The organism is Arthrobacter wenxiniae (assembly GCF_013376105.1).
GTDB lineage: Bacteria > Actinomycetota > Actinomycetes > Actinomycetales > Micrococcaceae > Specibacter > Specibacter wenxiniae.
Map to the genome: position 1 here is coordinate 1 of NZ_JAAMFM010000019.1, position 56,347 is coordinate 56,347.

Genomic DNA, 56,347 nt, shown 5'->3' on the forward strand with positions numbered 1-56,347 from the left:
CCCTATGCCGTGGCCGCCCGGTCGTATTCGGCCCGCCCCGCGGCGTCCAATTCGCCAAACGTTTCCTCATCAAGGCGCAGCGCCGCGGCGCCAAGGTTTTCTTCCAGGTGTTTGACCGAGGACGTTCCCGGAATGGGGAGCATCGCAGGGGAACGCCGGAGGAGCCAGGCGAGGGCCACCTGGGAGGGTGTGGCACCCAGCCGCCGGGCCGCCTCGTCCACCGGGCCGCCGGGCTCGGCCAGCCTGCCCGCGGAGATCGGTGCCCACGGGATGAAGGCAATGCCGTGCTGCTCCGCGTAGTCCAACACGTCCTCGGAGGAGCGGTCGGTGAGGTTGTACCGGTTTTGCACGCTCGCTACGGTGAAGTACCCGGCGGCGGTTTCCAGTTCCGCCACCGTTACCTGGGAGAGGCCAAGGGCCCTGACCTTGCCTTCGTCCTGAAGTTGGCGCATGGTCCCGAACTGCTCCTCAGCCGGCACCTTCGGGTCGATGCGGTGCAGCTGGAACAGGTCCAGGGCGTCAACCTTGAGCTTGCGCAGGCTCAGCTCAACCTGTTGGCGCAGGTATTCGGCCCGGCCCAGGGGTACCCATTTGTGGGGTGCCGGGCGCGCCTGGCCGGCCTTTGTGGCAATGCGCAGCCCGGCGGGATAGGGATGCAGCGCCTCGGCGATGATCCGCTCGGACACGTCGGGCCCGTAGGAGTCCGCCGTGTCGATGAAGTCGACGCCCAGTTCCACGGCGCGGCGGACCGTGGCCAGGGCGGCCGCATGGTCGGCGGGTTCGCCCCAAACGCCTTCCCCGGTAATCCGCATGGCGCCGTACCCCAGCCGCTGGACGGTCCCGAGATCCTTGATGTCGATGGTGGCCGCTAAGGCCGATTCTGTGTTTTGGGCCATGTTCGGGCCAACCAGTGCCGCGCCGGCAATATTCCGGGACGTGCCTTGAACTTGCGCACCGTTGGCAGTGGGCCGTGCGCCACTTTAGAAGTGGCGCACGGTTGGCAGTTACCGGTGCGCAGGTTCAAGGTTCATGCCGGCCTCAGCCCAGGTCGACGACGTCGAACTCGAGCAGGTCCATGCCGCTGGCCACCGGCGCCTGGGCGGCGTGGTCGTGGCCGGCCCGCTGGGCACGCCAGTTCTCGAAATCCTCCCGGGTGGCCCACTGCGTGTAGACGAAGTAGCGTTCCTCCCCGGCGACGGGGCGCAGCAGCTGGAAGCCCTCGAATCCGGGGGAACCGTCCACAGAATGCTTGCGGGCCGCGAAGCGCGCCTCCAGTTCGGAACCGGCCTCGACGGGGACCTTGAGGGCGTTAATGACAACGATGGACATGGGTGCTCCTTCCGGGCCCGGAACGGCCGGGCCGCATACTCCTCCACGCTAGCGCAATGCACGCCATGATGCCGCCGGCAGCCCCACTGCGCGGTCAATGGCGGTAGCCACGGAAGTGCCCCTTGGGACGGGCGGGTCAGTAGCTGGCAGGGGTTTGGACAGGCTCCCCCAGCGGCGGCAGATAGCGGGCAGCGAGGGCCTCGCTGCCGCGGGCCAGCATCGCCACGTCCGCACCAACGAGAATGAAGTCCACGCCGGCCGCCAGGTAGCGGCGCGCCGTGGCCTCGGCGAAGGCGTTCACGCCCACCGGCTTGCCGGCCGCCTTGGCGGCCTTGATGCAATGCTCGACGGCGGCCGTGACGTCCGGGTGTTCCTGCTGTCCCAGCACGCCCATGGAGGCGGCGAGGTCGGAGGGTCCGATGAAGACGGCGTCGACCCCGTCCACGGCGAGAATCTCCGCCACGTTGTCCACGGCCTGGGCCGACTCGATCTGGACGATCACCGTGATGGTTTCCGAGGCGCGGGCCAGGTAGTCCGGGATGCGGTTCCACCGCGCGGAGCGGGCCAGGGCCGAGCCCACGCCCCTGACACCGAGCGGCGGGTACCGGGCGGCGGAGACCGCGGCAGCGGCGTCGTCGGCCGTGTGGACCATGGGGATCAGCAGCGACTGCACACCAAGGTCAAGGTACTGCTTGATGACCACGGTCTCGTTGACGGGCGGGCGGACCACGGCCTTCACCGGGTAGCCGTGCACGGCCTGGAGCTGGGCCAGCACGGACTCGAGCCCGTTGGGGCTGTGCTCGGCGTCGATGAGCAGCCAGTCCAGGCCGGCGCCCGCGCAGATTTCGGCCACCAGGGGGCTGCCGGAGCACACCCACATGCCGGCCAGCGGGCGGTCCGAGGCGGCGAGGGCGTCCTTGAACGACGGGTCGGGGTTCAGCTGAACTGGCATGTGATGGTCCCCAGCTTCCCGTAGTCGGCAAAGACGGTGTCCCCTTCATTGACCCACAGGGGCCGCGTGAAGGAGCCGGCGAGGATGAGCTCGCCGGCCTTGAGCGAGTCGCCGTGCGGGGCGATCTTGTTCGCCAGCCAGGACACGCCCTGCGCCGGGTGGTTGAGCACGCCGGCGGCCACCCCGGTCTCCTCGACGGTCTGGTTCTTGAACAGGATGGCCGCCACCCAGCGCAGGTCCAGGGCGTCCGGCTTGACCGGGGTGCCGCCCACCACCATGGCGCCCATGGCCGCGTTGTCGGAGATGGTGTCCACTATGGTGCGGCCCTCCATCTCAATCCGGGAGTCGAGGATTTCCAACGCCGGAGTGACGTACTCGGTGGCGCGCAGCACGTCGAAGAGGGTGGCGTCCGGGCCGCTGATGTCCTCCTTGAGCAGGAACGCCAGCTCCACCTCAACGCGCGGGTGTGAATACTGCTTCCACTCCACCGTGGCGCCGTTTTCCAGGATCATGTCCTTGAAGATGATCCCGTAGTCCGGCTCCGTGATGCCGGTGGCGTACTGCATTGCCTTGGACGTCAGGCCGATCTTGTGCCCGCCCAGCACCCGCCCGGCAGCCTCGCCGCGCCGCCGCCAAAGGTTCTGGACCCGGTAGGAGTCCTCGACCGTCATCTCCGGGTACCGTGCCGTCAGCCGCGGCACCGGCACCCGGCTCTTTCCGGCGTCGACCAGTTCATCGGCGATGCGCGCGATGGTTTCATCATCAAGCATGGTGTCTCCTCTATCGCTGGTCCCCAATGGCGGATGTTAGAGCTGTGAGCCCATCTTGAAGCCGATCTCCTCGGCCGGCTCGCCGTTGATCGCGTCGCCGGGGGCACGGGTGTAGGAGAAGCCGTCGGCGCCGACGGTGACGGCCATTTCGGACGATTCGGTCCGCTTGATGACCGGCTGCGGCTTGCCGTCCAGGTCCAGGACCAGGGAGGCCTCGGTGTACCAGGAGGGGACCACGGGGTTGCCCCACCAGTCGCGGCGCTGGTTGTCGTGGACGTCCCAGGTCACCGTGGGGTTGTCCGGGTCGCCCGTGTAGTAGTCCTGCGTGTAGATCTCCACCCGGTGGTCGTCCGGGTCCAGGATGTACAGGTAGAAGGCGTTGGAGACGCCGTGCCGGCCGGGGCCGCGCTCGATCCGGTCGGAGATGCGCAGGGCACCCATCTTGTCGCAGATCTGGATGATGTTGTGCTTCTCGTGCGTGGCGAACGCGAGGTGGTGCATGCGCGGGCCGTCGCCGCCGGTCAGGGCAGTGTCATGGACGGTCTGCTTGCGGTGCATCCAGGCCGCGTAGGTGACGCCGTCGGAGTCCTTGATGTCCTCGGAGACGCGGAAGCCCAGGTCCTCAAGGTACTTCCGGCCCTTCGGCACGTCCGGGGTGACCTGGTTGAAGTGGTCCAGGCGGACAAGCTCGCCGGCCGTGTAGAGGTCGTAGCGCTGGGTCAGGCGCTCCACGTGCGTGGTCTCGTAGAAGAATTCGTAGGGGAAGCCCAGCGGGTCCTCGACGCGGACGGCGTCGCCGATGCCCTTGACGAAGCCGTCCTTGCGGCGTTCGGTGCGGCAGCCCAGTTCCTTGTAGTAGGCCTCGGCGGCGTCCACCTCTTCGGGGGACTTCACGCGGAAGGCTGCGGCGGCGATGGCGGCCACGGGGCCCTGGCGGAGCACCAGGTTGTGGTGGATGAACTCCTCCAGGGAGCGCAGGTAGATGGTGTTCCCGTCTTCCTCGGTGACGTGCAGGCCCAGCACGTCCACGTAGAACTCGCGGGACCTGGCCAGGTCGGTGACGACCATTTCCATGTAGGCGCAGCGGACGATGTCCGGTGCGGGGACGGAGGGTGTGGGGATGAAGTCGGTCATTTCAGTACTCCTCAGTGAGCAGGGGGTGGTCAGTTGACGGCGGAAGCGCCGAATTTGGGGGTGTGGACGGTGCCGAGGGTGATGTGCACGGCCTGCTGGTCGGTGTAGAAGTCGATGGAGCGGAAGCCGCCCTCGTGGCCCAGGCCGGAGGCCTTGACGCCGCCGAAGGGGGTGCGCAGGTCGCGGACGTTGTGGCTGTTCAGCCACACCATGCCGGCCTCCACGTTTTGGGCAAAGTTGTGGGCGCGGGTGAGGTTCTGCGTCCAGATGTAGGCGGCCAGCCCGTACTTGACGCCGTTCGCCAGGGCGAGCGCCTCGTCGTCGTTCTCAAAGGGCGTGATGGCGACGACGGGGCCGAAGATCTCCTCCTGGAAGATCCGCGCGTCGGGCTTCACGTCGGCGAAGACGGTGGGGGCGACGTAGTTGCCGGTGTCCAGGCCCTCGGGGCGGCCGCCGCCGGCGAGCAGGCGGCCCTCGGACTTGCCGATCTCCACATAGCTCATGACCTTGTTGTAGTGTTCCGGGTGCACCAGGGCGCCCACCTCGGTCTTGGGGTCGTGGGGGTCGCCCACCACGATGTTCCTGGCCCGGGCCGCGTACTTTTCGCAGAATTCATCGTAGACGGATCGCTCCACCAGGATGCGGGAGCCGGCCGTGCAGCGCTCGCCGTTGAGGGAGAAGACGCCGAACAGGGCGGAGTCGATCGCGGCGTCGAGGTCGGCGTCGGCGAAGACCACGCAGGGGCTCTTGCCGCCGAGTTCCATGGACAGGCCCTTGAGGGACGTGGCGGCGTTGCGGAAGATGGTCTGCCCCGTGGTGGTCTCGCCGGTGAAGGAGATCAGCGGCACGTCCGGGTGCTTGACCAGGGCGTCGCCGGCAGCCTCGCCGAGGCCGTTGACCAAGTTGAACACGCCGTGCGGCAGGCCGGCATCCTCAAAGATGGTGGCCCACAGCGACGCGGACAGGGGGGTGAACTCGGCCGGCTTGAGCACCACGGTGCAGCCGGAGGCCAGCGCGGGGGCCAGCTTCCAGGACTCGAGCATGAACGGCGTGTTCCAGGGGGTGATGAGGCCTGCGACGCCGATCGGCTTGCGGTTGACGTAGTTGATCTGGGCGCCGGGAACCTTCATGGCGTCGTCGAACTGCGCCACGATCAAGTCCGCGAAGAAACGGAAGTTTTCGGCGGCGCGCAGCGCCTGGCCGCGGGCCTGGGTGATGGGCAGGCCCGAATCAAACGTTTCCAGCTCGGCCAGCCGGCCCTCCTGGGCCTCGACGGCGTCGGCGATCCTGTTCAGGACGCGGGCGCGTTCGCGCGGCTTCATGCGCGGCCACGGGCCGTCGGTGAATGCCTTGGTGGCGGCGGCGACGGCGAGGTCGATGTCCGCCTTCTGGCCGGCTGCGGCCGTCGCGTAGTTGCCGTTGGAGACCGGGTCCAGGACGTCGAAGGTCTCGCCACCGACGGAGTCGACGAACTTGCCGTCGATGTAGTGCTGGATGTGGGTGGGCAGGTTCTCCGGAAGGTAGTGCTCAGCCATGGGGAAACGTCCTTTTTTCTGCGGTGTTCGGGTGGGGGTCTGTCAGTACGTGGGCGTCAGCGGGGTGTGCGCCCGCTGGTCGGGGGTGCTGCGGGCCAGATAGGCATGCAGGGTCGCCGCGCGGTGGGCGCGCGCCGCGCGTTCCACGGTTTCGGCGTCCGCCCCGGCTTCGAGCAGGTTCAGCAACGCCTCGTGCTCGGCCACGGATTCGCGGGCGCGGCCCGGCACATAGCTGAAGGTGGAGGAGCGCAGGGCCTGCAGCCGGTTCCAGCCGCGGTGGACCAGGTCCAGGATGTGCGGGTTGGGACAGTTTTCAAACAGGACGCTGTGGAAGTCCAGGTTCAGCGCAGTGAACCGGACCGGGTCAAAATGCTCCAGGCACTCGCGCATGGCCGCGTTGACGGCCCTTGCCCGGGCGATGTCCTCCGGCGTGATCAGGGGGGCGGAGAGGGCGGTGGCCGCCCCCTCCACAATGCTGAGCGTCTGCATCGTGTACAGGTACTCGGTGGGGTCGATTCCCGCGACCGTGGCGCCGACGTTGCGTTCGAAGGTGACGAAGCTTTCGGCCTCCAGGCGGCGGATGGCCTCGCGAACGGGCACCACGCTGAAGCCGAGGTCCTCGGCCAGCTTGGCCAGCACCAGCCGGTAGCCGGGGGTGTATTCGCCGCCGAGGATTTTCTCCTTGATGGCGGCGTAGGCACGCTCCGACTTGCTGCCGGCTTCCTGGGTGGTCACGGTTGCGCCGCCGGGTTCGGATGCGTGGCAGCCCACTCGGCGAACTTGGCCTTCCAGGCTGCGTTCATCGGGTACAGGCCCTCCACGCTGTTGCCTTCGCCGACCTTCTCGGCAATGAAGGTTTCCTCGTGCTCCTGGGCGATGGCGCCGTCGGCCACTTCCTCCGCCAACGACGGCGGGATCACCAGCAGTCCGTCCGAGTCGCCAACGATGATGTCGCCGGGCTGGACGGTGGCACCGCCGCAGGAGATGGTCAGGTCGGTGTCCCAGGGGATGTGCTTGCGGCCCAGGACCGCCGGGTGTGCGCCGGTGAAGAAGGTGGGCATGTCCAGCGCCGCCACGGCGGCCACGTCACGCACGCCGCCGTCGGTCACGATCGCCGCGGCGCCCCTGACCTGGGCGCGCAGGGCCAGAATGTCCCCGACCGTGCCGGTGCCGGGCTCGCCGCGGGCCTCCATGACCAGCACGTCGCCGTCGTTCAGGTCGTTGATGATGCGCTTCTGGGCGTTGAAGCCCCCGCCGTGGGTCTTGAACAGGTCCTCGCGGTTGGGCACGTAGCGCAGGGTCCGGGCCGTGCCGGCGATCCGCAGCTCCGGGCGGGTGGACTTGAGCCCGTCGATGCTGACGTTGTTCAGGCCGAGCTTGCGCAGCTGGGCGCTGAGGGTTGCGGTGCCGACGCTCGTGAGCTTGCGCTTGAGCTCGGCGCTGAGGCCCTGCGGGGCGAGGCCCGCCGCCTCGGCGGAGCCCCAGGCGTCCTCGCGGTCGGCATCGGTGGCCTTCGGCCCGTTGCCAAAGTCCGCCAGTTCCGCGCTGCCTTGGACGACGGCGGTGCGCAGCCGGCCCGTGGACAGGCCGGCGCCCGGGGCGTCGACCTCGACCTCAATGAGATCCCCGGGGACGGCAACGGAGGAGCCGGCCGGCGTGCCGGTGAGGATGATGTCGCCCGGTTCCAGCGTCATCAGCTGGGACAGGTCCGCCACGATCTGGCTGAACGGGAAGATCAGCCCGGCCGTCGTGTCCTCCTGCACGAGCCGGCCATTGACCCAGGTGCGCACGCGCAGGGCGGCGGGGTCGACGTCGGCCGCTGGGATCAGGCCCGGGCCGAACGGGGTGAAGCCGTCGCCGGACTTGGAGCGGACGTTGGAGCCTTTGTCCGCGTACTTGAGGTCGTACACGCCGAGGTCGTTGCTGGCGGTGACGTGGCCGACGTGCTGCCATGCATTTTCAAGGCTGACGCGGCGGGCGGCCTTGCCGATGACCAGGGCAATCTCGCCCTCGTAGGCCAGCAGTTCGCAGCCGGCGGGGCGTTCGATCGCGGAGCCGCTCAGGCTCAGCGAGGAGGACGCCTTGAGGAAGTAGGACGGCTTGGCCGGGGTGCGCCCGCGCTGCTCGGCCCGCGACTGGTACGCAAGGTGGACGGCGATGACCTTGCCGGCCTGCTTGAGCGTGGCTGCAGTGACTTGTTCCACGGAACACTCCTGGGATCGGTTGGCGTGCGGGCCCTTCATATGGTCCCGACATCAAGTACGAAATCGTATACGATTACCTTAGCGTGGTGGCCTTGGTCACGTCAAGCCCCCGGGACGGTCGTTTTCGGCGCCGCCGCTGGAGCACGTCGGCCGTTGCGGCGATTGAAAATGCAGCTGATGCGGGTTGGTGATCAGCTTGACCGCATCTGCTGTCATTTCGATTCGGGCCCGGGCCGGGCGTCAGTTGCCCGGGACTACTGCAACTGTGCCTCAATGGTGCGGGCGCTGGCGGCGAGCCGCGCGCCGATGGCGGCCGGATCCGCACTGGGCCCGAGCGACACCACGCAGATGGCCGCCGGCATGCCGCCCGGGATGTGGATGGGTGCGGCGATGGCGGAGACGCCGGGGAGGACCTCGTCGTGGCTGGTGGCGTACCCCGCGGCCCGGGCGGCGCGCGCTTCGGGGCGGTAGGGCAGGCCCGGAGCGAGCCGCGCCCAGGTCTCCTCGCTGATGGCGGACTGGATGGCGATGCCGGGCGCCCCGGAGCTGAAGGAGTGGCGCGTGCCCGGGCGTTGGGCCAGGGTGGCGCCGGAATGCCGCGGCTCCACGGTCAGGAGGGTGACGGAATCCCGGTGGTCCCACACGGCGATAAACGCCGTCATGGCCAGCTCGTTGGCCAGTTCGGTGAGTTCCGGGAGCGAGGCCGTCTGCAGGTCGCGGTTGACGCCCCGCGCGAGCGCCGCCAGCCCGGGACCTGCCTGGACACGGCCGGCGTCGTCCCTCATCAGGAGGGAGTGGTCCTCGAGCGTGCGCAGGATCCGGTAGGCGATGGAGCGGTGCACGCCCAGCGCCTCGGACAGCTCGGCGATGGTCAGGGGGGACTGGGCCTCGGCCAGGATTTCCAGTGCACGGATGCCGCGCGAAAGGGTTTGCGAGTGTGCCGGGACCTTCGCCGCGGCGTCGTTGGTTGAAGCAGTGCCCACGTCATCATCCTTGTCAGGGACCGGCCGGCAGGCGGCGGCGCCTGCGGTTCCCAGCAGCCATTGTTCCGTATTTGGAAAGCCGGTTCAACTACTGAACTCCAGGCGGCCCAGCAGCTGCCGGGCGGCCCGACACCTGCCGGGCCGCCCGGGCCGCCCGGGATGGCGGCGACTGCGTTGCGGCAAGCCTCACTCGGATGCGTCCGGCGCCCCGCCGAAGCCGATGCCCGCGTACACGTCAGGGCGGGTGTTCTTCAGCCGAAGGCCCCACAGCAGGCCCGCGATGCCCGGGACAACCACGATCGCCGGCAGGATGACCGAAAGCGGGGAGAAGCCCGTTGAACCGATCAGCAGGTTGAAATTGAGCACAATCAGCACGAACACGATACCCAGCGTGATGGCCGAAAGTGCCGGGGCGATCAGCCGGGTCCAGGCCGAATATTCGCCCGTGTGCTTGCGGAAGTAGCCGATCACCGCCACCGAGATCATCACGAGCAGCAGCACCAGGCCGAACGCGCCGGTGTTCGTCAGCCACGTAAAGAACGTCAGCACCGGGTACAGCGTCCCGAGATTGGATCCGGTGCCGGCGATCGCGAAAATAACCAGCATGGCAAGGGCCACCCCGGACTGGACGAGGGATCCGGCCACCGGGGCATGGCGCCGGTTGACGCGGGCCAGGGACCGGGGAAGGACGCCCTCGCGGCCGAGTGAGAACGCATAACGGGCCACGGCGTTGTGGAAGGCAATGAGTGCGGCCAGCAGGCTGGTCACGAACAGCACCTGGGCGATGTCCGAGACAACGGTGGCACCGTGGGCCGTGAGGAAGTTGAAGAGCAGGTCCGGGCCCTGCTTCTGGGACTCGGCGATGATTTTGTCCGGTCCTGTGCCGATCATCATGGCCCATGAGGAGACAGCGTAGAACACCGAGATGATCCCGACGGCGATGAAGGTGGCCCGTGCGATGGAGCGCTTCGGGTCCTTCGCCTCCTCGCTATAGATCGCGGCGGACTCGAAGCCCATGAAGGCAGCCATGCTGAATGACAATGCGGCGCCCACGCTGGCCGTGAAAAGGTCCGACGGCGCGAGGCCGGCGCCGCTGACACCCTCCGGATGGACGGCGAAGGAGATGACGTCGTAAACGATGACCGCCAGGAACTCGCCGACCACGAGCACGCCGATCACCTTGGCTGAGAGGTCGACCTTGTTCACGCCAAGCCACCCGACAACCACAAAGCCAACGAGCGCCGCGGCCCACCATGGGATGTTGGTGCCGAGCTTGCCGTTGATGAATGACGCCAGTGCGAACCCGAACAGACCGTAGATGCCCACCTGCATGGCGTTGTAGGAAATCAACGCCACCCAGGCCGCCCCGACGCCCGCCGCCCGCCCGATGCCCTGGGCGATGTAGGCGTAGAACGCCCCCGCGTTGCGGATGTGCGAACTCATGGCCGCATAGCCGACGGCGAACAGGGCCAGGCACACCCCCAGCACGACGAAGGAAAGCGGGACACCCATATTGGCGCTGACCGCGAAGTTGCTCGGCACGCCGCCACCGACCACCGTCAGGGGGGCGGAGGCGGCGATGATCATGAAGACGAGCGCGGGCACACCGAGCGTCCGCTTGCTCAATCCTTTGCTGGGCCCGGTGCCGGCGACGCTGTGGCCGACGGGAAGGGTTTGTTCGTGTGACATTAAAACCTCCATTGGGAGAATAAAGATACCTCTAGCGTGTCAGGGATCACAGCCGTCGGTTTGTTGCTGACGGCACCGGCGTTGTCTACCCGTGCAGATATTTCTCCCGCCCCGCGGTTCCGGGAATGACGCAGGAGGCTGCCGGGCCGCCGCCGCGCATGCGGCAGCGGCCCGGCAGCCTCCCTGACCGGCGATCAGCCGTTGATGACCTGCGGCACGCCGAGGGCCTTGAGCCCTTCGACGCCGAACTCAAGTCCGTAGCCGGACTGCTTGGCGCCGCCGAAGGGGACGCGGGGGTCCACGGCGCCGTGCTTGTTGATCCACACGGTCCCGGCCTCGATGCGCGCCGCCACGGCGCGGGCCCGGGCGGGGTCGGAGGACCAGACGGAGGCGCCGAGGCCGACGTCGAGCGCGTTGGCCATGGCCACCGCCTCGTCGACGGAGCTGTAGCGGATGATCGGCAGGGCCGGGCCGAACTGTTCCTGCGCGACGAGCGGGTTGCTGTTGTCAATGTCCGCAATGAGGGTGGTGGGGTAGAAGTAGCCGGGCTGCCCCGCCTCCGGGTTTCCACCCAGGAGCACCCGCGCGCCGGAGTCCTTGGCTGCCTGCACCAGGCGGGAGACGATCTCGAACTGTGCCTTGTTTTGCAGCGGGCCGAGCACGTTGTTCTCGTCCAGGCCCACGCCCATGGGCATGGCGGCGGCGACTTTCGTGAGGGCCTCGCAGACCGCGTCGTAAATGTCGTCGTGGACGTAGAGGCGCTTGAGGGCGGCGCAGGTCTGGCCGGTGTTGATGAACGCGCCCCAGAACAGGTCCTCCGCGATGGCCGCCGGATCGGCGTCCGGGAGCACGATCCCGGCGTCGTTGCCGCCCAGTTCCAGGGTGAGCCGCTTCACGGTGTCCGCGGACGATCGGATGATGGCCTTGCCCGTGGCGGTCGAGCCCGTGAACATGACCTTGCCGATTGCGGGGTGTTCGGCCAGGCGGGCGCCGACCTCCCGGCCGCCGCAGATGACGGAGAGGATGCCCTCGGGCAGTTCCTGGTTGATGACGTTGACCAGGGCCAGGACGCTCAGGGGGGTGTATTCGGAGGGCTTGATGACCACGGCGTTGCCCATGCGCAGGGCCGGGGCGAGCTGCCAGACCGAGATCATCATGGGCCAGTTCCACGGGCCGATCGCGCCGACGACGCCGATGGGGCGGTAGTGGAGTTCGGCGTGCGTTTCGCCGTCGTCCACCACAGTCTCCGTGGACAGTTCGGTCGCTGCTGCGGCGCGCAGCCACGCGGCGCAGGCGCCCACCTCGAACCGGGCGTTGGGGCCGTTGAGCGGCTTGCCCTGCTCGCGGGAAAGCAGCACGGCCAGTGCCTCGGAGGAACGTTCGACGGCGTCTGCCGCCCGCAGGAGGGCGGCGCTGCGGGCCTCGTGGCCCAGGGCCGCCCAGGCGGGCTGGGCGGCGGCGGCGGCGGCGATGGCGCGTTCCAGGTCCTCGACGGTGTGCACGGGGGCTTCCCCGACGGGCTCGCCCGTGGCGGGATCCAGCAGCGTCCGGGTTGTGCCGGAAGCCGGTGATGTGGCGGTGAGGATGCTGGCGTACGTTTCCATGAAAACTCCGCTTCGAGTCGGTGGGTGAAATGCGTTCGGCTGTTGCCGTGGGTGTGTCCAGTCTCTCCGGCCGCCGTCCGCCTGTCTTGTCATTCCGCGAATGCCAGTTGGCCGCGGGCGAACGGGGCCGCCGTGGAGGGGGTGGGTGTCACATATTGCCTCTGAAAGGACGTTACGGGCCAAGGGAAAAAGCGGCGGTTGGGGGCGCGGCGCTCATGACGCCGACTGCGTTCGCGGTGCCGGCCGGCGGTAGCTGCTGGGCGGCTCGCCAAAGGCGGCCCGGAAAATGCGGCTGAAGTGGGCGGCGTCGACAAAGCCCCAGCGGGCGGCAATGGCGCTGACCGCGCGATGCGCCTGGAGCGGATCGCGCAGTTCACGCCGGCAATTCTCCAGCCGCCGCGTGCGGATCCACTGCGCCACCGTGGTGCCCGCCTCCTGGAAGACGTTGTGCAGGTGGCGGGTGGAAATGAAGTGCGCGGCCGCAACACTGGCGGGGGAAAGGGCGGGATCGGCCAGGTTGGCCTCAATGAAGCGGCGGATCCGGCCTAACAGTTCAGCGTGAGGGTGTTCCGTGTTGTCCGGGCGCCGGTCAAGCTCGGAGGCAAACATGGTGCTGAGCAGGTCCACCGTGTTGTGCGCCAGCCGGTGCCCGCTGGGCCCGGAGAGGACCTCGAGATTTTCGGCCAGTTGGGTCATGAAGGGGCTGATCATCCGGCCCAGGCCCTGGTCGGCGGCCATGCGCGTCGCGGTAAGTGCGCCCACGGAGCCGGCCGGCAGGTCCAGGGCGTCGTGCGGGAACATGAGCACCAGGGTGCGGAAATCGGACTCGAAGGCCAGCGTGTAGGGGCGGTGCGTGTCATACACGGCCAGGTCCCCGGGGCGCAGGACGGCCTCGCGGTTGTCCTGGACCAGGATCGCGGTGCCGGCCAGCTGCAGGTTGAGCTTGAAGTACAGCCTGTCGGAGCGTGCGATCAGCGACGGGGTCCGGTGCACGCTGTGCCCCGTGGCCGTGACCTCCACGATGGACAACTCGTCCAGAAGCCGGGAACGGAGCCTGCCGTGGAAGTTGGAGGGGTCGCTGGAGCGGACATGGAGCGGGACGAACGATTCCGAAATGAGGTCGTGCCAGTCGGCGAAGGAATGGGCCACGGCCGTCTGGACGGCGTCCGCCGTGCCGGCGTCGGCCGGGATGGCGGGGGCGGCCGGGATGGCGGGGGCGGCCGCCGTGGGGAATCTGGTGGCGGGGAAGGCGGTCATGGGCAAAAATCCCTGGGGGTGCGAGTGCCTGTGAGGCGGGAGGTTGCCGGCCGCCGTGGGCCGCGCGGGGACGCTGACGGCACCCGGGCGAAACTGTGGCGGACAACACTTTTTCATCACTTTAGCGGCTGGTGCGACCCCTGTCACTTATTTTCGACAATTGGCGAATAACCCGCCCACTGTTGTTGGAGATGACCACCTCCTTTGAGCGTTTTCAGGCGTCGTTTTCTCCAACCTCACCGCGGGCGGGGACGGGGCGGAGGAGGGTGAGGTAGGCGTCCAGGGCGGCGTCCAGCTGGGCTGGCAGGTGTTCCCCGGGGGACATGGCCGCGACGATTTGGGCCCCAAGCAGCATGCTCATCAATTGGTTCACAATGTCTTCTTCGCCGACGGCGGCGGTGACTTCCCCGCGGTCCCGGGCCTCGCGGAGGTGTCCCTGCAGCGCGGCGCGCCACTGGTTCATGGAGGTTTCGTGCAGCTCGGCCTTGGCGGGGTCGGTCAGGGCCTTCTGCCAAAAGGGGATGACGATCCTGGCCTCGTTGATGCGGTCCTCGTCCAGCGGCAGCACCTCCTGGCAGAAGGCGCGCAGCGCCTCCAGCCCCGCCTTGCCGGCGGACCTGCCGGCAATGCGCTGGTTGGTCCGGTTGAAGACGTGGCCAAAGGCAAAGGTGATCAGATCATCCTTCGTGGGGAAGTAGGGCTTCAGCGCGCCGTTGGCGAAGCCGGCCTCGAGGGCGATTTCGCGCATCGTGGCACCCTCGATCCCGTGCCGGGCAATGATCCGCCAGGTGGCGTCCACCAGTTCAATCCGACGCTGGTCGTGGTCGACAATCTTGGGCACTGAAGTTCTCCTGGTGGGCCGTGTCGGCAAACAAATGGGGACGGACCCCTTGTGATGCATCTTACGTGTGGGTATTCTCTACATTCATAGAATAAAAAAATGTGGGCTGGCGCACGCCGGCCATCCCACTTCGGAAAGCCACTGGAAAGAGAAGCCATGACAGCCGCCACCGTCACCGACGTTGCCCCCCACTCACTGGCCAGCGCCGCGGAAATCACCGCAGTGCGCGACATCCTGCACAGGGAAGGGCTGCTGGGGGAGTCGGCGCGCATCGCCTACCTCGGCCTGCTCGACCCGCCCCGCGGACAGCAGGAGGACGCGCCGGTGAACCGCCGTTTCCGGGTGTTCCTGCACGACGTCGCCGGCGCCGCCCCCAGGGACGCGGTGGTCTCCGTGACCCGCGGAACCGTGGAATCCACCGTCGAGCTTGACACCGCGGTCACGGGCGAGCTTCCCGTGCTGGCGGAGGAGTTCGAGGTTGTGGAGGAAATCCTGGCCAGCCATCCCGACTGGCTCAGGGCACTGGAGGCCCGCAACCTCGACGTCGCCAACGTCCGCGTGGCCCCGCTCTCCGCCGGCGTCTTCGAGTACCAGGAGGAAAAGGGCCGCCGCATCCTGCGCGGGCTGGCCTTCGTCCAGGACTTCCCCGAGGACAGCCCGTGGGCGCACCCGGTGGACGGCCTCGTGGCGTACGTGGACGTGACCGGCAAAACGGTCGACTCCGTGCTGGACTACGGCGTGGTCCCCGTCCCCGCCGAGCACGGCAACTACACCGACCCGGAGCTGACCGGGCCGATGCGGGAAACGCAAAAGCCCATCAGCATCACCCAGCCCGAGGGGCCCAGCTTCACCGTCACCGGCGGCAACCACGTTGAGTGGGAGAAGTGGAGCCTGGACGTGGGCTTCGACGCGCGCGAAGGCGTGATCCTGCACAACCTGGCGTTCGACGACGGCGGGCGCCGGCGCTCCATCATCAAGCGCGCCTCGATCGCCGAGATGGTGGTGCCCTACGGCGACCCCTCCCCGGTGCGGTCCTGGCAGAACTACTTTGACACGGGCGAATACCTGGTGGGCCAGTACGCCAACTCGCTGGAACTGGGCTGCGACTGCCTCGGCGAGATCACCTACCTGAGCCCGGTCATCGGCGACGCCTTCGGCAACCCGCGCGAGATCCGCAACGGCATCTGCATGCACGAGGAGGACTGGTCCATCCTCTCCAAGCACTCCGACCTGTGGACCGGGATCGACTACACGCGCCGCAACCGGCGCCTGGTGGTCTCCTTCTTCACCACCATCGGCAACTACGACTACGGCTTCTACTGGTACCTCTACCTGGACGGCACCATCGAGTTCGAGGCCAAGGCCACCGGCGTGGTCTTCACCAGCGCCTACCCCGGCAAGGGCTACCCCTACGCCTCGGAACTGGCCCCGGGCCTGGGCGCGCCGTACCACCAGCACCTGTTCGGGGCGCGCCTGGACATGGCCCTGGACGGCTTCGCCAACCGTGTCGAGGAGGAGGAAGTGGTGCGCGTCCCCATGGGCGAGGGCAATGAGCGCGGCAACGCGTTCACCCGCAAGCGGACCGTCCTGGCCAGGGAGTCCGACGCCGTTCGCGAGGCGGACATGCGCGCCGGGAGGACCTGGGTGGTCACCAACCCGGCGTCCCTGAACCGGCTCGGCGAGCCCGTGGGCTACAAGCTGCACCCCCAGGGCCAGCCCATGCTGCTGGCCGATCCGGCCTCCTCCGTGGCCCGGCGCGCGGCCTTTGCGACGAAGGACCTCTGGGTCACCCGCTTCGCGGACGACGAGCGCTACCCGACCGGGGACTTCGTCAACCAGCATGGTGGCGGGGCCGGCCTGCCGGCGTACATCGAGGCGGACCGTGACCTGGACGGCCAGGACATCGTCCTTTGGCACACGTTCGGGCTGACGCACTTCCCGCGCGTGGAGGACTGGCCAATCATGCCCGTCGACTCCGTGGGGTTCAAGCTGCGCCCCGAGGGCTTCTTTGACCGCAGCCCCGTGCTTGATGTGCCGGCCAGCCGCAAGGGCGGGCACGGGGCCGCGGGCCAGGCGGATCATCACGCCGGCGACCAGGGCGGGGCCGACGGTGGCGATCACTGCCACTGCTGACACGCGGAAGCGCGTCAGTCCCGTGCGGCGGGCGGGGTTCCCGGCCCGCCTGTGCGCCGCCGTCGCCCTGGGCTCCGTCGGCGTACACGCCTGGATGGCGTGGGAGCACCGCGCCATGCCGTGGGAGGGCGCGCTCATGCTCCTGATGGCCGCTGCCTGCCTGCCGTGCGCCGTTTTCGTGTGGCGCCGCGGCCACGAGCGGTCCGTTCAGCTGCTCTTCGTGATGGCCTTGGCCATGGTGGCCGTGCACGCCGTCCTGCTCCTGGCGCCGGGCTCCACGGCCGGGCGCGGCCACGGAGGAATGGACCCCATGGGCGCCATGGGAACCATGGGCGGGAGCATGGCCGGCGTCGTGATGCAGCCGGCCCCGATGCTGGGCGTCATCGCCCTGGAGCTGGCCGTGGCGATGCTTGCGGCATGGGCCATGCGGCGCTCGCGGGCCTGCGGGGGGCAGCCCGCCTGAGCTGTTCTGCGTCCCGCCCGGCGCGGGCAGTGCGCAGGACACTGTCATGCGCACGGCTGGGGGCGCCCGTCGCGCAATACAGGATGCCCCGGGCGGCTCACACCAGCGGCCACGGGTAGCGCATGCCGGTGGCGTCTTCCGGCAGCACGCCCTCGCGGAGCAGGCGCCGGGCCCTTCGCTCCAGGGCGGCGAGCTCGCCGCCGTCGAGCAGTCCGGCGAGCTCCGGCGGCGCCCCCTCGGCAAGCGGCGCAATGTCCGCCAGCAGGTCCGCCGGGATTGGCTCGCCCGCGAAGTCCCAGATCACGGTCCGCAATTTATTGCTGGCGGCAAAGCACAGGCCGTTGTCAATGCCCCAGATGTGCCCGCCGGGGCCGCGCAGCACGTGCCCGCTCTTCCGGTCGGTGTTGTTGGCCAGGGCGTCGAACAAGGCGATCCGTGCCAGCTCCGGATGGGTCTGCGGCGCATCCGCGTACAAAGTGAAGTAGTGCACGCCCGGGTCGGCTTCGATGAACCACTGGAGGGAACCGGACCCCAGCGGCGGGTCTTCCCGGATCACCGTTGGCGGCACGATGCCCCAGCGCAGCGCCTCGCTGAGCAGGTAGGCCGCGCGCTCCCGCCGGTAAAGCCCCGGTTCAAAATCAGCCAAGGGCCGCTCCCCGGCCTCCGGCTTGTAGATCGCGTAGGCGCAGTCGCCCTCGGCGGACAGCCGGGCCAGGAAGGTCGCGTTGCTGCTGTTGGCAATGCGGCCCACCAGTTCCACCGCGCCCTCTTCCAGCAGCCTCAGCTCCCGCGCGGACACGCCGACTCCCGGTTCATGCCTGCCGCAGCCCGCCCAGGGGCTCCAGCGTCGAGTTGACCATGAGCACGGCCGGTGCCCGGCCCTCCGCCAGCGAGACGGCCGAAACCGAGCCGGGGCTGATGGTGATCCGCTGGAAGAGGTCCAGCGGCGTCGCCAGGTAGTGGGCCACTGCCGCCTTGATGGGGTCGGCATGCGAGACGCAGACGACGGCGCCACCCGGGTGGGAGCGGCACAGCCGTTCCAGCGTGCCCACCATCCGTGCCTGCATCTCGGCAAAGCCCTCCCCGCCCGGGAAGCGGAAGGCGGACGGCGTGTGCTGGACCGCGTGCCACTCGGGCAGCCGGGCCAGGTCCGACAGCGCGGCGCCGGTCCAGGCGCCGAAGTCGCATTCGGTCAGGCCGACGTCCTCCAGCACCTCGAGCCCCCAGCGGGCGGCCGTGGGCGCCGCCGTTTCCCGGGCGCGCTCCAGGGGGGAGGAGTGGACGGCGTCGAGGGTCAGGCCCCCCAGGCGGTCCGCCAGCCGTTCCGCCTGGACGTGCCCCAGGCCGGACAGGTGCAGCCCCGGCGCGCGGCCGGGCAGCACTGTGCCCGTGGTCGGGGTCTGGCCGTGGCGCACCAGCAGGAGCAGGGTGCGCGCCGGCTCGGGGGCTGGCGTTGCGCTCATTGGAACCAAGCGTAGCGGCAGGGGTCCCCGCCCGAGCTTGCGAGGGGTGGGGGAGTCGCGTAGCCAGGATGCCGGTTTGGATATATGAGGTCGATATATCAGCCTCAAATATCTGAATCGGCATCCCTGCCGGATAGGGTCCTTCGCCAGGGTCTCGATTCCGGGCACCGTGGGGGACTACCGTGGAGGTGTGAGTGACCATCCAGACATCTCCACCGTTGGTGAACTGCGGGCCGCCGGGCACGTGCACAAGGACCTGCGCCAGGAACTCCGCGACAACCTGCTCGCCGCGCTCGCGGCCGGGCGCGACCCGTGGCCGGGCATCCACGGCCTGGATGAGACCGTCCTGCCCCAGCTGGAACGCGCCCTCCTCGCGGGCCACGACGTGGTGCTGCTCGGCGAACGCGGGCAAGGCAAGACGCGCCTGTTGCGCACCCTGGCCGGGCTGCTGGACGAGTGGTCGCCCGTGATCGAGGGCTCCGAATTGAACGAGCACCCCTTTGAGCCGGTCACGGGGCGGTCCTGGGCCCGTGTCCGCGAGGAAGGCGATGCGCTGCCGGTGGCGTGGCGGCACCGCAGCGAGCGCTACGTCGAGAAGCTGGCCACCCCGGACACCTCCGTTGCCGACCTCATTGGGGACGTGGACCCCATGCGGGTGGCCGAGGGGCGGCGGCTGGGCGATCCGGAAACCATCCACTACGGCCTGGTCCCGCGCGCCAACCGCGGCATCGTCGCCATCAACGAACTGCCCGACCTCGCCGAGCGGATCCAGGTTTCGCTGCTCAACGTGATGGAGGAACGCGACATCCAAATCCGCGGCTATGTGCTGCGGCTGCCCCTGGACGTGCTGGTGGTGGCCTCCGCCAACCCGGAGGACTACACCAACCGCGGCCGGATCATCACGCCCCTGAAGGACCGTTTCGGAGCCGAAATCCGCACCCACTACCCGCTGGAGCTCGACGACGAGGTCGCCGTCATCCGGCAGGAGGGGAAGCTGGTGGCCGACGTCCCGCCCGTCATCCTGGAAATCCTGGCCCGCTACACCCGTGCGCTGCGGCAGTCGCCGGCCATCAACCAGAGCTCCGGCGTCTCGGCCCGGTTCGGCATCGCGGGCGCGGAGACCGTTGCCGCGGCCGCGCTGCGCCGGGCCGCCGTCCGGGGAGAGGCCACGGCCGTGGCGAGGATCGTGGACCTCGAGAGCGCCGTGGACGTGCTCTCCGGCAAGCTGGAATTTGAATCCGGCGAGGAGGGGCGGGAGCAGGAGATCCTCAACCACCTGCTGCGCACGGCCACGGCGGAGGCCGTGCGGGAGCACTACCGGGGCCTCGACTTCAGCCCGCTGGTGGCCGCGTTCGACGGCCGGACCACCGTGACCACGGGCGACGCCGTCACGGCGGCGGAGTTCCTGGAGAACCTCCCCGCCCTGGACGGCTCCGGCCTCTACGACGCGATCGGCAGCCACCTGAAAGCGGGCAACGACGGGCAGCGCGCCGCCGCCATTGAGCTGGCTTTGGAAGGGCTCTTCCTGGCCCGGCGGATCTCCAAGGAGTCCGGCGGCGGGGAGACGGTTTACGGATAAGGAAGCATCATGGGCGCCCACGAACACATGTCCCGGTACGGCCGGTACGCCGGAGGCCCCGATCCGCTGGCGCCGCCGGTGGACCTTGCCGAGGCCCTCGACGCCGTCGCGGAGGACGTCATGGCCGGCTATTCCCCCCGCCGCGCGCTACGGGAGTACCTGCGGCGCGGCGGGCCGCGCCGGCCGGGCCTGGACGAGCTCGCCGGCCGCGTCCAGCAGCGCCGCCACGACCTCCTGAACCGGCACCGGCTTGACGGCACCCTCGAGGAGGTCCGCAAGCTGCTCGAGGACGCCGTGCTCGCTGAACGCAAACAGCTGGCACGCGACGCCGCCATGGACGACACCGACCGCGCCTTCCGGGAGCTGCAGCTGGAGAACCTGCCCCAGTCCACCGCGGCCGCGGTCAACGAGCTCGACTCCTACGACTGGCAGTCCGGCGACGCGAGGGAGGCGTACGAACGCATAAAGGACCTGCTGGGCCGGGAGCTGCTGGACCAGCGCTTCGCCGGGATGAAGCAGGCCCTGGAAGGGGCCACGGCGGAGGACCGCGAGGCTGTCGAGGCCATGCTGCGCGACCTCAACGAACTGCTGGACAAGCACCGCCGCGGGGAGGACACCGAGGAGGACTTCCGCGGGTTCATGGCCCGCCACGGCGGATTCTTCCCGGAAAACCCGCAGTCCGTCGACGAGCTGGTGGACGCCCTGGCCCGGCGCGCGGCGGCGGCCCAGCGGCTCATGCAATCCATGTCGCCGGAGCAGCGCGAGGAACTCATGCGGCTCTCGGCGCAGGCGTTCGGCTCGCCGGGGCTCATGTCCCAGCTTGATGCGCTGGACTCCAACCTCCAGGCCCTGCGCCCGGGCGAGGACTGGTCCGGGTCCGAACGCTTCCAGGGCCGGGAGGGCCTGGGGCTCGGCGACGGCACGGGCGTGCTCCAGGACCTCGCCGAACTCGACGGGCTGGCCGAACAGCTGTCCCAGTCCTACGCCGGCTCCAGCCTTGACGACCTCGACCTGGACGCCCTGGCCCGCCAGCTCGGCGCGGACGCCGCCGTCTCGGCCCGCACGCTCGCGGAGATTGAGCGTGCCATGCAGGACAGCGGCTACCTGCGGCGGGGTGCGGACGGGGACCTGCGGCTCTCGCCCCAGGCCATGCGGCGCCTGGGGAAGTCGCTGCTGCGGGACGCCGCCCGACAGCTGTCCGGGCGGACGGGGTTCCGGGACACGCGGTCGTCCGGTGCCGCTGGCGAGCCCGCAGGGTCCAGCCGCGAGTGGCAGTTTGGCGACGCCGAACCGTGGGACGTCACCCGCACCATCACCAACGCCATCACCCGCACCGCGGCCGACGGCGGCAACCCGGCGTCCGGCCTGCGGCTCGAGGTGGGCGACATCGAGGTCGCGGAGACCGAGGCACGCACCCGGGCCGCCGTCGTCCTGCTGGCCGACATCTCCTTCTCCATGGCCGCCGAGGGCCGGTGGGTGCCCATGAAGCGCACGGCCCTCGCCCTGCACCACCTGGTCTCCACCCGCTTCCGCGGCGACCGCCTCGAGCTGGTCACCTTCGGCCTCCGCGCCCAGTCGATGGACATCGAGGGGCTCACGGCCCTGCCCGCCGACAGGGAACAGGGAACCAACCTGCACCACGGGCTGCTGCTGGCCGGCCGCTTCTTCCGCCAGCACCGCGCCCTCCAGCCCGTCCTGCTAGTGGTGACCGACGGCGAACCCACCGCCCACCTGCTGCCGGACGGGGAGCCGTGGTTCTCCTGGCCGCCGGATACGGAGACCGTCGCCGCCACCGTCGCCGAGCTCGACCGCCTGGGGCGCGCCGGAACGCAGGTGACGTTCTTCCGCCTGGGCGACGACCCCGGCCTGGAGCGGTTCGTGGCGGCCATGGCCCGCCGGACCGGCGGCCGCGTGGTGGCGCCCGACGCCGGCGAGCTCGGTGCCGCCGTCGTCGGCGAGTACCTGCGTGCCCATTTCCACGGTCCCGCGGACGACGCCGGCTGGGTGCCTTAGGCGGCCGTCTCACCTTGTGGACGCGTGTGACCTCTCCCACACCTCGTGATAGGCTGTCCAAAATTCATTACCGTCCGAACGGTCGGTAACTTCCGGCTTCCAAGCAACCGCGTCCGCGCGCTGAACAATGGAGTTCGCATGTCCCTCGCCCCACAAACAGCACCAGGAACCCGCTCCGAGGCCCGACGCGTCCTTGCCGGCACCCTGGTCGGAACCACCATCGAGTGGTACGACTTCTTCATCTTTGCCCAGCTCACGGCAACCCTGCTGACCCCGCTCTTCCTCAAGCCGCTGAGCGAGAACAATCCGGGCCTGGGGCAGATCCTGGCCTTCGCCATGATCGGCATCTCCTTCCTCTTCCGGCCGCTGGGCGCAATCGTCGCCGGGCACCTGGGCGACAAGTTCGGCCGCAAGCGGATCCTGGTGCTCACGCTCATCCTCATGGGCGCCGCCACGGCCCTGATCGGGCTGCTGCCCACCTACGGGCAGATCGGGCTGTGGGCTCCGCTGCTGCTGGTGCTGCTGCGCGTCGTCCAGGGCTTCTCCGCCGGCGGCGAATGGGGCGGCGCCGCCCTGATGGCCGTGGAGCACGCGCCCGCCGGCAGGCGGGGCTACTTCGGCGCCTACCCGCAGATCGGCGTGCCCCTCGGCATGATTCTGGCCACCGGCTTGCTCTACATTCTGCGCACGGCCACCACGTCCGAGCAGTTCACCGCCTGGGGCTGGCGCATCCCGTTCCTGCTCTCCGTGGTCCTGGTCGTTGTGGGCTACCTGATCCGGCGTGCCGTGGAGGAGTCGCCGGTGTTCAAGCGGCTGGCCCTGCGCAAGGCCTCCGAGCACACCCCGCTCAAGCAGCTGTTCCAGACCAACACCAAGCAGGTCATCCAGGCCGCCCTGATCTTTGTCTCCAACAACGCCGCGGGCTACCTCGTCATCGCGTTCTTGATCGCCTACACCACCAAGGTCCTGCACATGCCCGTGGCGCCCGTGCTGCTGGCCACCACCGTGGGCTCCTTCGGCTGGCTGATCTTCACGTTGGTGGGCGGTTGGCTCTCGGACAGGATCGGGCGCCGGGCGACGTTCCTGGCCGGCTATGCCCTGGTCTTCGTCTGGATGATCCCCATGTTCCGGCTCATCGACTCCGGCAACGTGGTGGTTTACGGCTTCGCGGTGTTTGTGCTGACAATCGGCCTGGGCCTGTCCTACGGCCCGCAGTCGGCCATGTACGCGGAGATGTTCCCGGCGCACATCCGCTACTCGGGCATCTCCATCGGCTATGCGATCGGGGCCATCCTGGGCGGGGCGTTTGCTGCCACCGTGGCGGAGGTGCTCCTGCAGAAGACCGGCTGGTCCGGTTCGATCGCGCTGTACATCATGGCGCTGACCGTGGTGTCGGTCGCCGCCGTGCTGTGGGTGGGGGAGACGCGCGGGAACAACCTGCACGTGGAGGACCTCGACGACGAACTGGTGCGCCTGGCCGCCAACGTGGCGCCCGAAGGAAAATAGCGCCGCCTCAAGCCGGTGCCCGGCTCCCGGGCCGCGCACCGGCTGGCGCGCCGCTCACAGTTCAAGCCATGCCTTCAACCGGCCCAATCCCTCCCGGATGTCATCGACGGGCAGGCCGGAATAGGCAAAGCGGGCGTAGGAGCGGTCCTCTCCCGGCTGGGGCCGGCCAAAATGGAGGCGCGTGCAAAATGAGACGCCCGTCGCGTGCAGCGCCTCGGTGGCGAAGTCCGGCAGCTCCGTGATGCCCTTCGACGCCATGGCCCCGGTGACATCGGGGAACAGGTAAAACGTGGCGTTTGGCTTGGCAACGCTGACTCCCGGCATGGAGTTGAGCAGTTCGGCGGTGGCGTCGCGGCGGGCCTGCAGCTCGGCGAGGATGGCACGGGGTCCGGACTGGTCGCCGCGGATGGCCTCCACGCCGGCGCGCTGGACAAAGTGGGTGGTGCAGGACTCGTCGTTGGTGTTGAGCTTGGCGAATGCCTCGGAGACTTTCCGCGGGGCAACGGCGCACCCGAGCCGCCAGCCGGTCATCGCGAACTTCTTGCTGAAAGTGTAGAGGATGACGGTTCGCTCCGCCATGCCGGGCAGCGCCGCAATCGAGTGTGAGGAACCAGAATAGCGCATCTCAAAGTAGGCCTCGTCGGAAAGCACCCACAGGTTGTGCCGCCGGGCCAGGTCGGCAACTGCACGGCGCTCGGCCTCGGTGGATTCGGCCCCGATGGGGTTTTGCAGGTCGTTGTAGATGATGGCCTTGGTCGCCGGGCCCACCATCGACTTGAGCTGCTCCAAGTCGATCGCGAAGCCGGCGTCCGTGGGGAGGTAGCGGTACGGGCGGGCGGTGCCGCCGTAGTATTCGATCTGGCTCTCATAGATGGGGTAGCCCGGATTCGGGTAGAGGACCTCGTCCCCCGGATCCATGAGCGTCTGGATGAACCGGCCGATCACCGGCTTGCCCCCCGGATGCACCGTCACCTGTTCCGGGCCCACTGCCATTCCGCGCTTGGCGCCAATGTCTTCGGCGAGTGCTTCACGCAACAGCGGTATCCCGGCCGCCGGGCAGTACCCCGTCAAGCCGTCGGCAATGGCCTTGTCCAGGGCCTCGACAATGTTCGGCGGTGTTGGCAGGTCAATGTCACCGAGGTGGAAAGGATAAACCCGGTTTCCCTGTGCCGCCCAGTCGGCTGCGGCCTGGGAGACCGAAAATGCGGTCTCGGTGCCGAGCCGGTCCAATCGTTGCGCAAGCTCCACGTGGCGCCTCTTTCTGTTCGCTGGGCCCACGCGTCAGCGGGGCCCGGCTGAGAAACGAAGCCCGGGAGGGCGTGGGGACTAGTCCTGATCGTACGACCGCCCTGCGCTATCCTCAAGGGATGGGTGAAGATCACGTACTTGTCAGTGTTCCCGATGCGGCCCTGCGCGAAGCGTTCGGAGCCGCGCCCGAGGGCGTGGAGATTGTCGAATGGGACATGGCCGGGCCCCCGCCCGCTGCCGTGATCGACATCGTGGTGCCGCCTTACATGGGCGGAACGGGGTTGCTGGCGGCCCTGGAGGGCGTCACCGCCAGGCTCGTGCAGAGCCAGTCCATTGGGTTCGACGGCGTTGCGGCCGCGCTTCCGCCGGGAAATGTGTTCGCCAATGCTGTCTCCGTGCACGAGACCTCGACGGCGGAGCTGGCTGTGGCGCTCATCCTGGCGTCCCAGCGCGGCCTGCCGGAATTTGTCAGGGCCGCCGGACGCGGCACCTGGACCCCGCTGCGACGCCCGTCCCTCGCCGACCGCACCGTGCTGCTTGTCGGCTACGGCGGCGTTGGCAAGGCCATTGAGGACCGGCTGCGCGGGTTCGAGACCACCGTGGTGCGCGTTGCCACACGCGCCCGCGAGGAACCCGCCGGGCACGTGCACGGGATCGACGAGCTCCCGTCCCTGCTGCCGCAGGCTGACATCGTCGTGGTCGGGGTTCCGTTGAGCGACGCCACCACGCACCTGATCAACGACGGCTTCCTCTCACTGCTGCGCGACGACGCATTGGTGGTGAACATCTCCCGTGGCGCCGTCGCTGACACCCCGGCCCTCCTTGACCATGCCCGCCGTGGCAGGCTCCGGCTGGCCCTGGACGTGACGGATCCCGAGCCGCTTCCCGACGGGCATCCCTTGTTTGATTTGCCCAACGTGCTGATCACCCCGCATGTTGGCGGCGCCTCAAGCGCCATGATGCCCAGGATGGCGCGCCTGCTGCGCCGCCAGGCCGAGCGCATGCTCCGCGGCGAGGAGCCGCTGAACGTCGTTGTGCGGACCTGACCGCCGCAGCCCGCCCGCCGCGCAGTTGACGGTGTTACGCTCCAAACAGCATTTTGGTTGGGAGGCGTCATGCCCGTGCTGAAGTTCACGGACTGGTGGGACAGGTTCTTCGCGGTCGGCATCATCTTCAAGGGGCTCGACGGCGTCCTGGAGCTGGTGGGCGGCGCGCTCCTGCTCTTTGTGGCCCCGGCCCAAATCAACCACCTGGCCATCCTGATCACCCAGCCGGAGCTGACGGACGACCCCAACGACTTCATCGCCAACCACATCCTGCAGGGCGTGTCCGGGCTGACCACTCACGTGGTGCTCTTCACCGCCGCCTACCTGCTGGCGCACGGCATCGTCAAGGTGGTCCTGGTGACGGCGCTGCTGATGGACAAGCTGTGGGCCTACCCGTGGATGATCGGCGTCCTGGTGATCTTCATTCTCTACCAGCTGTTCCAGCTCACCACCACCCCGTCGATCGGGCTGGCGGTCCTGACCGTGTTCGATATCCTGATCGTGTTGCTGACGTGGCACGAATTCCTCAGGCACCGCAAGCGCGGAAAAGAGTTGGCATGAAGTTCCTTGTGGTTGGGGCCGGCGCCACGGGCGGCTACTTTGGCGGGCGCCTCGCACAGGCCGGGCGCGACGTGACCTTCCTGGTCCGAGAGGGACGGGCAGCGGTCCTGCGGGCCCATGGCCTGCGGATTTCGGGACTGGGCCAGGACGTCCGCCTTGAGCCGCGACTCCTCACGGCAGGGCAGCTGGGCGGGCCGTTCGACGTCGTCGTGGTCACCGTCAAGGCGTCCGGGCTGGCCGGCGCCATCGCCGACGCCGCGCCCGCGGTGGGCCCGGACACCGTCATCATCCCGTTCCTCAACGGCATGGCGCACCTCGACCGGCTCGCCGCGGCCTTCGGGGAGGAGAGGCTGTTGGGCAGCGTGGTCAAGGTGGTGACCACCCTGGACGACGGCGGCGGCATCCTCCAGCTGGGCCCGCTCGCCCAGTGGGACCTGGGGGAGCTGCGGGGCGGTCCGGGCGAGCGTGTCCGCCGGATCCTCGCCGAGATCGACGTCCCCGGCTACTCCGCCCGCGCGGTGCCTGACGCCCTGGCCGCCATGTGGCACAAGTGGGTGTTCATCGCCACCGCGGGCGTGGTGACGTGCCTGATGCGCGGTCCCGTCGGCGCCATAGTGTCCGTCCCGGGCGGGCTGGAATTCACCTACGCGGCGCTGGCGGAGGCCGTTGCCGTCTCGACGGAGGCCGGCTTCCCCGTCCCGGACCCGGTCATTGCGGAGGCGCTGGCGTTCCTGACCCAGCCGGGCTCCACCTTTACCTCGTCGCTGTACCGGGACGTCACGGCCGGGCTGCCCAACGAGACCGAGCACATCCTGGGTGACTTTGCCCGCCGTGCCCGGGACATGGGGCTGGAAATCCCCCTCATCGACCTGGCCTTGATGCAGCTGCGCGTGCACGAGGCCGGCCGCCTTCAGGCCGGGTAGGTCGCCCGCGCCGCTTCCCCGTCTCGTCTGAGCTGGACCATGAAAAGCGCGTGGGCCGGCGGAATGGTCCGCATTTGGTGAGTCAACTTCAGCAGGATCGTCTTTCCGTAGTTGGCCCAAAACTGCGAATCCCGGTGCAATGGCCGGCGAGTCCGTTTGGTCCGTGTCCAGGGCGGCGGGTGTCCCGCAGGGGGAACGCTGAGCGGGAAACACTGACCGAGCCAGTGTAAACTTGTCTTATGAAGCTGTACAGGAAACTGGCACGATGACCATCTCAATTCGACTCACACCCGATGAAGAGGCCCGCCTTGATGTTCTCGCGCAGCGCACTGGCCGGTCTAAGAGCTTCTACGTCAGGACCGCTCTCCATGAGTACCTGGCGGATCTCGAAGACGCATTCGCAGCAGGTTCCGCCATCGAGGTTTTCGAAGCCGAAGGCCGGCGCAGCAGGCCGTTGGCCGAGTTGAAGGCTGAGACGGAACGGTGACGTCGCCGTGTCACGTTGAAACCACCGCAGAGTTCGATCGCGAGTATAAGAAGCTTGACCGGGCGGTCCAGAAACGCGTGATGGCGTACCTCGAGGAAAGTGAAACACTTGACGATCCGCGTCAGCGCGGCAAAGGGCTTGCCGCCAACCACTCCGGCGTGCGGCGCTACCGCGTTGGCGATTACCGCATCCTCGCCCAGATTACCGACAGCACCTTCACCGTACTGGCCATTCGAGTAGGCCACCGTCGCGACATTTATTGATCCCTCAGGCCGAGCAGAGCATCCAGCGCCACTCGCTTTCGATGCACTCGGCAGCTCGAGTTGTTCCGCAAGGGGAACCTCCTGCGGGACATCCGCGACTCGCTGACGACGGAATCAGGATCGTTTCCGAGCCTCAGTTACTTTGAGAGCATGCCCTCATATTTCATCACCCATCCTGAGGTCGACGTAGATCCTTGCACTCCGATTGAAGAGTGGAAGTTGTCCGAGGTCGGCCGAGCTCGTGCTGCCCGCCTCGCCAGTCTTGGGTGGACTAGTCAACTTGACCGCATCATCACCAGTTCGGAACATAAGGCGAAGGAAGCCGGGGCGATTCTCTCCAGCCTGACCGGGCTCGCCTTCACAGCCGCAGCGTCGAATTGTTGCCGCCATCCGCCACCTCAGTTCTGACTCCGCCATTTCGACCGCATTTGTTGCTCACGGGGCCGTGGGCACCCTGCTCTTTTGCGATCTCATGGGCATGCCAATCAGCCGCGAACACGATCAACCTGGCCAGGGCAGCTACTTCGAATTCGACCCACAAATATGGACAGCCAGCCACAGCTGGCGCCGCATCCAACCAGCCGGCCTGTGAACGCACGCCGAACCGTCAGCGGGAACGCTTGGCACTTCCGCAGCTCGATTAGGGGCCGGGCCAGGACATCCTCCTCCGGGGAGGCGCGCGTGGTGCCCACGCGCCGCGAAGACTACGCTTTGGGGCATGACCGGTTCGAAGATGTCTCAGAACTACACCGACGGTGCCCGGCGGGCGGTGGTCCTGGCCCAGGAAGAAGCAAGGGCAATGATGCATGACTCGTACATCGGACCCGAGCATCTACTATTGGGTCTTTTGCACGCATATCCGAACACGGTGCAGACGGTTGCTGGGCGTCTGGCCGGATGAAGTGCGTGATGCGATAATGCGTTTCGCCTCCCCTGGTCCGCCAGGCACCTCAGAAGGGTTGCCGTTCACCCGCAGTCTCTGGAGGCCCTCGAGGCGGCGCAGCGCACCGTGCGGGAGCTTCATTCCGATCACGTCGGGATCAAGCACCTATTGTTGGGCGTGCTGAGTGTCCATGGCGACCGCCTGGATCGGGCGCTGGCCGCTGCGGTTGTGGATCGAGACGGTGCGCAAAGTCGGGTAATGGCGGCGCTTACGCAAGGGTGACCGGTTGCTCCGAGCTGGGCAACAGGCAGCGATCGCCCGCCGTCCTATCCTCGCAAGCACCCGCAAGGGGTCTGTCCGGATAGGCGTCACCGAACAGTCCCGTAAGCCGATCCACCAGCGGTGCAGCGACACCCAGTATTCTCAGGATCGCGAACGCCGCGTTGCCGCCGCCGGCCGATTCCCGCCTGACCGGCCCGCAATAATGCCCGGTGACCGGGTCCTATGGGGGACTGGACATGAAGGCGCCCAGACATGGACGGCTCACGTCTCGATGTCCACGCTTAGTGAGACAGGTGCACGCAATGGGCCCCGTACTGAGATTGGTTCACTGTGGATGAGGCAGGACACCAGCGGAAAGCTGCTGGCGCGCGTGGTGGTCAACCGTTGCGGAACAGCTCCGCGATGTGGAGCCCGGCGCCCGGGCCCACCGCCTTGATGTGGAAGTCCTCCTCCAGCATCACCACCAGGTCCGGGCGGAAGGCGGGCGGGACCGTGACGTGGCCGTCAACGGTGACGAGCCCTTCCGCGGCCCAGCTCATGACGTTCCTGGCGAGGACGTACAGGTCCGGATGGACTGTTTCGGGTGACTCCAGGGCGTGGACCAGGGGGGCCGATTCGGGCGGGTTTTCGGTGGCGCATTCGGCCATGAAGGATGCCATGTCCACGTGCCAGCCGCTGTAGCTGCCGGGATCGGATCCGGTCAGGGTGGAGATGAAGATGAATTGGCCCAGCACGTCCCGAAACACCTCCACCCTGGATTCCTCCACTGCCAGGCGCTCGTGGAGGCGCGGCGCGACGACCGCGCGACCGGCGTCGATCCTGACCAGTCCAAGGCTGACCAGCAGGTGCCAGTAGAGCCTGATCCGGTCCAAGGCCCCCATCGTGAGCTCGGCGGTCGAGGCGGAGGACGTGAAGGCCCGCTCGAGCATCCCGGCCCCGTTGTGGGTGAGGGCCGCGGCAGCCTGGGCCCGGTCCGCCTTTCGCAGCGCTCCCTTGGTGGTGACCTTCCGGCCGCCGCCGACCCACTCCAGGAGCGACTCAACGTTCTTCCAGAGCGGAGATGCCGCGGCCGTGCCCGTGAACTGTTCGGCGGTCAGCTCCGGAATGTAGACATCGGCAAAGTCATAGTCCCCGGGGTCAACGGAATCGGCGTCGATGTCGCCGGCGTTTTCACGGATGTCGTCATCGTTGGCGGCGGCCAGCGGCGGCGCCAAGGCGTCGAGGGCGCGGTCCAGGCCCGGCCACGCCGGCTGCCCGAACAATTCCTGCAGTTGCGCCAGTTCGCCGGGGGTGCCCGTCCAAAGGGAGCCCTGGGCCAGGTAACCCACATAATCCCGGACGCCGCTGCGCAGCGCGAAGGTGGCCTGCGGATTGGCAGCGGTGGCCGCCTCCAGGACCTCCCTCACCGCATCGGGCACCAGCGACCTCGCATCGGTTTGGGGCTGAAGCAGGCGGTACAGGTCGAAGAAGTCGTCAAGGATCATCAGGCTCTTGTCGATGCCGGCGTCGCCGCGCCCCTGGGATTCCAGCCAGAGCGCAAATCCCGGTGCCAGCGCCTCCATGGCGCGGTCCAGCCGAACATCGTGCAGCGGCATGGCATTCGCCCGTCCCGCTGTGTCGGCGGCGGCCTTGGCCGGGTTGCCGAAACGCGACTTTTTGGTGGACTTGGACTTCTTGGACACGGTATTCCTTGCCTGGGGCGGGAGACTTTCCACTCAACCGTAGCCGCAGGGAACCCGGGCCGCACCCTGAGGGGCCGCGCCTCCGCCATTGACTGGACGGCCGCCTGCCGGGCTACGTCTGGCTGAATCCCGTCAGGACGATCTTCCCGCCCCCGTGCCCGGACATGCTGGCTTGGAACGCGGCTGCTGCCTGCTCCATGGGGTAGGTGGCGGACACGTCGACGGTGAGGACGCCGGCGTCGACCATGGCGCCGAGCCGAGCCGGTCCAGCCCACCGGCGTCCGGTCGGACCCAGACGTAGCGGCCGCCATGTTCGGCGACGGCCGCGTCGGCAATCGAGACGTGGCGGCCGGTGGCCTTGAGCACGGCCAGCGTCGTCGCGAGCACGCCTCCGGCAAAGTCGGCCACGGCGTCCACGCCCCCGGGTGCCAGGGCGCGGACGCGGTCCGCCAGCCCCTCGCCGTACTCCACCGGCTCGGCGCCGAGCTCGCGCAGGCGCGCATGGTTCTTGGCCGAGGCCGTGGCAATCACGCGGGCTCCGGCGTGGACGGCCAGCTGGATGGCCGTGCGGCCCACCCCGCCGGCGCCGTTGTGGATAAGCAGCGTCCCGCCCTCCGCGACCAGGAGGGCGTCCAGCGTCCGCAGGGCGGTCAGGCCGGTCAGTGGAAGCCCTGCGGCCTGCTCCCAGTCCAGCGCCGCCGGCTTGCGTGAGACCGCCGAGGCGGGCAGGGCGACCAGCTCGGCAAAGGTGCCTCCATGGACGGTGTCGCGGCGGCCGTAGGAGTAGACCTCGTCGCCCACCTCGAACTCCGGCGTGTCAAGGCCCACGGCCTCCACGACTCCGGCCACGTCCCAGCCGGGCACCACCGGAAAGGTCACGTCCATGATGGGATCCAGATAACCGGCCATGACCTTCCAGTCCACCGGGTTGACCCCTGCCGCCTTCACCCGGATCAGCACGGAGCCGGGGGAGACTTTTGGCACGGGCTGCCCGGTCTGTTCGAGGACTTCGGTGCCGCCGTAGCGTGCGTAGGTCATGGCCTTCATGGTGGTTCTCCGCTTCTGCCGTTGGATTCTTCTCTCATTGGGCCAACCGCGGGCGGCACGGGATGATTCCCGTGCTGCCCTGCGCGGTGTCCACACCGTCCGGTGCGCATGGCACTGCCCTGCGCCATGGCCGCCACGGGCGTTGCGCGGGACGGGGCGGCTACGCTGAGGCCCATGACCCTGCAACGCCACCCCTACGGCCCGGATCCGTCCCAGTGGGCGGAGCTGCACCTGCCACAGGAGCGCCGGCATGCCGGCGTGGTGGTGGTGATCCACGGCGGCTACTGGCGCAGCACGTATGGCGCCGAGCTCGGCGCCCCGCTGGCACGCGACCTCGCGGAGCACGGGGCTGCCGCCTGGAACCTCGAATACCGGCGCATGGGCAATGGCGGCGGCTGGCCCGAAACGTTCCTGGACGTGGCGGCCGGCATCGACGCCCTGGCCCCGGCCGCAGCGGACCACGGCCTGGACCTCGCCCGCGTGGCCGTAATCGGCCATTCGGCCGGCGGGCAGCTGGGCGTCTGGGCGGCCGGCCGGGCCGCCCTCCCGGCCACGGCGGTCGGCGGGGGCCCCGCGGTGGGGGTGTCCGGCGTCGTCAGCCAGTCGGGGCTGCTCAACCTGGCAGAGGCGCAGCGGCTGGGACTGAGCAACCACGCCGTGACGGCACTGCTGGGCAGCCACGTGGCGCTCGCGGACCCCGTGTCCGCCGTCCCGCTGCCCGTCCCCGTCTACGCCGTCCACGCGGAGGACGACGACGACGTCCCGGCCTCCCAGAGCCAAAGTTACGTTGACGCCGCGGTGGCGGCCGGCGGCGAGGCGGCGTTCATCGCCGTTCCCGGCGACCACTACAGCCTGATCGACCCGGCCAGCGCCGCCTGGGCCGTGTGCCGGGGCCTGGCGCTGGGACTGCTGGAGCGGGCGTAGTGTGTGTTCATACCGCTTTGTGAAGGGAAACGGCCGTGCCACAGAACACCCGCAAGATCGAGTCGGGCATTGAGACGGACTTCAGCGACAAGATGAGCTACGGCAGCTACCTTGCGCTGGACACCCTGCTCAGCGCCCAGCAGCCCGTCAGCCGGCACCACGACGAAATGCTGTTCATCATCCAGCACCAGACCTCCGAGCTCTGGCTCAAGCTCATGCTGCACGAGCTGCGGGCCGTGCGCGTCCAGCTCGCCGCGGACAACCTGCGCGCCGCCATGAAGGGCGTGGCCCGGATCAAGCACATCCAGCGCTCGCTGACTGAACAGTGGAGCATCCTGGCCACGCTGACGCCCAGCGAATATGTGCAGTTCCGCGGGGACCTGGGCGCGGCGTCGGGCTTCCAGTCCTACCAGTACCGGGCCGTGGAGTTCATGCTGGGCAACAAGAACGCCGGCATGCTGAAGGTGTTTGACGCGAACCCGCCGGCGCGGGCCATGCTGGCCGTGATCCTGAAGCAGACCAGCATCTACGACGAATTCCTGGCCCTGCTGGCCCGGCGCGGCTTCGCCGTCCCCGCGGAGCTGCTGGCCCGGGACGTGACCAAGGCGCACGTCTTCAACCCGGCCGTGGTGGAGGCCGTCCGCGTGGTGTACGAACAGCCGGACGACCACTGGGACCTCTACGAGGCCTGCGAGGAACTGGTGGACCTGGAGGACAACTTCCAGCTGTGGCGCTTCCGGCACGTGGCCACCGTCAAACGGATCATCGGCATGAAGGCCGGCACGGGCGGATCCTCCGGCGTCGGCTTCCTGCAGCGGGCCCTGGACCTGACGTTCTTCCCCGAGCTGTACGCCGTCCGGACGGAGATCGGAAACTGATTCAGCCCTGGGGTGTGCCTATGCTGGAGGGGCCGGACCCGCGGCCCCGCCCCGGACCTGGCAACTCGCTACCGAATTTCGAGGCAAGGATTCAACCATGACGAGTTGGCGCGATTCACTGAACATCTGGGGACCGGCCTGGGCGGCCATCCGCGACGTGGAGGATCCCGCCGCCGAGCAGATCCTCGCCTGGCCCGTGGGTGCCGGCGCGATCGCCGCCGGCAGCGCCATGCACCTGGTGACGGAGGACGCGGCGGCCGCGCGCGAGTTCGCCGCAGCGGCGCGCCTCACCGAAACCGGCGCCGCCGTCCTGCTCTGCGCGCCGACCGACGACCTTGACCTGGTCCCCCACATGCCGCCCGAGACGAACCTCGCCGAGGTGCCGCTGGAGAACTACGACGCCGTTGAGGTCGCCTTGTTCGACCGCCCGGTGGCGGGCGGACGCGTCAAGGTGGCGGACGGACTGGCCGTCCTGGGCGCGCTGCACGTGGATCCGGAGGGGGCGGGGATGGAAGCCGAGCTGGAGTCCGTCATGATTGCCTCGCTGGGCGAGGAGGCGTTCCTGCACGGCGCCGACGTCCTGTATTTGGTGGCCGCTTCCGCGCAGGCCGCACGGCTTGCCGCCGTTGAGGGCTGGACCCAGGTGGCGGAGGTCCTCAGCTTCAAGAAATAGCTGTCCGGGGGGGCCCGCGGGGGACCCGGTTCCGGGGCCCCCGGGCGAAAATACCTTGAGCCTGCGCCCCGCCAGCTTCTCCCGGCGCGGCGGCCTGCAACCACCGTGGGTAATACAGCTAGGCTGACGTGGCACGCAAGCGAAGTCCACGCAAGTAGTGGTGAGCGAGAAATGGCAGGACGCGCCACGGCCCGACGGCTATGAGAAGCAGCTGGGCGAGCGCGACGACGGCTGGCTGGTGCGCACGACGCCGCTGGCCGAGGGACTTCAGGTGCACCGTGAACGCGCCGGCGCGCCCGCTTATCGCCGGCTGCATCAAGCCGCGGCCGAACACGTCGGAGGAGGAGCGCCGGGACCATGCCGCTTCTTCCATGCTCACCTGCGCGTTGGGCTGCGACGCCCTGTACGAGTGGGGTTACATCGTCGTTGACGCCGGGGGAAAGATCCGCGCCGGCCAGCCCGCCGAGACCGGGCGGATCGAGGACGCCGTGAACAGGCTGGTGGGGCGCAACTGCACCGCGTTCAATGAACAGACCGCGGCGTGCTTCGGTGAAAATCAAAGGCTCATGTTGCCGCAGCAGCCGTAGGCGGGATCCCGCCGGCTCCGTCGGACGGGCCGCCCGGCACGGCATGGCAGAATTGGTGGTGGCCCGGGTGCAGACGGGCCCAGTGATAATACAGCCGGCCGCCACCTCATGCGGGGGCGGCTGGGCGAACCACTTACAACCGATTTGAGACTGCCTGCCATGCCTTCGCTGCAAAACAATGCCACCACCCCCGAAACCGGCGCCACTGCCGGGGCTGCGGCCGCCCCCCAAGCCGGCCCCCGCTTTGCCGACGTCGGAAGCCGGTACTACGGCATCCTGCTGGCGAGCATGGCCGTGATCGTCATCCTCTCCAACATTGGCGCCTCCAAGGGTGTCCTTTTTGGGCCGATCGTGACCGACGGCGGCTTCTTCCTGTTCCCGTTCGCCTACATCCTGGGCGACGTGATCAGCGAAATTTACGGTTTCAAGATGGCGCGCAAGGCCATCTTCACCACGTTCGCGCTGTCCATTTTTGCGTCGCTGAGCTACTGGGTGATCATCGCGCTGCCCGGCTTCACCGACGACTACGGCGTGGCCAAGCAGCACGCCCTGGTGGACGCCCTTGGCCCGGTCCCGCAGATCGTGCTGGCCAGCCTGCTCGCGTTCCTGGCCGGACAGACCATCAACTCGCTCATCATGGTCCGGCTCAAGGCCCGCCAGGGGGAACGGAAACTGTGGATGCGCCTCATGGGCTCCAGCGGCGTGGGTGAATTCATCGACACGCTCATCTTCTGCACGATTGCCGCGCCGGTCATCGGCATAGTCGGCTTTGGCATGTTCGCCAACTACGTGCTCGTGGGATTCCTGTACAAGGTGGGCGTGCAATACCTGCTGGTCCCCGTCACCACCCTGGCGATCGGCTGGTTCAAGCGGCACGAACCGACATACGCCGTCTGACGCTGCCAGTGCAGGCGGAGCCCTGCGGGGAAAGCGCAGCGCCACGCCTCCCCGCAGGGCTCCCGCCGGCCGGGCCGGCGGCCCCCGCTATGAACCGTCCACCTCGAAGAGGGACCGGTGCGTCGGCATCGCCCGGCCCGGGGCCGCCGCCGGCGCGGCAGGCGCTGCATCCCTCGCCCGCAGCGCCAGCCCCATGGGCACGAACGTCGCCAACAGCGCCGCCGCCCCCACCAGGGTGGGCACCGGCCCGCCCATGAAGTTCGTGACGATGAACGCCACGGCTGCCACGGGGACCCACACGGGCACGGCCCTGGCCATCCGCAGTCCCAGTGCCAGCAGCAGCGTCCCGAACGTCAGGCCCGCCAGAAACACCCACAGCAGCACGGATCCCAGCACATAGCCGTCCTCGGCCGCGACCAGTTGTTCAACGGCGTCCGCCGGCAGCCCGCTGTCCGCTGCCGAGCCAAGGACGCCAAAGAACAAGGCAAAGTGCCCCACCCCGACGGCCATGCCAACGGCCAGCAGCAGCGAGCCCAGCGCGGCCAGCACGCGGGCGGGCCGTGGCGTGCGGGTCCCGGCCGCCGCTTTCGAGCCGGGCAGCGCTCCGGCCGCCAGGAGTCCCGGGATCCACAGGACAGGGCCGGCAATGGCCAGTGCCGCAGCCAGCAGCCACAGGCCGGGGCCGCCGGAGACCATGGCCAGCGTGTCAGCAAAGCTGCCGTCCCCAGGCTGGTTCACGAGGGCCAGAAGGTTGCCGGCCACCAGCGTGGCCGTTCCCGCCAGCAGGCTGGCGCAGGCAACGTTTCGGCTAAGCCAGGAAATGTTCATCGTCATTGACCTTTCCATCAAATGCTCGGAGATTTGACCTTCAGGATGACCCCGGTGCCCGGCCCGCGGCGTCCGCACTGCGGGCTAAATCGCGGCTTCGTTGTCCGCCAAAAGGGGGACGACGGCGGCCCCGCCGAGGTCCTAGGATGAGGGCATGGCAGGCAGGCTGGCAGTGTGGCGGAACGCCCGGCCGGGAGGCTTTCCGGTCCCGGACGTGGCACTGGCCGCGCTCCTGTTCGTGATCGCCGTGGCGTCCGCCGCCACCGGGCGACCCGATGAGGGGCCGCTGGTAATCACCGTTCCGGCCGCCGTTGCCATGACGGCCCCGCTCGCCTGGCGGCGCAAGATCCCGCTGCTTCCCGCCCTGGCCGGTGCCGCCGCAAACCTCTTCCAGGGCTGGCTGGCAGAAACGCCCGGGTCGCTGTGGTCGCTGGTGGTGTTCGCCGTCGCCATGTACTCGGTGGCGGCTTGGAGTTCCGAAGGTTTCGCGGCCGTGGGCGGCGCCGTGCTGCTGGCTGCCCTGCTGGGAGGGGAATGGCTGGCGCGCGGACCCGACTACCTGTTCATCGTCCTGGTCTTTGGCGGCATTTGGCTGCTGGGACGCGCCGGCCGCCTCTGGCGCAGCCGCCTGACATTCCAGCAGCTGCACGAACGCGATGCCGCCCGCCTGGCCGTGGCCGAAGAACGACTTCGCATTGCCCGCGAACTTCACGACGTGCTTGGCCACAGCATGAGCGTGATTGCCGTGCAGGCCGACGCCGCCGGCGCCGCGCTGGACAGCGTGCCCGATCTTGCCCGCGGGCCATTGCGCGTCATCCATTCCACGGCCAGGGGATCGCTCGCCGAGATCCGCGCCATGCTTGACGTTCTGCGCGGTGAGGACGGCGGGGCCGCGCCCGGCCTCAGCCAGCTCGGGCCACTCCTGGACGGCAACGCGCTGGCCGGGCTGCCTGTGACACAACGGATCTCCGCGGATCTGCCGACCCTGGAACCGGCCGCGGACCTGGCCCTCTACCGGGTGGTGCAGGAGTCCCTGACGAATGTCCTCAAGCATGCCGGCATGATCCCGACCAGCGTGTCCGTGCAGCGTGTGGGCGGCGGGGTGGAGGCAGAGATCCGCAACGCGCCGGGCAATGTACGCGCCGGGGGTCCAGGCAGCGGCTATGGCCTGCAGGGCCTGCGCGAGCGGATGCAGCTGGCGGGTGGAACGCTCGATGCCGGTCCCCTGGACGACGGCGGCTGGCGGGTTTGCGCGCGCATCCCCGGCCCGGGGTCTCCGCCCCGCGGCGCCGTGGGAGGGGAGGGCAGGTGACGACCGTCGTGCTCGTGGATGACCAGCAGCTGATTCGGGACGGGTTCAAGCTGATGCTCAACCTGGAACCGGACCTTGAGGTGGTGGGTGAGGCGGGCGACGGGAAGGCGGCACTGGCGCTGACGGCGCAACTGCATCCCGACGTCGTCCTTATGGACATCCGGATGCCGGTCATGGACGGTCTGGAGGCCGTCCGGAGGCTTGCCGCGGCGCACACCGCGGCCGCCATTCTGGTCCTGACCACCTTTGACTTGGATGAATATGTTTTTCAGGCCCTGCGCGACGGGGCCCGCGGCTTCCTCCTGAAGGACGCGCCCAGGGAGCAACTGGTCCACGCCGTCCGGGCGGTCGCGGCTGGGGAGTCGCTGCTGGCGCCGGCCATCACCCGGCGCTTGATTGAGCGGTATGTGCGCCGGCCCGCACCCGGCTCCGCACCCGGTCTGCCGGCGGTCCTGACCGGGCGGGAGCAAACGGTGCTGCGGCTGCTCGCGGGCGGGCTTTCCAACGCCGAAATCGCCGCGGACCTGGTGGTGGGCGAGGCCACGGTAAAGACGCATGTGGCCCGGCTCCTGGCCAAGCTGGGTGTCCGGGACCGCGTGCAGGCCGTCATTGCAGCCTACGAGAGCGGCTTTGTGGAGCCGGGACAGGAGCCCCTGCGGCCTACCGGTTCGGGTAGTAGCGCCGGAGCGTCTCGGCCTTGAAGTCGAAGAACGTGCCGTCCTCGATGGCGAGCCGGGCGTCGTCGACCATCTTCACCACAAAGCGCTCGTTGTGGATGGACACCAGGGTCGCGGACACCATCTCCCTGGCCTTGAACAGGTGGTGGATGTAGGCGCGACTGTAGTTGGCGCACGCGTAGCAGTCGCAGCCGTCCACGAGGGGCGCGAAGTCACGCTTGAAGCGGGCGCCGGACAGGTTGAACCGGCCGTCCGGGGTGTAAAACGCCGAGGTGCGGGCCACGCGCGTGGGGGAGACGCAGTCAAAGGTGTCCGCCCCGTTTTCGATGGCCGTGAAAATGTCATCGGGTTCGGAGATGCCCAATAGGTGGCGCGGCCTGTCCTCCGGCAGTTCCTCCGCGCACCAGCGCACAATGGTGCCGAGGTTTTCCTTCTCCAGCGCCCCGCCGATCCCGTAGCCGTCGAAGTTCATGGCGCCCAGGTCGCGGGAGGCCTTCCGGCGCAGGTCCTCGTACTGGGCGCCCTGGATCACGCCAAAAAGTGCCTGGTAGGGCTTGCCGAGGCGTTCCTCCGTGAGCCGGAAGTGCTCCTCGATGCAGCGTTCGGCCCACAGCCGGGTCCGCTCCAGGGACATCTCCTGGTAGGCGCGGGAGTTCAACAGCGTGGTCAGCTCGTCAAAGGCAAACATGATGTCCGCCCCGATCTGGTGCTGCACCTGCATCGACACCTCGGGGGTGAAGCGGTGCATGTCCCCGTTCAGGTGCGACTTGAACCAGACGCCGTCGTCGTCGATGTGGGCCAGCCGCTCCTTGCCCACGGCCACGGAGTCGTCGGCGCCGGCGTGCCGTGAGGCGGCCGCCGCGTCCATGTTGATGACCTTCTTGAAGCCGGAGCCCAGGCTCATGACCTGGAATCCGCCGGAGTCGGTGAACGTGGGGCCCTGCCAGTTCATGAACGCGCCGAGTCCGCCGGCTGCGTCGAGGATGTCCGCGCCGGGCTGCAGGTACAGGTGGTAGGCGTTGGCCAGCAGCGCCTGGGCGCCGAGCTCCTTCATGGATTCCGGCAGCACCGACTTCACGGTGGCCTTGGTGCCGACGGCGATGAACGCCGGCGTCCTGATGGTCCCGTGCGGGGTGGTGATGACCCCCGTCCGCCCCTGGAACGTGCCCCCGTTAAGTTCGGCGGCGGCGCCCGACGGCGCGCAGCGCCCACCCAGCCGGGTGGTCACCTGGAAACCGAACCCGCCCTGCGTCGCGGGCCGGCCGGGAACTCCAAGGGGGGCGGCGGGGGCGGTGGTGAGGAGGTCCGCGGCGGGATCGGGGGAAGGCATGGGATCCATTTTGCCAGTGTTTGCGCCCCGCCCCGTCCGGCCTGCGAAACAGCAGTGGGGGATCGGCGCGGGGATTGTCCCAAATTTCTGTGGGAATGTGAGCGGCGACACGGGAAAATACTTTCGCCAATAACCTACCGGTCGGTCGTTGGGAGTCCTTACCATGAACGAGTCAGGAAAATTCGAGGACTGCCGAGCCCAAAGGAGCCGCACATGTCCGCAGCGAACGTCACCCACGATTCCCCCACGAGGGGTCCGGCGAAACCCATGCCGTACGTCATCAGCGGCATTCTTCTGGCGGCGGCCATCATCCTGCCGCTACTGGTGCCCCTCTACGCCAAGGCCGGCCCCCACCTGTTCGGCTTTCCCTTCTTCTACTGGTACCAGATGATGTGGGTGCCCATTTGCGCCATCCTCATCGGCGCCTCCTACTGGCTGGTGACGGCCGAGGACAAGCGCCGCCGGGCAGCCGTCAACCAGGCCGTCCGGGGCAAGCACGACGCCGGGGGTGAGGCGAAGTGAGCGCCGCACCCGGCACCCTGGCGGGTGCACTGGCCACCGCCCCGGCGGCGACCCGGGGCGTGGACGTGACGGCGCTCGTCGTCGTCGTCGTCCTGTTTGTCCTGGTGGGTGTCATGGGATTCTACGCCGCGCGCTGGCGCGGGGGCGGCACGGACGGGCTGCACTCGCTGGATGAATGGGGACTGGGCGGGCGCAAGTTCGGCTCCTGGATCACCTGGTTCCTGCTGGGCGGGGACCTCTACACGGCATACACCTTCGTGGCGGTGCCGGCGGCCATGTGGGCGGCCGGGTCGGTGAGCGGCTTCTTCGCCGTCCCGTACACGATCGTGCTGTACCCGATCGTGTTCCTGCTGATGGCCCGGCTGTGGTCCGTGTCCAAGCGGCACGGCTTCGTCACCACGGCCGACTTTGTGGGCGGGCGCTACGGCAGCAGGCCGCTGTCGCTGGCCATCGCCCTGACCGGCATCATCGCCACCATGCCCTACATTGCGCTGCAGCTGGTCGGCATCAAGTCCGTGTTGACGGTGCTGGGCGTGGGGAGCCCCGGCAACTGGTTCCTCAACGACCTGCCGCTCATCGTGGCGTTTGTGGTGCTCGCCGCGTACACCTACACCTCGGGGTTGCGCGCCCCGGCCATGATCGCCGTCGTCAAGGACGTGCTGATCTACCTCGCCGTGATTGTGGCCATCATCTACCTGCCCTCCAAGTTCGGCGGCTGGGACCACATCTTCGGTGCCGCCCAGGAAAAGATGACCACCGTGAACCCTGCCACCGGCAAGGTCCCCGGGCCGTTCATCCCCGGCGCGGACAGCTACGCGGCCTACGCGACACTGGCGCTCGGCTCGGCCATGGCCCTGTTCATGTACCCGCATTCGATCACCGGTGTGCTCGCCACCAAAAGCCGCAACACGATCCGCAAGAACGCCGCCGTGCTGCCGCTGTACTCCCTGGTGCTGGGATTCCTTGCGCTGCTGGGTTACGTCGCCATCGCCGCCGGGACCCGCCCGGTGGAGCTTAACGGCACGACCATCAACCCGCAGCTGGTGGTCCCGCAGCTGTTCCTGGACAACTTCCCGTCCTGGTTCGCGGGGGTGGCCCTGGCAGCCATCGCCGTCGGGGCACTCGTGCCGGCCGCCATCATGTCCATTGCGGCCGCCAACCTGTTCACCCGCAACATCTACCGGGACTTCTTCGTGAAGGACGCCACGCCGCGGCAGGAGGCCAAGGTTTCCAAGCTGGCCTCCCTCGTGGTGAAGTTCGGCGCGTTGATCTTTGTGATCGGCCTGGACGCGTCGGCGGCCATCAACATGCAGCTGCTGGGCGGGATCTGGATCCTGCAGACGTTCCCCGCGATCGTGGCCGGACTCTACACGCGCTGGTTTCACAAGTGGGCCCTGTTTGCCGGCTGGGCCGTGGGCATCGTCTACGGCACGTGGACCGCGTACAGCGTGGTCAACCCCGTCACGCACGCGCACTTTGGCGGGTCCATCGCGGCCATTCCCGGCACCAGCACCAAGGTCTACATCGCCATCACGGCGTTTGTGCTCAACGCGGTGGTGGCCGCTGTGCTGACCCTCATCCTGCGGGCGGCCAAGGTGCCCGACGGCAAGGACATCACGAAGGCGTCCGATTTCGGGGCCAACGAGGACGACCCCGAGGTGACGGCCTTCGCCGCCAGGTCCGTGGACACGACGGGCCCGGTGGTCTAGGCCGGCGCGGTCTGGGCCGGCGTGGTCTGGGCCGGTGGTCCAGACCAGCCGGGGCCCGGGCGGCTACGCGTCCGGGTAGTGGGTCTCCATGAACGTGTCCCACTGGGCGCCAATGCTGTCCAGGGCGGCGGCGCCCAGCCCAAACGTGGAGGCGAGGACCTGGGCGCCGGGATGTTCGCGCAGCCCTTCGACGCGGGGCCGCCGGGCCAGGATGAGCAGGCCGTCGCCATGCTCCGCGTAGTCCGCCACAGTCAGCCCCAGCTGGGTGTCGGTGCGGTACCAGACCTTGCCGCTGAGGGTGGCGCCCGTGGTGAGCGTGAGCTTGTAAGGTTCGCCGGGGTCCGGGAGCCAGCCGGTGTCAATGCCCAGCGCGTCCCACAGCTTGGTGTGGGCGGCGCTTGTTCCGTCCGCGTAGACCGTGCGGCGGGGCGTGTGCGGGTGGCGCTCCAGCTTGAACTTGAGCTGCTGGATGAACATGCACCAGCCCTCGGTGATGTCGTCGTCATACTTGGCCCATTCGCCGGTGGTCGTCCCGCGCGTCATGGTCAACAGGGTGCCGTCCGGGCGGGGCTCGAGCGTGAAGGCGTCGCCCCTGCTCATGTCCAGGCGGAGGTGGTCGGCACTTTCCTTGACGTTGTCGTAGTAGATCTGCCGGATCTCGTCGTCGAGCCCCTCCGTTTGCCAGCCGTGCCACTCGGCAATCCGGGCCGGTTCGCGCAGCATGAGCCACACCTGTTCCGCGTCGGCATTGATAAGGACTGAGAGCTGGGCAGTGTCCATGGAACGTAATCTACGCCGCTTCCGCGGAACGGGCCAGCTTCCCGCCCCGGGGGACTACCTCCCGAGGCCGGCGTACGAGATGGCCTGGCGGACCAGGGCCCCGCGGCCGCCCACGAACTCCGCCTGCACCCCGGGGCTGAGCACTTCCTCCGGCGTCATCCAGGTCAGTTCCAGGGCGTCCTGCCGCGGCTCGCACTCGCCGGTCACCGGAATGACATAGGCCAGGGCGACGGCGTGCTGGCGCTCGTCGGTGAAGCCGGTCTGTGACGGCGAGGGCAGGTATTCGGCCACCGTGAACGGCACGGGGCTGACGGGCAGCTGCGGGAAGGCCAGCGGGCCCAGGTCCTTTTCAATGTGCCGGATCAGCGCGGCCCGGATGGTTTCGCGGTACAGGACGCGTCCGGAGACCAGGGTGCGGACCATGCTGCCGTTTTCGTCTGCCTGCAGCAGCAGGCCCACCTCGTTGACGTAGCCCAGCGGGTCCAGGCGCACCGGCACGGCCTCCACATAGACCATGGGAAGCCGGTTCCTGGCCTCGTACAGGTCCTCGTCGGACAGCCAGCCGGGATTCGGATCAGGAGTGCGGACGCTCATGTAACAGTTCTACCCCATGAACGCCCCCTGAACGCCCCCTGCATGCGCCCACATGCATGCGCCCCCGGCGTCCGGGAGGGTCAAGCACCTCCGGCCGCCCCGACGTGCAGGACGGTTCCGCCGGGTGCCTGCACGGCGAAGCCGCCGCCACAGGCCGTAGCGGGCACCCCCGCCGCGGCGAGCAGGGCACCCAGGTCCGCCGGGCCGCCGTCGTACGCCAGGGCAAGCGCGACGCCGGACACCTCGCCGTGGCGGACCTCCACCAGCCCGCCGTTCCTGGCCCTGAACGGGCTGCGCCCGTCCGCGTCCGGCGGGCCGGGGCGGGCGCCAATGTCCGCCAGCACCTTCCGGGCGGCGGCCACGTCGGGCGTGTGCCACTGCTGGACCACCGACAGGGGGCCGGGCCGCCGGGGCGCGAGGTCCGCGACCGGGTCGGCCAGGAAGCTGAAGCCGTCCGGCGCCGTGACCCGGGCGGCGGGGCCGCGGCCGGCCTCGAGCAGTTCGGCCAGCGTGCCGTCGGCCAGGGTGCGGCGGACAAAGATCCCGCGGTCCCGGATTTCAAAGCCGAGCTGGACGGTGCCGTCCTCCGCGCTGCCCGCGGCCGCCCGGTGCAGGCCCACCTTGCCGTCGCCGGAGTCAAACACGAGCCAGTCGCCATGGTTTTCCGTGCACGCCAGGCCAAGGGCCGTCAGCAGCGAGGCATGGTCCTCCGGCCTGGAGGTGAAGACGATGGGGCGCACTCGCAGCATTTTTTCTCCGACGTTGGTGGTGCCCCCACGCTACCAACGTTAGGGTATTGCCATGATCGAGCTGCCCGAACTGCTGGTGCCGGATGCGGCGGCCTGGCGGGCGTGGCTGGCGGACAACCACGGGTCGAGCCCGGGCGTCCGGCTGGTGCTGCACAAGAAGGGCGGCGCCGTCACGGAGCTGGACTACGCCGCCGCGCTTGACCAGGCGCTCTGCTACGGCTGGATCGACGGCGTCATCGGCAGGCGCGACGCCGGCAGCTACCTCACGCGGTTCACGCCGCGGACACGGACCAGCAAGTGGTCGGGCAACAACGTGCGCAACATTGAGCGGCTCGCCGCGGCCGGGCTGCTGGAGCCGGCGGGGCAGGCCGCCGTCGACGCGGCCAAGGCGGACGGGCGCTGGGAGGCCGCCTACGCCAGCCAGTCTGAAGCGGCGCTTCCCCCGGACCTGGCCGACGCGATAGCCGCCAATCCGCAGGCCCAGGCCATGTTTGCAGTGCTGACGGCCGTCAACCGCTACGCCTTGATTTACCGCACCACTTCGGTGAAGACCCCGGCCGCCCGGGCCGCGAAGATCGCCCGCATTGTCCAGATGCTGGCGGCCGGACAGACCCCGTACCCGCAAAAGCGCCGCCCCTGAGCAGCCGCGCGCCGGACGCGGGTCATCCGGCATCGACTGGCCTCCCCGCGGTTTCCGGGACCTCGCCGGCAAGGGCGGCGGCGGCCTCAAAAACGGTCCAGCGCTGCACGGCCGCCGAGAGGATGGCGGGCCCGGGCGTTCCGGCAAGGCCGGCAGCCGTCAGCGCCACCAGCCGGGCCGCCGTGGACCGGGCGTCCGCCGGCAGCCGCCGGTCCCGGGCCGCGACGGCCAGGTAGCGGCACAGGATGCCGGTGAACAGGCTGCCGTCCCCGCCCGGTTCCAGCCGCAGCCCACCGCCCCCGGTGACCAGCCGCCGTTCGATTGCGGCCACGAGGTCCGCCGCCTGGCCCGCGTACCGGGGATGGTCCAGTTCCAGCAGGGCGGCCAGGACCGGCCCCTGGTTGTAGGTGTGGATGGTGCGTTCCACCTCCGGGCCGCGGGCGGACGGATGGACGCCGTCCAGGTACAGCCCGGAGTCGGGAGCGAACAGCCGCGCGCGCAGCCAGTCCACCACCGCGCGGGCCCGGTCCGTTTCGCCAACCCTCGCAAAGTGCAGGGCCGCGGGCCCGTTCACCGGGGTGTTCTTGTAGTCGCGCTTCCGGGACCAGTACAGGCCGCCGCCCAGGACGCCGTCGCCGGCCTTGCGCAGGTGGGCCGTCAGCGTGGCGGAGGCGGGGCCGGCGAGGGCTGCGGGCCTGCCCGCGGCCGCCCGCGAGAGCCGGTCGAGCCGGCTGGCCGCAAGGGCCAGCCAGGCCATGTCGTCGTAGTAGAAGTTGGGGAAGCGGCCAAAGTTGCGGACCATGATGCCGCGCAGCAGGGCCCTGCCCCGGGCCAGGTCCTGCGCGGCGGCCTCCCGGTTGCCCGCGCGCAGGCCGCGGAATCCGGCGTCCACCACGGCGTCGAGGTAGTGCGCCTGCCACCAGTAGTGCCATTCCGACCAGGGGGCGGGTGCCCGGGCCGGGGGGCTGGCGACGGCGCCGATCCAGGTGCCGGGCAGCCGCATGAGCCGGTGGCCAAAGCGGGCGTGCACGGCGTGCGCCGCCGCAGCGGCGAGCGCGCCCCAGTCGGCCGGCAGGCCTCCGACGCCCGGGTCCCCGGCACCGTGCCCCCCGCTGTTGCCCGTCATGTACACAGCGTACTGTTTGCCGTGGAGGCCATGGTTTTCAGTTAGTATGCATTAACGCAGTTCCGCAGCCCGGCAGCGGCCCGGCGGACCTCAACGAGGAGGAAACATGGACATTTCAAACAACGGCACCGTCGCGCTCGTCACCGGCGGCGCCTCCGGCCTGGGCGCCGCCACGGCGAGGCGCCTGCATGCGGCGGGGGCCGGCGTCGTGCTGGTGGACCTGCCCGGCTCCAGCGGTGCGGAGCTGGCGGCGGAATTGGGGGAGCGGGCCGTGTTTGCGCCGGCGGACGTCACCGACGAGGGCCAGGTGCGCGCGGCCATCACGGCCGCGGCCGGACTGGGCACGCTGCGGATCGTGGTCAACTGCGCCGGCGTCGCGACGCCCGGCAAGGTGCTGGGGCGCGAGGGGGTGCTGCCGCTGGAACAGTTCAGCCGCGTGGTCCAGATCAACCTGGTGGGCACCTTCAACGTGGTCCGGCTCTGCGCGGAGGCCATGGCCGCGGCCGAACCGCTCGCCGGCGAGTACGGCCCGGAGCGCGGCGTGATAGTGAACACCGCCTCCGTGGCCGCGTTTGACGGGCAGATCGGCCAGCCCGCCTACGCCGCGTCCAAGGGGGCCGTGGCGGCCATGACACTGCCGCTGGCCCGCGAACTGGCGCGCTCCCTGATCCGCGTCGTCACCATTGCGCCGGGTATTTTCGAGACGCCCATGCTGGCCGGCCTGCCGCAGGCCGCACAGGACTCCCTGGGGCAGCAGGTGCCCCACCCGTCGCGCCTGGGCAAGCCCGCCGAATACGCCGCGCTGGTGGAGCACATCGCCGCCAATGCCATGCTTAACGGCGAGACCATCAGGCTCGACGGCGCCATCCGGATGGCGCCCAGGTGACGGAGCTCCCCGCTGCGGATTTTTACGACTTCGAATCCCTGCTGACCGCCCGGGAGGCCGCCAAGCTGGCGCAGCTGCGCGGGTTTCTGGCCGCCGAGGTGGCCCCGCACGCCACGGACTGGTGGAACGACGCCGAGTTCCCTGCCCACCTTCTGCCGCAGATCGCCGCGCTGGGGCTCGCCGCCCCGGACCGGCGCCACTTCAGCCACCTGTTCACGGGCCTGGTGGTGGCGGAGATGACGCGCGCCGACACCTCCCTGGCCACGTTCTTCCTGGTCCACCACGACCTCTTTGTCCAGGCCCTGATCGACTTTGGCTCCGAGGACCAGCAGGACCGGCTCCTCGCGGACGCCGTGGCCCTGCGGACCACCGGCGCCTTCGCCCTGACGGAGCCGGACCACGGCAGCGACGTGGCCGGAGGCATGGCCACCACGGCCCGCAGGGTGGAGGACGACGCCGGCACCTCGTGGGTGCTCAACGGCGCCAAGCGCTGGATTGGCAACGGGACGTTCTGCGACCACATGCTGCTCTGGGCCAGGGATGCCGAGACGGGGGAGGTGCGCGGCTTCATCCTGGATGCGTCCCTGCCGGGCGTCACGCGGACCAGGATCGAGCACAAGATCGCGCTGCGGACCGTGCAGAACGCGGACATCCTGCTTCAGGACGTGCGCGTGGCCGACCGCGACCGCTTCACCGGGATCGGCTCCTTCCGCGACACCAACAAGCTGCTGCGCGGCTCGCGGATCTCGGTGGCGTGGCAGGCGGTGGGCCAGCAGCTGGCGGCGTTCGACGTGGCCCGGGCCTACGCCGTCGAACGCCTCCAGTTCGGCAGGCCGCTGGCCTCCTTCCAGCTGGTCCAGGGGCAGCTGGTGAAAATGCTCGGCAACGCCACGTCCTCGCTGGCCATGATGGCGCGCATCGCCGCGCTGCAGGACCGCGGCGGGGACACGGACGCCACCATGGCGCAGGTGGCGCTCGCCAAGGCGCACACCACGGCCGCCATGCGCGAGACCGTGGCCATGGGCCGGTCCATCCTCGGCGGCAACGGCATCGTCACGGACTACAGGATGGCGAAGATCTTTGCCGACGCCGAGGCGATCTACACCTACGAGGGCTCGCACGAGGTCAACACCCTCATCGCCGGCCGCGCGGTCACGGGCATCTCCGCGATCGTGTAGCGAAATGTTGGAGATCGTGACGCCCCGGGGAACGAGGAGGCGTCACCATCTCCCACGGGCGGCTACCGCGGGTTCCGCTCGCCGGCCTCGATGGGGGCGTTGATGCGGTTGCCTTCCACGGGGGACGGGCAGGTGCCGTAGTCGGTGAAGGCGCTGGGGTAATTGATGGCGCGGTTGAAATCCACCACCACGGTGCCGTCGGGGCGCGGGCGGGAAAGTTCAAGCTTGCGCCAGTGCGGGCTGGTGACATTGTTGGTGTCGTCAAAGAAGGTGACCACCAGGGATCCGAGCCGGCCTTCCTCGGCGGCCAGGCGGTGCGTGGTGCCGCCCAAATCGAACACGACCTCGCCCACCAGCACCGCCGTGCCGGGCACCTCCGGGTTGGCCGTCGCGATGTCCACCGCCCGTGGCTCCGCGTAGGGTTCGTACGTCCCGGTCAGCACCAGGTCCTTGTTGTAGCCGAACACGGGCACGCCGGTGAACTGTGTCCTGGTGGGCGACTGGGAGTCGCGGGTGCGGACCATGTACCGGTTGGCGCGCATGCCCAGCTCCACCACCACGGAGCCGAACTGGACCCACATCAGGGATTCCTCGTCCTGGAGGGTGGCCGTGATGGTGCCGGACACCGGGGCGCCGCCCTCAACCAGCGTGAGGTGGTGGTCCGGGGCGGCGGTGAGGGACGCCGTCGTGCCGTCGGAGCTCCACAGGCCGGGAACGCCGTCCAGGGCGGCCGGGGCCGTGGGGAGCCACTGGAATGAGGTCAACGCCAGCCAGCCGTGGCTTGCGGCGAGGGCGGTGTTGCGGCCGGTGCGGAAACGGTCCCAGCGCTCGGTCAGGCGGGTGAGTTCCGGGGTTTGCGTGGTCATGGTGCTCCTGTCGGCGGGCCTGCTGTCGGTCCACTGTAGGCACAACGGGGGCGCGTGGGCCGCTATTCCGGCGCCCGTCCGGCGGTGCCGCGCCGGGACGGTGAAACAATGGTCCGATGGGAACGAACAGCGGCGGCGGCCCGGACAACAGCCGCCTGAACAAGGACATGGCCCGCTTTGCGCCGGGCACCGTGGAACCCCTGGACGGGGACCGCGTGAAGCTGGTGCTCACGCGCCACTACACGGCCGCGCCGGAGGCGGTGTGGGCCATGCTCACGGACCCCGGCAGGACGGAGCTGTGGTGGTGCAGGGTGCGCGGGCAGGCCCGGACGGGATCGTCCTTCGACCTGAAATGGCTCAACGTCAAGGACGAGGGCCACGGGATCGAGACCGACTGGTGGAACGGGCGCGTCCTGGCCGCCGAGGCGCCGCACCTCCTGGAAGTCAGCAATGCCATGCACGGCACCATCCGCGCGGAGCTCTCGCCCACGCCCGCCGGCACCAGGCTCGTGTTCACCAACACCATTGACGTGCCGGCGGACGTGGCGCTGATGTCCCTGGCCGGCTGGCACGTGCACCTGGACCACCTGGCCGAGGCGCTGAACGGCAAGGCCGTGGACTGGCAGCGCTGGTGGGAGGACTTCCACCCTTGCTGGGAGCAGGTCCACGCCGCCTACGCGGGCACGGGGGCCGGGACGAACTGGCGGGTGTGAGGGCGCGCACAGTAGTATCCAAGGGGCCCCACCTTGGGTGCCACCTTGGGCCCCACCTTGGGCCCCACCGTATTCACCGCCGCATACGTGTCCCCCAGAACCACAGACCGTAAAGGACGCTGACACATGAGCCCTGAACCGCCAAACCCTCTCCAGGGAAGCGCCGGCGATCCGGCCGAGGACACCGACCTTCGCCGCGATGTGCGCCGCGTCAGCACCCTGCTGGGCGAGTCGCTGGTCCGCCAGCACGGCCCCGAACTGCTGGCCATGGTGGAACAGGTCCGGCTGCTGACCAAGGAGTCCAAGGAGGCCGCGCGCGGGGAAACGGGCACCGGCCCCTGGAGCGCGAACGACGTCGCCGAGCAGGTCCGCGAGGTCCTCGCCTCCCTGCCGCTCGAGCAGGCAACCGACCTGGTGCGCGCCTTTGCGTTTTACTTCCACCTGGCCAACGCCGCCGAGCAGGTCCACCGGGTCCGCAGCCTGCGCACGCGGGCCGGGGAGGACGGCTGGCTCGCCAGGACCGTCACGGAGATTGCCGGGCAGGCCGGCCCGGTGGCGCTGCAAAAGGTGGTCAACGAGCTCGACGTCCGGCCCATCTTCACGGCCCACCCCACCGAGGCGTCCCGCCGCTCGGTCCTGGACAAGGTCCGCAAGCTCTCCGACATCCTGGCCACGCCGTCCGCCGAAGGCAGCAGCGCGCGCAACCGGCAGGACCGCCAGCTCGCCGAGATCATCGACCAGATGTGGCAGACCGACGAGCTCCGCAAGGTCCGCCCCACCCCGATGGACGAGGCCCGCAACGCCATCTACTACCTGGACAACATCCTCACGGACGCCATGCCGGAGGTCCTGACCGAGCTCAGCGGGCTGCTCGGGGCCCACGGCGTGACCCTCCCGGAAGACTCCTCCCCGCTGCGCTTCGGTTCCTGGATTGGCGGCGACCGGGACGGCAACCCGAACGTCACGCCCGACGTGACCCGCGAGGTGCTGGTCCTGCAGAACGCGAACGCGGTGAAGATCAGCATCGCGATGGTCGACGAGCTGCTGAGCGTTCTCTCCAACTCCAGCTCCTTGTGCGGCGCGGACCCGGAGCTGACCGCGTCCATCGCGGAAGACTTGGCGAAGCTGCCGGGGATCGACCCCCGCGTGCTTGAGCTCAACGCCGAGGAACCCTACCGCCTCAAGCTCACCTGCATCAAGGCCAAGCTGCTGAACACCCGCCGGCGCGTGGCGGCGGACGCCTTTCACGAACCCGGCCGCGACTACGCGACCACTGCCGAGCTCCTCGCGGACCTGGCCCTGCTGGATGCGTCCCTGCGCAACAACGCGGCAGCACTGGTGGCCGACGGGGCCCTGGCCGCGGTCCGCCGCGCCGTCGCCTCCTTTGGCCTGCACCTGGCCACCCTGGACATCCGCGAACACGCCGACCACCACCACGACGCCGTCGGCCAGCTCATGGACCGCGTGGGCGAGCTGCCCGTGCCGTACGCCGCACTGGACCGGCCCGGGCGCCTGAAGGTGCTCGGCGCCGAATTGGCCAGCCACCGCCCGCTTTCCGGCCACCCCATCACGCTCGACGGCGCCGCGAACGGCACCTATGACGTCTTCCGCGTGGTCCGCCGCGCCCTGCGCACCCTTGGCCCCGACGTCGTCGAAAGCTACATCATCTCCATGACCCGCGGCGCCGACGACGTCCTGGCCCCGGCCGTGCTGGCGCGCGAGGCCGGGCTGGTCCAGCTCACGGGTGAGAACCGGTATGCGAAGATCGGCTTTGCCCCGCTGCTGGAGACCGTCGACGAGCTGCGCGCCTCCGCCGAAATCGTGGACCAGCTGCTCTCCGACCCGTCCTACCGCGAGCTGGTGCGCCTGCGCGGGGACGTGCAGGAAATCATGCTCGGCTACTCGGACTCCAACAAGGAATCCGGCGTCATGACCAGCCAGTGGGAGATCCACAAGACCCAGCGCAAGCTGCGCGACGTCGCGGTCAAGCATGGCGTCAACGTGCGCATGTTCCACGGCCGCGGCGGCTCCGTGGGGCGCGGCGGCGGGCCCACCTACGACGCCATCCTGGCCCAGCCCAACGGGGTGCTGGAGGGCGCCATCAAGTTCACCGAGCAGGGCGAGGTCATCTCCGACAAGTACTCGCTGCCCGAGCTCGCGCGCGAAAACCTGGAGCTTTCGCTGGCCGCCGTCATGCAGGCCTCGGCCCTGCACCAGGCCCCACGCCACACGGAGGATGACCTGGTCCGCTTTGGCGAGGTCATGGAAATTGTCTCCGACGCCGCCTTTGCCAGCTACCGGTCCCTCATTGACGACCCCGACCTCCCCGCCTACTTCGTGGCCTCCACACCGGTGGAACAGCTGGGCAGCCTGAACATCGGCTCCCGCCCGTCCAAGCGGCCCGACTCCGGCTCCGGGCTGGGCGGACTGCGCGCCATTCCCTGGGTGTTCGGCTGGACGCAGTCACGGCAGATTGTGCCCGGCTGGTTTGGCGTGGGCTCGGGCCTGCGCGCGGCCCGTGAGGCCGGCCGGGAAGCCGACCTGAAGGAGATGCTGGAGCAGTGGCACTTCTTCTCCTCCACCATCTCCAATGTGGAAATGACCCTCGCCAAGACGGACATGGAGATCGCCGCGCATTACGTGCGCACGCTGGTGCCCGAGCCGCTGGCGCACCTGTTCGCCACCATCCGCGCCGAATACGAGCTGACGGTGGCCGAAATCCGGCGGCTCACGGGCGAGGGCGAGCTCCTGGACAGGCAGCCCCTCCTCAAACGGTCGCTGACCGTGCGCGACCAGTACCTTGACCCCATTTCCTACCTGCAGGTGGAGCTGCTGCGCCGCGTCCGCGACGCGGACACGGCCAGGGCGGACGTGGACGGGCGCCTCCAGCGGGCGATGCTCATCACCATCAACGGCGTTGCCGCCGGCCTGCGGAACACGGGGTAGTCAGCAACCTCGCCGTCTTTTTCCATGGACGACGGCCGCAACTTAGAATGAGGCAATGCCTTCCTTCCGCGCCACCCTCCAAATCACCGGGCTGCGCCCCGGCCACGCCCCCGGGGAGGTCATGGACCTGGCCGTGGCCGTGGTGGCCTCCCGCCACGTGGTTGAGGCGAACCAGCTCGACATCGTGGGCGGGGTGCCGCGGATCACGGTGCGTTTCATGGTGGAGGCCAGCGAGTACGACGCCGAGAACCACCTGGCGCGCAACGCGGCAGCTTCCCTGCGCCACGGTGTGGAAACGGCGGCCACCACGGGTGCGCTGCGCACCTTCCGCCGCTCCGCGGGCAAGTGGCTGGCCCTCTAGCCGAAGAGGGCGCGGCTCAGCCCGGGAAGGCGGAGAGCTGCAGCCTTGAGGAGTACGACGCCGGCTCTCCCGTGAGGGGGTCGGTGAAGGAAATGCTGTGGGCCAGCAGCTGGAGCGGCCTGGTGTAGTCGTCGGGCGCCTGCTCGCGCAGGACCGGGTAGAACGGATCGTTGAGGATGCCGATGCCCTGCGTGGCCAGGTGGACGCGCAGCTGGTGCGTCTTGCCGGTGTGCGGCGCGAGGTCATACAAGCCCAGCACTTCACCCGAGGCGGCGTCAACCCGCGTGTCCAGCAGCTCGATCCGGGTTTCCGCGTTGGGCTCCCCGGGGACTTCCTCGGCCAGCAGGTAGGTGCGCGACTTGACCATGTGGCTGCGCACCACCAGCGGGAATGCGAGCTCCGGCAGCACGGGCGCCACCGCCCGGTATGTCTTTTGGATGCGCCGCTTTTCAAACAACAGCTGGTACTGGCCGCGCGTCTGCGGGTTGGCGGAGAACAGCAGCACGCCGGCCGTCATGCGGTCCAGGCGGTGGATCGGCACCAGCTCCGGAAGGTCCAGGAGCACGCGCAGCCGCACCAGGGCGGACTCCTGGACGTACATGCCGCCCGGCGTCGTCGGCAGGAAGTGCGGCTTGTCCACCACCACCAGGTTTTCGTCCTGGTGCAGGATGGACAGCTCCACCGGCAGGCGCTTTTCCACGGGCAGTTCGCGGTAGTACCAGATGAACACGTGCTCGTTGAGCGGAGTGTGCGGCGTGACCACCTCGCCGCCGAGCGCCTTGACCTCGCCGCGCACAAAGCGATCCACAATTCCGGCCGGGTCAACATGGCTGAACGTGTCCAGGACATACTCCATGGCGGTGGCCCACGGGCCGGTGTCCGGAATCCGCATGCGCGTGGCGTTGACGCCGTCACGGACGGGAAGGGGGGATTTCATCACCCTTCAAGGGTACCCGCGGGGGTAGTGTCGAGGATGACGGCCTGCGCCCCTCCCCGGCGCATCCACGGCCCGTCGTTGCGAAGGGGGCTGTAGTGGTGAATCGGCGCGGTGTCGCCATGATGTCCTCCGCCCACATGGTGGACGACCTCTACCAGGGCGTGGTGCCGGCAATGCTGCCCTTCTTCGTCTCCGAGCGCCACTACAGCTATGCTGCGGTGGCGGGGCTGACGCTCGCCGCGACCATGCTCTCCTCCGTGGTCCAGCCCGCCTTTGGCGTGTGGAGCGACCGCAAGCCGCGGCGGTGGCTGGTGCCTGCGGGAATGACGACGGCGGCGCTCGGCGTGGGCGCGGCCGGCCTCTTCCCGGGTTATGCCGCCACCTGGGTGATGGTCGCCATCTCCGGCATTGGCATTGCGGCCTTCCACCCCTCGGCGGCCAGCGCGGCGCGGCGTGCGTCCGGGAGCAGCAACCGGGGCATGAGCGTCTTCGCGCTTGGCGGCAACGTGGGCTTTGCGCTCGGCACCTTCATGGCGACTCCGGTGCTGCTGTGGCTGGGGCTTCGCGGGACGGCGCTCCTGATTCTCCCGGCCCTCGTCATGGCGGCGATACTGGTGAAGTGGCTGACGCCGGTGCTCGACGGCCCCGCCGGCGCCCGCCGGCCGTCCGCCATGCCCACGGGCCCGGACAACTGGCCGGAATTCCTGAAGCTGACCTCCGTGGTCGTGGTGCGCTCCATCGTGTTCTTCGGCCTGAGCTCGTTCCTGGCCCTTTATTTCATCCACGGCCTGGGAACCTCCGAAGTGGTGGGCGGCGCCGCGCTGACGGTGTTCCTGGCCTCGGGCGCCGTCGGGACCCTGCTGGGTGGGTGGCTGGCGGACCGGTTCGGGCCGCTCGTTTCCATCCGCTACGGCTTTGCCTTCTGCCTTCCCGCCATGGCCGGCCTGGTCCTGGCTCCGGGCTGGCAGCTGGCCATGATCTTCGTGGTGCTGACGGGCGTGGGCGTGTTCGTGCCCTTCAGCGTCTTTGTCATCCTGGGCCAGAACTATCTGCCCAACCGGGTGGGGACGGCCAGCGGCGTCACGGTGGGCCTCGCCGTCACCGTCGGCGGGCTGTTCAACCCGGTCCTCGGCACGCTGGCCGACGCAACGAGCCTGCACTTTGCGCTGGTGGCGCTCATCGGGCTCCCCGCGCTCGCCCTGGTGCTGGCCGCCTTCCTCCGGGACCCGGCCGCGGCTCCACGGGGCGGGACGGTTGCGACGGTGGTCCGCCCCAAGCCCTGAAGGCGCGCCGCGGCGGCCGCCCGCCGCCGGCCGTCCCGGACTCAGCGTCCGGCGGCCGGCTGGCAGCGCGGGCACCAGAAAATGTCCCGTGCGGCATGCCTCGGGAATGCTGGGTCGCCCATTGTCGCGTGGCGGATGAGGGAGCCGCACCTCTTGCACGGTTTCCCGGCCTGCCCGTACACCCACAGCGAGGCGTCCCCGCGCGCCGGCCCGCCTGTGGTGCTGCGGACGGGCCGGTCCTTGTTGGCTTCGAGCAGCCGGCGGGCCAGGTCCACGATCCGCGGCAGCTCCGCCACGTCCGCCACGGGCGTTTCCGGGTGCACGCCGCCCAGGAGGCACAGCTCGTTCCGGTAGATGTTGCCGATCCCGGCCAGATTCCTTTGGTCCAGCAGTGCCAGTCCGATGGGCCTTTCCGGGGCCGCCCGCAGCCTGCGCAGGGCCTCCCGCGCGTCCCAGTCCGGTCCCAGCAGGTCGGGCCCCAGATGTTCGACGGCGGTCCTGGCTTCCCCGTCCGAGAGGACTTCCAGCGTGCCCAGTGAGAATCCCACGGCGACGGCCAGCTCCGTGGTGAGGACGGCCCGCGCGGTGTGGGCCGGGCGCCGCCACCGGGCGGGCCGCGCGCCCGATGCCCGCCCCGAAAGATTCCCGACCGGGTATATGTCCCAGTGGCCTTCCATGGCCAGGTGGGAATGGATCACGGCGGCCGGGCCGTCCGCGCTGCCGGCCGCCAGGCGCATCATCAGGTGCTTGCCGCGGGAGCGGACGGACTGCACCATGCGGCCCGTGAAATCCGCTGTGGCCAGCTGCGGCACGCGGAAGTCGGACCCCGTGAGCAGCTGCCCGGCCAGGGCGGCGTCGAGGTCCCGGGCCTGCCGCCAGACGGTGTCTCCCTCAGGCACGGATCCGCACCCCTGACGGGGAGCTGTGGGCGCCGGCGTCGAGCAGGGCGGCGGCCAGGGGCGTGTCCAGGATGCCTGCCCCGTTGACCTTTTCCATGGCCAGCTTGTCCACGCCGCCGCGCTTGACCACCTGCACCAGGGCCGCGGCGGCAAGGGCCACGGAGGCGCCGTCGTC

54 protein-coding genes and 1 pseudogene (1 of these 55 cut by a window edge) are annotated in these 56,347 nt (G+C 69.2%); 27 read left to right on the top strand and 28 right to left on the bottom strand.

From position 1 onward, the window contains the following. Nucleotides 1–2 precede the first annotated feature (2 nt). The 13 genes from G6034_RS12430 to G6034_RS12490 all read right to left on the bottom strand — a co-directional run bounded on the left by G6034_RS12430 (nt 3) and on the right by G6034_RS12490 (nt 14,298). On the bottom strand, nt 3–896 hold the full coding sequence (locus tag G6034_RS12430) for an aldo/keto reductase (protein WP_176635432.1): 894 nt from the start codon (nt 894–896) through the stop codon (nt 3–5). A gap of 142 nt (nt 897–1,038) precedes the next feature. Further along, nucleotides 1,039–1,329, bottom strand: a complete 291-nt coding sequence (locus G6034_RS12435) for an antibiotic biosynthesis monooxygenase family protein (RefSeq protein ID WP_113716679.1) — start codon at nt 1,327–1,329, stop codon at nt 1,039–1,041. Between the two features lie 136 nt (nt 1,330–1,465). Beyond that, nucleotides 1,466–2,281 (bottom strand): HpcH/HpaI aldolase family protein, encoded by an 816-nt coding sequence (locus G6034_RS12440; RefSeq protein ID WP_176635433.1) that lies wholly within the window; start codon nt 2,279–2,281, stop codon nt 1,466–1,468. Beyond that, entirely contained in the window at nt 2,266–3,051 is a 786-nt protein-coding gene (gene hpaH, locus G6034_RS12445; RefSeq protein ID WP_176635434.1) for a 2-oxo-hept-4-ene-1,7-dioate hydratase, read from the bottom strand. The genes G6034_RS12440 and hpaH overlap by 16 nt, the downstream gene beginning before the upstream one ends. 36 nt (nt 3,052–3,087) lie before the next feature. Further along, a complete protein-coding gene (gene hpaD / locus G6034_RS12450; RefSeq protein ID WP_176635435.1) occupies nt 3,088–4,185 on the bottom strand; it encodes a 3,4-dihydroxyphenylacetate 2,3-dioxygenase in 1,098 nt (365 codons plus the stop codon). A gap of 29 nt (nt 4,186–4,214) precedes the next feature. Then, nucleotides 4,215–5,720, bottom strand: coding sequence for a 5-carboxymethyl-2-hydroxymuconate semialdehyde dehydrogenase (gene hpaE, locus G6034_RS12455; protein ID WP_176635436.1), 1,506 nt, complete (start codon nt 5,718–5,720; stop codon nt 4,215–4,217). Between the two features lie 42 nt (nt 5,721–5,762). Beyond that, nucleotides 5,763–6,455 (bottom strand): FCD domain-containing protein, encoded by a 693-nt coding sequence (locus G6034_RS12460; RefSeq protein WP_176635437.1) that lies wholly within the window; start codon nt 6,453–6,455, stop codon nt 5,763–5,765. After that, on the bottom strand, nt 6,452–7,924 hold the full coding sequence (locus G6034_RS12465; protein ID WP_425485523.1) for a fumarylacetoacetate hydrolase family protein: 1,473 nt from the start codon (nt 7,922–7,924) through the stop codon (nt 6,452–6,454). Before G6034_RS12465 ends, G6034_RS12460 begins: the two co-directional genes overlap by 4 nt. Before the next feature lie 254 nt (nt 7,925–8,178). Beyond that, nucleotides 8,179–8,907 (bottom strand): helix-turn-helix domain-containing protein, encoded by a 729-nt coding sequence (locus G6034_RS12470; RefSeq protein ID WP_176635439.1) that lies wholly within the window; start codon nt 8,905–8,907, stop codon nt 8,179–8,181. A gap of 186 nt (nt 8,908–9,093) precedes the next feature. Next, nucleotides 9,094–10,596, bottom strand: coding sequence for an APC family permease (locus G6034_RS12475; RefSeq protein ID WP_176635440.1), 1,503 nt, complete (start codon nt 10,594–10,596; stop codon nt 9,094–9,096). A gap of 194 nt (nt 10,597–10,790) precedes the next feature. Then, a complete protein-coding gene (locus G6034_RS12480; RefSeq protein WP_176635441.1) occupies nt 10,791–12,200 on the bottom strand; it encodes an aldehyde dehydrogenase family protein in 1,410 nt (469 codons plus the stop codon). Between the two features lie 213 nt (nt 12,201–12,413). Beyond that, nucleotides 12,414–13,409 (bottom strand): AraC-like ligand-binding domain-containing protein, encoded by a 996-nt coding sequence (locus tag G6034_RS12485; RefSeq protein ID WP_425485524.1) that lies wholly within the window; start codon nt 13,407–13,409, stop codon nt 12,414–12,416. 262 nt (nt 13,410–13,671) lie between these two features. Further along, nucleotides 13,672–14,298: a TetR family transcriptional regulator C-terminal domain-containing protein gene (locus G6034_RS12490; protein WP_176635443.1), complete on the bottom strand. Its 627-nt coding sequence runs from the start codon at nt 14,296–14,298 to the stop codon at nt 13,672–13,674. 156 nt (nt 14,299–14,454) lie between these two features. Here G6034_RS12490 and G6034_RS12495 point away from each other — a divergent pair, with 156 nt between their 5' ends. Beyond that, nucleotides 14,455–16,431, top strand: coding sequence for a primary-amine oxidase (locus tag G6034_RS12495; RefSeq protein WP_176635444.1), 1,977 nt, complete (start codon nt 14,455–14,457; stop codon nt 16,429–16,431). Further along, the gene (locus tag G6034_RS12500; RefSeq protein WP_176635445.1) at nt 16,409–16,894 is read left to right on the top strand and encodes a hypothetical protein; all 486 of its coding nucleotides are present in this window, start codon (nt 16,409–16,411) and stop codon (nt 16,892–16,894) included. Before G6034_RS12495 ends, G6034_RS12500 begins: the two co-directional genes overlap by 23 nt. Nucleotides 16,895–16,991: 97 nt before the next feature. Here the strand turns inward: G6034_RS12500 and G6034_RS12505 are convergent, their stop codons facing one another. Both G6034_RS12505 and G6034_RS12510 read right to left on the bottom strand, forming a co-directional pair. Then, nucleotides 16,992–17,693, bottom strand: a complete 702-nt coding sequence (locus G6034_RS12505) for an SCO1664 family protein (protein ID WP_176635446.1) — start codon at nt 17,691–17,693, stop codon at nt 16,992–16,994. 13 nt (nt 17,694–17,706) lie between these two features. Then, nucleotides 17,707–18,357, bottom strand: coding sequence for a histidine phosphatase family protein (locus tag G6034_RS12510; protein WP_176635447.1), 651 nt, complete (start codon nt 18,355–18,357; stop codon nt 17,707–17,709). 190 nt (nt 18,358–18,547) lie between these two features. On the opposite strand from G6034_RS12510, the gene G6034_RS12515 reads away from it, so the two are divergent. The 3 genes from G6034_RS12515 (at nt 18,548) to G6034_RS12525 (ending at nt 23,455) form a co-directional block, all read left to right on the top strand. Next, complete coding sequence (locus tag G6034_RS12515; RefSeq protein ID WP_176635448.1) at nt 18,548–19,936, top strand: sigma 54-interacting transcriptional regulator; 1,389 nt, start codon at nt 18,548–18,550, stop codon at nt 19,934–19,936. Nucleotides 19,937–19,945: 9 nt separating this feature from the next. Continuing rightward, a complete protein-coding gene (locus G6034_RS12520) occupies nt 19,946–21,949 on the top strand; it encodes a vWA domain-containing protein (RefSeq protein WP_176635449.1) in 2,004 nt (667 codons plus the stop codon). A 138-nt stretch (nt 21,950–22,087) separates the two neighbouring features. Beyond that, on the top strand, nt 22,088–23,455 hold the full coding sequence (locus G6034_RS12525; protein WP_176635450.1) for an MFS transporter: 1,368 nt from the start codon (nt 22,088–22,090) through the stop codon (nt 23,453–23,455). 54 nt (nt 23,456–23,509) lie between these two features. Here G6034_RS12525 and G6034_RS12530 read toward each other — a convergent pair whose 3' ends face one another. Next, complete coding sequence (locus tag G6034_RS12530) at nt 23,510–24,703, bottom strand: aminotransferase class I/II-fold pyridoxal phosphate-dependent enzyme (protein ID WP_176635451.1); 1,194 nt, start codon at nt 24,701–24,703, stop codon at nt 23,510–23,512. Nucleotides 24,704–24,822: 119 nt separating this feature from the next. Between G6034_RS12530 and G6034_RS12535 the strand changes: the two genes are divergently transcribed. From G6034_RS12535 to G6034_RS20485, 6 genes are all read left to right on the top strand, one after another. Next, complete coding sequence (locus tag G6034_RS12535) at nt 24,823–25,749, top strand: 2-hydroxyacid dehydrogenase (protein ID WP_176635452.1); 927 nt, start codon at nt 24,823–24,825, stop codon at nt 25,747–25,749. A 69-nt stretch (nt 25,750–25,818) separates the two neighbouring features. After that, a complete protein-coding gene (locus G6034_RS12540) occupies nt 25,819–26,310 on the top strand; it encodes a DUF2127 domain-containing protein (RefSeq protein WP_176635453.1) in 492 nt (163 codons plus the stop codon). After that, nucleotides 26,307–27,233: a ketopantoate reductase family protein gene (locus G6034_RS12545; RefSeq protein ID WP_176635454.1), complete on the top strand. Its 927-nt coding sequence runs from the start codon at nt 26,307–26,309 to the stop codon at nt 27,231–27,233. Before G6034_RS12540 ends, G6034_RS12545 begins: the two co-directional genes overlap by 4 nt. Before the next feature lie 265 nt (nt 27,234–27,498). After that, nucleotides 27,499–27,720 (top strand): type II toxin-antitoxin system RelB family antitoxin, encoded by a 222-nt coding sequence (gene relB / locus G6034_RS12550; protein ID WP_176635455.1) that lies wholly within the window; start codon nt 27,499–27,501, stop codon nt 27,718–27,720. After that, a complete protein-coding gene (locus tag G6034_RS12555; RefSeq protein ID WP_176635456.1) occupies nt 27,717–27,983 on the top strand; it encodes a type II toxin-antitoxin system mRNA interferase toxin, RelE/StbE family in 267 nt (88 codons plus the stop codon). Before relB ends, G6034_RS12555 begins: the two co-directional genes overlap by 4 nt. A 733-nt stretch (nt 27,984–28,716) precedes the next feature. Next, nucleotides 28,717–28,884 carry a Clp protease N-terminal domain-containing protein gene (locus G6034_RS20485; RefSeq protein ID WP_425485525.1) on the top strand — a complete coding sequence of 56 codons (168 nt, stop codon included), beginning with the start codon at nt 28,717–28,719 and terminating at the stop codon, nt 28,882–28,884. Nucleotides 28,885–29,525: 641 nt separating this feature from the next. Here the strand turns inward: G6034_RS20485 and G6034_RS12565 are convergent. Both G6034_RS12565 and G6034_RS12570 read right to left on the bottom strand, forming a co-directional pair. Continuing rightward, nucleotides 29,526–30,830, bottom strand: a complete 1,305-nt coding sequence (locus tag G6034_RS12565) for a hypothetical protein (protein WP_176635458.1) — start codon at nt 30,828–30,830, stop codon at nt 29,526–29,528. A gap of 112 nt (nt 30,831–30,942) precedes the next feature. Then, nucleotides 30,943–31,877 (bottom strand): annotated as a pseudogene (locus G6034_RS12570) (NADP-dependent oxidoreductase). Nucleotides 31,878–32,051: 174 nt separating this feature from the next. Here G6034_RS12570 and G6034_RS12575 point away from each other — a divergent pair. The 5 genes from G6034_RS12575 (at nt 32,052) to G6034_RS12595 (ending at nt 35,836) form a co-directional block, all read left to right on the top strand. Further along, entirely contained in the window at nt 32,052–32,801 is a 750-nt protein-coding gene (locus G6034_RS12575; RefSeq protein WP_176635459.1) for an alpha/beta hydrolase, read from the top strand. 35 nt (nt 32,802–32,836) lie between these two features. After that, a complete protein-coding gene (kynA, locus tag G6034_RS12580; RefSeq protein WP_343038040.1) occupies nt 32,837–33,679 on the top strand; it encodes a tryptophan 2,3-dioxygenase in 843 nt (280 codons plus the stop codon). Nucleotides 33,680–33,776: 97 nt separating this feature from the next. Next, nucleotides 33,777–34,352, top strand: coding sequence for a hypothetical protein (locus G6034_RS12585; protein WP_176635460.1), 576 nt, complete (start codon nt 33,777–33,779; stop codon nt 34,350–34,352). 278 nt (nt 34,353–34,630) lie between these two features. Further along, on the top strand, nt 34,631–34,939 hold the full coding sequence (locus tag G6034_RS12590; protein ID WP_176635461.1) for a hypothetical protein: 309 nt from the start codon (nt 34,631–34,633) through the stop codon (nt 34,937–34,939). Nucleotides 34,940–35,098: 159 nt separating this feature from the next. Further along, complete coding sequence (locus tag G6034_RS12595; RefSeq protein ID WP_176635462.1) at nt 35,099–35,836, top strand: queuosine precursor transporter; 738 nt, start codon at nt 35,099–35,101, stop codon at nt 35,834–35,836. A gap of 87 nt (nt 35,837–35,923) precedes the next feature. Here the strand turns inward: G6034_RS12595 and G6034_RS12600 are convergent, their stop codons facing one another. Continuing rightward, nucleotides 35,924–36,670 (bottom strand): hypothetical protein, encoded by a 747-nt coding sequence (locus G6034_RS12600; RefSeq protein ID WP_176635463.1) that lies wholly within the window; start codon nt 36,668–36,670, stop codon nt 35,924–35,926. 148 nt (nt 36,671–36,818) lie between these two features. On the opposite strand from G6034_RS12600, the gene G6034_RS12605 reads away from it, so the two are divergent. Together G6034_RS12605 and G6034_RS12610 are read left to right on the top strand one after the other, a co-directional pair. Then, on the top strand, nt 36,819–37,976 hold the full coding sequence (locus G6034_RS12605) for a histidine kinase (protein WP_176635464.1): 1,158 nt from the start codon (nt 36,819–36,821) through the stop codon (nt 37,974–37,976). Continuing rightward, nucleotides 37,973–38,677, top strand: a complete 705-nt coding sequence (locus tag G6034_RS12610; RefSeq protein WP_176635465.1) for a response regulator — start codon at nt 37,973–37,975, stop codon at nt 38,675–38,677. The genes G6034_RS12605 and G6034_RS12610 overlap by 4 nt, the downstream gene beginning before the upstream one ends. Here the strand turns inward: G6034_RS12610 and tgt are convergent. Further along, nucleotides 38,637–39,983 carry a tRNA guanosine(34) transglycosylase Tgt gene (tgt, locus tag G6034_RS12615; RefSeq protein ID WP_176635497.1) on the bottom strand — a complete coding sequence of 449 codons (1,347 nt, stop codon included), beginning with the start codon at nt 39,981–39,983 and terminating at the stop codon, nt 38,637–38,639. The genes G6034_RS12610 and tgt overlap by 41 nt on opposite strands. 213 nt (nt 39,984–40,196) lie before the next feature. Between tgt and G6034_RS12620 the strand changes: the two genes are divergently transcribed. Continuing rightward, nucleotides 40,197–40,505 (top strand): DUF3311 domain-containing protein, encoded by a 309-nt coding sequence (locus tag G6034_RS12620; protein ID WP_176635466.1) that lies wholly within the window; start codon nt 40,197–40,199, stop codon nt 40,503–40,505. Further along, a complete protein-coding gene (gene mctP / locus G6034_RS12625; protein ID WP_343038041.1) occupies nt 40,502–42,214 on the top strand; it encodes a monocarboxylate uptake permease MctP in 1,713 nt (570 codons plus the stop codon). The genes G6034_RS12620 and mctP overlap by 4 nt, the downstream gene beginning before the upstream one ends. A gap of 63 nt (nt 42,215–42,277) precedes the next feature. Here the strand turns inward: mctP and G6034_RS12630 are convergent, their stop codons facing one another. The 3 genes from G6034_RS12630 to G6034_RS12640 form a co-directional block, all read right to left on the bottom strand. Next, nucleotides 42,278–42,994, bottom strand: coding sequence for an SRPBCC family protein (locus G6034_RS12630; RefSeq protein ID WP_176635467.1), 717 nt, complete (start codon nt 42,992–42,994; stop codon nt 42,278–42,280). 54 nt (nt 42,995–43,048) lie between these two features. Further along, nucleotides 43,049–43,588: an NUDIX hydrolase family protein gene (locus G6034_RS12635; RefSeq protein ID WP_176635468.1), complete on the bottom strand. Its 540-nt coding sequence runs from the start codon at nt 43,586–43,588 to the stop codon at nt 43,049–43,051. 80 nt (nt 43,589–43,668) lie between these two features. Beyond that, entirely contained in the window at nt 43,669–44,328 is a 660-nt protein-coding gene (locus G6034_RS12640; RefSeq protein ID WP_176635469.1) for a VOC family protein, read from the bottom strand. A gap of 61 nt (nt 44,329–44,389) precedes the next feature. Here G6034_RS12640 and G6034_RS12645 point away from each other — a divergent pair, with 61 nt between their 5' ends. Then, nucleotides 44,390–44,977, top strand: a complete 588-nt coding sequence (locus G6034_RS12645) for a YdeI/OmpD-associated family protein (protein WP_176635470.1) — start codon at nt 44,390–44,392, stop codon at nt 44,975–44,977. A gap of 22 nt (nt 44,978–44,999) precedes the next feature. Here G6034_RS12645 and G6034_RS12650 read toward each other — a convergent pair whose 3' ends face one another. Next, nucleotides 45,000–46,103, bottom strand: coding sequence for a glycoside hydrolase family 76 protein (locus G6034_RS12650; protein ID WP_176635471.1), 1,104 nt, complete (start codon nt 46,101–46,103; stop codon nt 45,000–45,002). Nucleotides 46,104–46,209: 106 nt separating this feature from the next. On the opposite strand from G6034_RS12650, the gene G6034_RS12655 reads away from it, so the two are divergent. After that, nucleotides 46,210–46,989: a 3-hydroxyacyl-CoA dehydrogenase gene (locus tag G6034_RS12655; protein WP_176635472.1), complete on the top strand. Its 780-nt coding sequence runs from the start codon at nt 46,210–46,212 to the stop codon at nt 46,987–46,989. Further along, the gene (locus G6034_RS12660; RefSeq protein ID WP_176635473.1) at nt 46,986–48,167 is read left to right on the top strand and encodes an acyl-CoA dehydrogenase family protein; all 1,182 of its coding nucleotides are present in this window, start codon (nt 46,986–46,988) and stop codon (nt 48,165–48,167) included. The genes G6034_RS12655 and G6034_RS12660 overlap by 4 nt, the downstream gene beginning before the upstream one ends. Nucleotides 48,168–48,229: 62 nt before the next feature. Here the strand turns inward: G6034_RS12660 and G6034_RS12665 are convergent, their stop codons facing one another. Next, entirely contained in the window at nt 48,230–49,033 is an 804-nt protein-coding gene (locus G6034_RS12665; RefSeq protein ID WP_176635474.1) for a DUF1684 domain-containing protein, read from the bottom strand. A 116-nt stretch (nt 49,034–49,149) separates the two neighbouring features. On the opposite strand from G6034_RS12665, the gene G6034_RS12670 reads away from it, so the two are divergent. From G6034_RS12670 to G6034_RS12680, 3 genes are all read left to right on the top strand, one after another. Continuing rightward, a complete protein-coding gene (locus G6034_RS12670) occupies nt 49,150–49,746 on the top strand; it encodes an SRPBCC family protein (protein WP_176635475.1) in 597 nt (198 codons plus the stop codon). Between the two features lie 126 nt (nt 49,747–49,872). Next, nucleotides 49,873–52,692, top strand: a complete 2,820-nt coding sequence (gene ppc, locus G6034_RS12675) for a phosphoenolpyruvate carboxylase (RefSeq protein ID WP_176635476.1) — start codon at nt 49,873–49,875, stop codon at nt 52,690–52,692. Nucleotides 52,693–52,747: 55 nt separating this feature from the next. Continuing rightward, nucleotides 52,748–53,053 (top strand): hypothetical protein, encoded by a 306-nt coding sequence (locus G6034_RS12680; protein WP_176635477.1) that lies wholly within the window; start codon nt 52,748–52,750, stop codon nt 53,051–53,053. A 16-nt stretch (nt 53,054–53,069) separates the two neighbouring features. On the opposite strand, the gene G6034_RS12685 is transcribed toward G6034_RS12680, so the two are convergent. After that, a complete protein-coding gene (locus tag G6034_RS12685) occupies nt 53,070–53,990 on the bottom strand; it encodes a pseudouridine synthase (RefSeq protein WP_176635499.1) in 921 nt (306 codons plus the stop codon). 95 nt (nt 53,991–54,085) lie between these two features. On the opposite strand from G6034_RS12685, the gene G6034_RS12690 reads away from it, so the two are divergent. Beyond that, nucleotides 54,086–55,273: an MFS transporter gene (locus tag G6034_RS12690; RefSeq protein WP_218063884.1), complete on the top strand. Its 1,188-nt coding sequence runs from the start codon at nt 54,086–54,088 to the stop codon at nt 55,271–55,273. A 41-nt stretch (nt 55,274–55,314) separates the two neighbouring features. On the opposite strand, the gene G6034_RS12695 is transcribed toward G6034_RS12690, so the two are convergent. Together G6034_RS12695 and G6034_RS12700 are read right to left on the bottom strand one after the other, a co-directional pair. Then, nucleotides 55,315–56,172, bottom strand: coding sequence for an Fpg/Nei family DNA glycosylase (locus G6034_RS12695; RefSeq protein WP_176635478.1), 858 nt, complete (start codon nt 56,170–56,172; stop codon nt 55,315–55,317). Beyond that, nucleotides 56,165–56,347, bottom strand: partial view of an Lhr family helicase gene (locus G6034_RS12700; RefSeq protein ID WP_176635501.1) — the 3' end only. It continues 4,791 nt past the right edge of the window; the window shows 183 of its 4,974 coding nt (coding positions 4,792–4,974); the start codon falls outside the window, past its right edge; its stop codon occupies nt 56,165–56,167. Before G6034_RS12700 ends, G6034_RS12695 begins: the two co-directional genes overlap by 8 nt.

Excerpts from the sequence above, each read along its gene's own strand:
- G6034_RS12430 (WP_176635432.1), bottom strand. The coding sequence starts at position 896 with ATGGCCCAAAACACAGAATCGGCCTTAGCGGCCACCATCGACATCAAG.
- G6034_RS12435 (WP_113716679.1), bottom strand. The coding sequence starts at position 1,329 with ATGTCCATCGTTGTCATTAACGCCCTCAAGGTCCCCGTCGAGGCCGGT.
- G6034_RS12440 (WP_176635433.1), bottom strand. The coding sequence starts at position 2,281 with ATGCCAGTTCAGCTGAACCCCGACCCGTCGTTCAAGGACGCCCTCGCC.
- hpaH (WP_176635434.1), bottom strand. The coding sequence starts at position 3,051 with ATGCTTGATGATGAAACCATCGCGCGCATCGCCGATGAACTGGTCGAC.
- hpaD (WP_176635435.1), bottom strand. The coding sequence starts at position 4,185 with ATGACCGACTTCATCCCCACACCCTCCGTCCCCGCACCGGACATCGTC.
- hpaE (WP_176635436.1), bottom strand. The coding sequence starts at position 5,720 with ATGGCTGAGCACTACCTTCCGGAGAACCTGCCCACCCACATCCAGCAC.
- G6034_RS12475 (WP_176635440.1), bottom strand. The coding sequence starts at position 10,596 with ATGTCACACGAACAAACCCTTCCCGTCGGCCACAGCGTCGCCGGCACC.
- G6034_RS12480 (WP_176635441.1), bottom strand. The coding sequence starts at position 12,200 with ATGGAAACGTACGCCAGCATCCTCACCGCCACATCACCGGCTTCCGGC.
- G6034_RS12495 (WP_176635444.1), top strand. The coding sequence starts at position 14,455 with ATGACAGCCGCCACCGTCACCGACGTTGCCCCCCACTCACTGGCCAGC.
- G6034_RS12510 (WP_176635447.1), bottom strand. The coding sequence starts at position 18,357 with ATGAGCGCAACGCCAGCCCCCGAGCCGGCGCGCACCCTGCTCCTGCTG.
- G6034_RS12520 (WP_176635449.1), top strand. The coding sequence starts at position 19,946 with ATGGGCGCCCACGAACACATGTCCCGGTACGGCCGGTACGCCGGAGGC.
- G6034_RS12525 (WP_176635450.1), top strand. The coding sequence starts at position 22,088 with ATGTCCCTCGCCCCACAAACAGCACCAGGAACCCGCTCCGAGGCCCGA.
- G6034_RS12535 (WP_176635452.1), top strand. The coding sequence starts at position 24,823 with ATGGGTGAAGATCACGTACTTGTCAGTGTTCCCGATGCGGCCCTGCGC.
- G6034_RS12540 (WP_176635453.1), top strand. The coding sequence starts at position 25,819 with ATGCCCGTGCTGAAGTTCACGGACTGGTGGGACAGGTTCTTCGCGGTC.
- G6034_RS12545 (WP_176635454.1), top strand. The coding sequence starts at position 26,307 with ATGAAGTTCCTTGTGGTTGGGGCCGGCGCCACGGGCGGCTACTTTGGC.
- relB (WP_176635455.1), top strand. The coding sequence starts at position 27,499 with ATGACCATCTCAATTCGACTCACACCCGATGAAGAGGCCCGCCTTGAT.
- G6034_RS20485 (WP_425485525.1), top strand. The coding sequence starts at position 28,717 with ATGTCTCAGAACTACACCGACGGTGCCCGGCGGGCGGTGGTCCTGGCC.
- G6034_RS12575 (WP_176635459.1), top strand. The coding sequence starts at position 32,052 with ATGACCCTGCAACGCCACCCCTACGGCCCGGATCCGTCCCAGTGGGCG.
- G6034_RS12585 (WP_176635460.1), top strand. The coding sequence starts at position 33,777 with ATGACGAGTTGGCGCGATTCACTGAACATCTGGGGACCGGCCTGGGCG.
- G6034_RS12595 (WP_176635462.1), top strand. The coding sequence starts at position 35,099 with ATGCCTTCGCTGCAAAACAATGCCACCACCCCCGAAACCGGCGCCACT.
- G6034_RS12600 (WP_176635463.1), bottom strand. The coding sequence starts at position 36,670 with ATGACGATGAACATTTCCTGGCTTAGCCGAAACGTTGCCTGCGCCAGC.
- G6034_RS12605 (WP_176635464.1), top strand. The coding sequence starts at position 36,819 with ATGGCAGGCAGGCTGGCAGTGTGGCGGAACGCCCGGCCGGGAGGCTTT.
- tgt (WP_176635497.1), bottom strand. The coding sequence starts at position 39,983 with ATGCCTTCCCCCGATCCCGCCGCGGACCTCCTCACCACCGCCCCCGCC.
- G6034_RS12620 (WP_176635466.1), top strand. The coding sequence starts at position 40,197 with ATGTCCGCAGCGAACGTCACCCACGATTCCCCCACGAGGGGTCCGGCG.
- G6034_RS12630 (WP_176635467.1), bottom strand. The coding sequence starts at position 42,994 with ATGGACACTGCCCAGCTCTCAGTCCTTATCAATGCCGACGCGGAACAG.
- G6034_RS12635 (WP_176635468.1), bottom strand. The coding sequence starts at position 43,588 with ATGAGCGTCCGCACTCCTGATCCGAATCCCGGCTGGCTGTCCGACGAG.
- G6034_RS12645 (WP_176635470.1), top strand. The coding sequence starts at position 44,390 with ATGATCGAGCTGCCCGAACTGCTGGTGCCGGATGCGGCGGCCTGGCGG.
- G6034_RS12650 (WP_176635471.1), bottom strand. The coding sequence starts at position 46,103 with ATGACGGGCAACAGCGGGGGGCACGGTGCCGGGGACCCGGGCGTCGGA.
- G6034_RS12655 (WP_176635472.1), top strand. The coding sequence starts at position 46,210 with ATGGACATTTCAAACAACGGCACCGTCGCGCTCGTCACCGGCGGCGCC.
- G6034_RS12665 (WP_176635474.1), bottom strand. The coding sequence starts at position 49,033 with ATGACCACGCAAACCCCGGAACTCACCCGCCTGACCGAGCGCTGGGAC.
- G6034_RS12670 (WP_176635475.1), top strand. The coding sequence starts at position 49,150 with ATGGGAACGAACAGCGGCGGCGGCCCGGACAACAGCCGCCTGAACAAG.
- ppc (WP_176635476.1), top strand. The coding sequence starts at position 49,873 with ATGAGCCCTGAACCGCCAAACCCTCTCCAGGGAAGCGCCGGCGATCCG.
- G6034_RS12680 (WP_176635477.1), top strand. The coding sequence starts at position 52,748 with ATGCCTTCCTTCCGCGCCACCCTCCAAATCACCGGGCTGCGCCCCGGC.
- G6034_RS12685 (WP_176635499.1), bottom strand. The coding sequence starts at position 53,990 with ATGAAATCCCCCCTTCCCGTCCGTGACGGCGTCAACGCCACGCGCATG.